Here is a 46828-nt window from a genome sequence, read left to right as displayed (position 1 = left end):
CACGTCACCATGGACACCCTTGTCTTAAGCTATGCACTTGGCACTATTAACCCGTGCTAGGGACTTTCACCCATTAGATTGCGCCCATGCTGGGCGCACCAAAAAAAATAAATCCACCTAGTTCATAGGTGGATTTATAACTTTAAAAATTTTATTTTAATTTGTGTTCCTATATTTATTTGACTTTCTATTTCAAGCTGGCAATTTAAGATCTTAATTAGATGTTTAGCAATAGAAATACCTAATCCTGTACCTTTCGCTGAGTATTCTCTTGCCTTATCTGCTTTATAAAATCTTTCCCCAATAAAAGGAATATCATCTTTGCTAATTCCTATCCCATGGTCAATTATTGTAATTGAAACAGTTTCCAAAAAATTTATAACTAGATGTATTTTACTACTTTGCGGAGAAAACTTAATGGCATTGTCTATAAAAATTATTAATAACTGCTTAAGTTTATCATAATCACTCCAAACCGCCGGCAAGTCCTTCTCATCAATTAACTCTAGTTCTATGTTTTTTGCTTTAGTTATTGGTTTTAATACCCGAGTTATATCCAAAAGTATTGTTTTGATGTCAATGTTTTGAAAATTCAATACTACCTTCCCAGATTCTAGTTGACTTAAACTAAGCAAATCCGCTACCAGGGCCTCAAGTCTTTTTGTCTCTTTAATTAATATAAAATAATTTTCATGAACCTCCTGCGTTGGTATTACTTCGTCATACAGTCCTTCAAGATTTCCTCTTATTATAGTTAGAGGCGTTCTAAATTCATGGGACACATTTGCTACAAAATCCTTGCGCATCTGTTCTAGTTTTTTTTGCTGCCCAATGTTATATTCGAGCCTTGCTGATAATATATCGAAGGAAGTTGATAACTCCCCAATCTCATCTTTTTGGTATATATTTGTTTTAACATTAAAATTTCGTCCTGTCATTTGCATAGCTGCCTCATTAATTATTTTAATAGGTTTTGTTATATTTTTAGAAAAATAGAAACTTAATAAACCCGCAATTGCAATTTCACCTAGAAGTGCAGCAATCAGATAAATAAAAAATTCGTCCATAGAACTTGATAAATCGAAAGTAGAAGAATGAACGATGATTACCCCAATTACTTTATTATTACTATTTGTAATAGGAACTGAAATACTCATCATATTCTCTTCATAATAAGTATTATATCCTTGCAACGATTTTGAGCTACCGCTAATTGCACTTGTAATAATCTCTGAATAGACGCTTTGAACTTCTGAGTTTTTCTCTAAGGCTTTTTCATCATTTTCATAAATCGTTCTAATCTCACCCTCTAAGCTAACTAGCCATACTTTTGTGTTATCAAATGAACTAACTCCCTTTATGATATCTTTATACTCCTTTGTTTCCATATCATTTTCAATATAGGGTTCTATTACAGTTGCTAATTTTTTAGCATGTAGAGTAATATTTTTTTCTTTCATATTAAATATACTATTCTTAAATATATTTATTGCAATTATGCCTATACATAAGGTGGATATTAGTACTATTAATACAAACCCTGCTGTTAGTTTAGTACTTATACTTCTTTTAATCATAATTAACCTCAAATTTATATCCAAGCGACCATACAGTTTTAATGTTCCAGCTATATTGATTTTCTAGTTTAAGCTTTGCCCTTAGTCTCTTAATATGAGTGTCTACAGTTCTTGGATCTCCAAAATACTCAGTTCCCCATATATTATCCAGCAGATCATCCCTTGAAAGAATTTTATTAGGTGAATTTGCAAGCATCCATAACACTTCTATTTCTTTTTTTGTTAAATTTACAGTACTATCGTCTATCTTAACAGAATAATTCCCTATATCAATTTTAAGGCAATTATATTTAATTACAGTTATCTTTTCTTTTTCACTTGTAACTATTCTTCTAAGAACAGCTTTAACTCTCGCGACAACTTCTCCCGGGCTAAAAGGTTTTACTATATAATCATCAGCTCCAGTATCTAAAGCCATTATCTTATCACCATCATCACTTCTTGCAGTAATCATTATTATAGGTACATTTGAAGTTTTTCTTATTTCGGCGCAAACCTCTAACCCATTTCTGCGGGGCATCATAATATCCAAAAGAATAAGCGACGGATTATATTCTGTATTTTTAACTAAAGCTTCATTTCCGTCATATGCAGTTATTACCTCAAAACCTTCTTTAATAAGATAAGGTTTTATAATTTTTATAATCTCTTCATTATCATCTGCAACTAGTATCTTCTTACCCATAACTTCCCCTCCAGTAATCATTTATTAAATTATACCATTTATCAACTAGTGGATTGTGTACTAATTGTGGCAAAATAATAAATTTTATTTAATATAAATGACACAAAAATAACACTTTTCAAAACTATAATTTCGTTATGATATACGTATACCAAACAAAAAAATGATTCAAGGAGGAATAAAAATGAAAAGCAAAAAAATAGCAATCGCATTGACTTTAACACTAATACTCGGAGCTACAGGTACAGTATTTGCCGCAGAAACCTCTGGTGATACTAAACAGGCAACAATTCACCAAGCTTTAGGAATGGCAAGAGCTACGGGACTTAGAGGATATGACTACGTAACCTCTGTTCTTAAAGATAAACTAGGATTAACAAGCGCTCAGATAACAGACGAACTTAATTCTGGAAAAACTGTATATGAACTTGCAAAAGGCAAAGGAATGAGTGAAGAAGCCTTTCAGGCTGCACTACTGGCAGAGAAATCCAAAGCAGTAGACACTGCTATAACAAAAGGCACTATAACTAAAGAAGAAGGTGCTATTTTAAAGGAAAACTTAAAAACTAATGCAGAGTCTTGTACAGGTAATTTTGGTGAAGGGAACAAAAATTCAAATGGAAGAGGAAATGCTCATGGAAGTGGTGGTGGAATGATGGGCGGTGGCAGGGGATTTTCTAAATAAAACTACTAATAGTATTATATAATCTAAACATGGAACATGCTAACTTTATTGATAGCATGTTTTCTTCATGTTTTAAACAATATCATTTGACATTAATGATATTAGGATGTAAAATTTTATTAGCATAAGCCACAAATAAATATCATTTATGAAAAGCAAGGAGAATATCAATGGCTAGACCAGTGAAAAACAGAAAAGTGGAAAATCTACCCCAATATACATATTTCACACCCGCAGGAAGGCGAAAATGTGAAATTGAAGACATTCTTATAAAAGTTGAAGAGTTTGAGGCAATGAGGCTTAAGGATGTTGAAGATCTAAATCAGGAAGAGTGTGCAAAAAAAATGTTAGTTTCAAGACAAACTTTTCAGAATATAATTGATAGTGCACGAAAAAAGATTGCTATAGCCTTAATAGAGGGAAAAGCAATAAATATAAGCGGTGGTAACTATACACGAAATGTATGTGAATTCAAATGTATATCTTGCTCTAATACTTATGAAATAAAATATGAAGAAGATAGAAAAATTTGCCCCTCTTGTGGTTCCAAGCAAGTGACTTGTAATAAACGAAGTAGTTTTTGTCTTAGGTCATGTAATAAAAATACTATTTCCGAAAAATAGTTTATTGGCATTTGACAATAAACTATAATAGTATTATACTTTAAATGGCATATGACAAATAAAAGAGGTGATATATTATGAAAATAGCAATACCTAATAAAGGTAGTTTGGTGAATCAACACTTTGGAATGAGCAAAAGTTTTGTTATTGCAACTATTGAAGATAAAAAAGTTCTAAGCTTTGAAGAAATATCTGCAACTGAGCTTTCACACCAGCATCAAGGATTGGCAGACCTACTCAAAAACCAGGGAGCGACAGTCGTTATTACTGGTGGAATTGGCGGAGGTGCAATTAGTGGTTTAGAACAAAATGGTCTCCAAGTAATAAAAGGAGCATCAGGAGAATATAAAAAGGTACTTGACGAATATATTAATGGAACGCTTGAAAATAAAGATGTAACTTGTAATCATCATGGCGAACATCATCACCAATAAATAAAAAGGAGCTCATGCTCCTTTTTATTTTATTTCAATAATAATTATAAGTTATTTCTTTAGATTTCCATTAAAACTCGAAAGTCCATGATTCATATGATATATTGGACCAAACTTGTTTTTTAATAATACATTAACTGCTTTAGGACTTCTACCTCCCGATGCACAGTGTACTAAAATTGGCTTGCCACGGAATTTTTCTAGTTCTGTAATCCTTGAAGCCATTTCAGAAACGGGCATTAGTTTCGAACCATTTATATGTCCTGTTTGGTATTCGCCTTTACTTCTCACATCTATAACAATAAGATCCTTTTTTTCTCTTATAAGCTTAACAGCTTCCTCTCCAGAAATATTTTCAACATTCTTATTAAACTTAATCATTATTTTAGGATAGATCATGTATGCTATTACAATAATTGCTATTATGGTAATTATATTATTCATTTTTATCTCCTTTTAATTTTATATTTTTAATAGCTATATCTGATATTGTATTTACAGGACATATCGTGCACCAGGTTCTAGGCCTATATATAAAGCCAAGAATGAGCCCTATAGCTGTGGTTGTAAGCATCATAGAATATGCTCTAAATGATAAGTGTACTGCCCAATTTGGTATAGAGCTTATGTTTAAAAGTTGAGGCATGTTCATCGGAATTTGAAATGCAAGCATAAACCTTACATTTTCCATGGCCTCTATTCTTCCTCTAAATACCATTAAGGTTGACATAAATAATATTAATAAGTTAAAACTAAAATAAATTTGCTCTAGGGCAATAATTTTGGCACCATGTCTTCTTACCATATTTTGCTAATAATACAAACGGAATAATCATGCATACAAACCCAATCCATGCAAAAATAATATTTAAAAATCCAAGAGCGAAAAATAGTATTGTTACTATGTACAAATTACTTGTCCATTTTTTCTTCATGGCATTTACACCTTCTTCTTAAACATATTCAGAAAATCTCTGTATTTGTTCCTTTAATTCTAAAAAATTAATATATCTAACTTGTCTTAATATTTCCTTCTCCTCTAAAAATAAAATGATTGTGGGAATTGTAAATACACCAAAAACACTAGCCACGGATGGTAAATTTTGAACCTCTACATGTCCACTCATAACTTTTGAATGTTTTTTAAGTAATCCTTCAATCATAGGTAAAATATCATCGCAAACTTTACACCCATCTGATGAAAAATATAACATAACAAACTTATTTTCTTTTATAAAATACTTTATATCATCTATAGAATTTAAGCTATTCATTATCCTACTCCCTCTTTATACTTTTTATAAAACACCCTTATTCATTATTAATAATATCCTCTACGGGTATTACTTATTTTTCAACATCATATGGCCAATCATTTATTCCTCCTAAATTATATACCTTATTGTATCCTTGTTTTATTAATATATTAGCTGCTTTTAAACTTCTACTCCCACTTCTACAATATACGAATATAGGCATACCCTTATCTTTAAGACTATTTTCCGATTCTTTTTTAAGGTTATCTACAGGAATTAATGTAGAACCTTTTATGTGGCCAGCTTCATACTCTTCAATCGTTCTTACATCTAAAAGTATAATTTTTTCTTCACTATCAAGTCTCTTCTTGGCATCTTGGGGAATTATATTAGTGAAGCTAACTTTTGACCCTTGAGTTGTAGCCTCTTTATTCATTCCATTGCTATCATTGCTACATCCTGAAGTTATCCCTATAAAAAAAATCATAACTATTATTCCAATAATATTTCTAGTTTTTAATATTTCACCCACTGATAATCCTCCTTCTCATAATTAATTATAATTTTTTCATTTAGAACAAAAATGTCAGAGGGATAGTGCTATCCCCCTGGACCAAACCGTTATGATATTGAATTAAACATAATTTATACCTAACTTAAAATTTATTTTGATTTATATTATTATATTATTTAAGTCACTTTATATTTGTATATCTTAATATTACAATTTAATAATATAATAACACATATAGAATAAAAAGCAACATAAATTTTATTTTATTTCGGACATTTATCATAAATTTTCTTCCAAGTATTCTACAATATAATCATTTAGTAATATAGCATTTGTAGTAATTTGTTGTTATTGTAAATTTAAAATTCTTATTGTATTGTTTTTCTATACTTCTTGCATAACTAACGGTTTTTTTAATAATATTCATATTTAAAATAGATTCTTAGCAATGTGCTCATATTTATCCTTAGAAAATTCATCAATTATGTCATATATGATTTTATCTACGACATGAATGACACCAGAACTCACATCCAACATAAAATATTCATCATCTCTTCTAAATTTATGTATATCATTCATTAGTTAATTTCCCTCTCTATATTTGTTTTTAGTTATTAAAAAATATCATATCCAATATTATGATATGATATTAACTAGGTATATTTAAGCCTTATAAAAGCTCCCTCACTAAATAGTCTATATACCTTTTTCGTCTAATAATGATTTACTAGTGTGTACATATTCAATTTTGCCATTGGTTGAAGGCATGATTTGATATTTTCCTAAACTTTATTCATAATAATCTTCATTTTCAAATTAATACTTATATATACTTTGTTTTAATCATTGTTATGTCCATCACACCATTTTGCGCAAAAATCTATTTTTTTGCTGCAAATAATATTTTCAGAACCACAAACAGGACATATATGCTTGTCCTGTTCATAATTTATTTCAAATATACTGTCACAATTAAAGCATCTAGATTTGCAAAATGTTGCTCTATAATTTCCACCATTTATTCTTATAGAATTTCCTTCGGTCAAAGCAATAGCTATTTTTTTTCTTGCACTATCTATAACATTTTGAAATGTTTGCCTTGATACTTGCATTCTTTGCGCACATTCTTCTTGATTTAATTCTTCAATATCCTTTAGCCGCATTGCCTCAAGTTCCTCTACTTTTAGAATCATTTCTTTAATTTCACATTTAGGTTTCCCCCAAGGAACAAAATAGGTGTCCTCTGGGAAAAACTCTACTCTTCTACATTTTATTGGTCTTCCCATTTTAATTCCTCCATGGATTATTCTTCGCAGTGTCCTTCATGTTCATGCTCCGTACAAACACTTCCTGTTGACTTTAATTCACCATCTATATATTTTTTTACAACATCATTACAAAGACCCTGGACACCTACTACAACCTCAATACCATTTTCATTAAATAACTTTTGCGCTGTCTCTCCCATGCCACCTGCAATAATAATATTTACATTTAATCCTTTCAAAAACACCGGTAAATATCCTGGCTTATGACCTGGATTTTTAACAAATTCTTTATTTGATCCCGTGGCTTTTTCTACATCATATATAGTAAATCCTTCACAAAAACCAAAATGTCCGCTTACATTATGCCCTTCACTTGCTACTGCAATTTTCATATTGACAACCTCCTTAAAATTAACAAAATCAATTACTTTTTGAGTCAAACTTTTAAATTTGCCATCTAATTCTTTACTTATGCTATTGTTTTTATTATTGATAACATCTATTATTTCTTTACTCATTGGCAGTTCTCCAATAAGTTCTATATCCATTTTACTTAAAAAGTCTTGTGTATTACTGTTACCAAACATCCTTATTTCTGTTTTACAATCAGGACAAACAATGTAGCTCATATTCTCTACTAGTCCTATTACTTTAATATTCATCTTCCTTGTCATATTAATAGCCTTTGCAACTATCATAGAAACTAAATCTTGAGGTATTGATACCATTACTATGCCATCAATTGGGAATGACTGCATAGCTGTAAGGGCTACATCTCCAGTACCAGGTGGCATATCAATAATCAAATAATCAAGTTCTTCCCATAGTACATTTGTCCAAAACTGCTTAACTGTACCTGCTATAACAGGACCTCTCCATATTACTGGTTGCTCTTCGTCTTCAATTAACAAATTAAGAGACATCACCTTAATACCATCTTCTGTTGTTACTGGCATAATAAATTGTTCCGTTTGCTCCGCTCTTGCATTACCTAAATTCAATAATTTTGGTATGCTTGGGCCTGTAATATCAGCGTCTAGTATACCTACTTTATACCCTTTTTTATTTAGTTCTTTGGCTAATAACACCGAAATTGTTGATTTACCTACTCCACCTTTTCCACTCATAACACCTATTACTTTCTTAATATTATTAAGTGGATTATTTTCCATCTTAAAAGGATCCTCGTAAGTACATTTTTCGTTTGATTGATTTGAGTTATTATTTGTCATTGAAATTCCTCCTTTATTTTTAATAGATAAGCATTTGTATATTCGTCCACATATCTTCAATAGCTTTTTCTGCTATACTTTCTTTATAATAAGTTATAGGTTTTAACTCATTTATAGATTTCATAACAATGTAATCATATGGAATTTTACCTACTAATCTCATACCTTTATCATTAACAAAATTCTCTATTTCTCTAGCTACTTCTTCATTTATATCATACTTATTTATACAAACCATTGTAAAAACGCCAAAATGTTCGCATAATGTTACTACTCTCATTAGATCACCTAACCCTGATTTTGTAGGTTCTGTAACAACTAATACCGCATCGCTACCTGTAATTGAAGAAATAACAGGGCATCCAATACCGGGGGATCCATCTATTATAGTTAACTTCTCATTATCATTAAACCTTTTACCATTTTTTCTTAACTTAGATATTAGTTTTCCCGACCCATCCGCCCCTATTTTCATTTCAGCCCTGGAAATTATGTCCTTATCTAATTTAGTAATAAATGTATCTGCGGTTTTTTCATTCAAAAGTTTTATAGCGTTTTGTGGACATACTAATGTGCAAGCACCACACCCTTCACAATCAAATGAATTTATTGAGAAATTTCCTATAGCATCAAATTTACATATGGCCTCACATTTACCACACTTAACGCAAAGAGATTCAACTATAACAGCTTTTTTGCCACCAATAAAATCTCTTTTTTCAACATCTAACCCTTCATAAAACATATAAAGATTTGGTGCATCTACATCACAATCTATTTTTATTACATCTTTAGCAAGTTCAGATAGTGCTGCTACAATAGTAGTTTTGCCAGTTCCACCTTTTCCACTTAAAACCACTAATTCCAAAGTAACACCTCCTTTGAAATCTTATCAAATTCAACTTTATGAAGTTTTTCATCGTACAATATTTCTCCCTTAGAATAAAGGATTGCGACATCTTTACTATAGGGTATATTACCTATTATTTTTATTTTTTCTTGTTTGCAATACTTTTTTACCATGTTATCTTTTCCATCATCTTTATTTATAACTATACCAAAAGGTATCTTATACATTTTTACAAGTTCTATAGCCATTTTTAAATCATGAAGTCCAAACTCCGAAGGTTCTGTAACAAGTATTGCTGCATTAGCGTATTTTAAAGCATTTACTACATTACAAGAAGTTCCAGGTGGGCAATCAATTAAATTATTGTTGCTTGATAAATTTTTGAGAATCTCCCTTATAACAGGTACTGCCATTGGCTCCCCTATATTTAAAATTCCTCTGCTACAATTTATCTCTCTTATTTTACCACTTTCAATTTTCCCAGTTTCTCTTTTCTTATAAGTTATAGCATCATATTTACATACAACTTCACAAGCTCCGCATCCATGACATAATTTTTCAAATAATATAATTTCCTTATTTACTTTTGCAAGAGCATTAAATTGACATGCATTTACACAAGCCCCACATGAGGTACATTTATTATCATTTATGAATGGATACTCTACCATAACCTTTTCACGTTTATCTATTATAGGTTTTAAAAATAAAAACCCATTTGGTTCTTCCACATCACAGTCTATATAATTTGACTTTAGTGCAAGGGCAAGATTAGTAGAAACTGTAGTTTTACCTGTTCCGCCTTTACCACTAAGTACCGCTATATTCACTCTCTGCTCATCTCCAATCTAATCATCTTAACTCTTTACTTGTTTGCTCCATGATATGCAGGACCAGACATTTTTATTTCTTCAAGTTCACCCTTATTATATTTTTCAAGTACTAAACTTATAGCTATGTTCCCACACTTATAAGCCTTGATTCCTGATTTTTCAACAAGTTCAAAAGCATTAGGACCTAGATCTCCTGTGATAATAACATCTACTTTTTCTGCGATTAATTGATTAGATGCAACAATACCTGCTCCACCACTAGAGTCTTGCCCTTTATTTTCTAAAATTTTAACCTCTCCCTTTTCAGTATCATGAATCTGGAAATATTCACACCTCCCAAACCTCATATCAATTAAACTATCACTAGTTTCTCCATTTGATGATATAGCTATTTTCATTACTACTCCTCCTTTACATAGTTATTGGCATTTGCTAATTTCATAATACTCCTGTTTTTTGTTATTGTCAAACGCCAATAACAAAAAATATAATTAAATAAATATTGGAGGAATAAATGCATTGAAAATAACTAGTAAATATATTTGATAACCTTATATAAAGGTAGGGGAATGTTCCCCTACCTTTATATAAATGAGTAAATTACTTTTTAATATTCCACTCACATTTCCGTAAAAATACTCTTTAAAAAATCCTCCATCAAATTCAGACATACCACTTTCCTGTACTCAGCGGTAGATCTCTGATCATCTATAGGCACAATAATTTTAGAATAATCTTCTTTGATATCCTCTAAAATATTTTTTAATCCTTCTTTGTTAAGTCCCTTAAGTTTATCTTCCAATTTTTTTGACCTTACAACCATTGGCCCTACTGCTCCAAAAGTCATCCTTATGTCTTTAATTTTTTCATCTTCCAAATCATACATTCCTATAAAAGAGGCTTTAGAAATAGCTGTAGATTTTCTTGTGCCAACTTTCTTATAGTAAAATGATTTAAATTTATTTACCGGAACTCTAATTTCAACCAAAAGTTCCTCTATTCTTAAATCCTTTTCCCCTGGTCCTAGGACAAAGTCTTTTACTTTTACTTCCCGCAAACTACCTAATCTTTCTATTACTAATATAGAGTCTAATGCATATAACAGTGGAAATATATCTCCTGCAGGTGACGCATTGCATATATTCCCTCCTATAGTTGCAATATTTCTTATAGCAGGATTTGCCATAGATATTATAACTTCTTTAAAGTAGAAAGGCATTAATACATTTTCTTGTATCTGTGAAAGTGAACATGCAGCTCCGATCACTAAGTAATTTTCATTGATTTTTATATTTCTAAGCTCTTGCAAATGCCCTATAAATACTACATCATTATCAAAATAAGGTAAACATCCTGGCCAACTTTTTCTTTTAACCATTAAATCTGTGCCACCCGCCAAAATTATACATTTCCTATTATTTAAAAGTCTCAGTACTTCTTCCTTACTTTTAGCTGCAAAAGTTTCTACCATAAGCCATCCCCTTTATTGGAAGCTAGAGAAATTGCTTCTACAATCATATTATATCCTGTACATCTACATAGATTACCTGATATTCCTTCCCTTATATCAGCTTCACTAGGTCTTGGTTTTTTACTTAACAAAACTTCAGTTGCCATTATCATGCCTGGAATACAAAATCCACATTGTACGGCGCCTACTTTCTCGAATGAATTTTTTATTATTTCATATCTATGAGTTTTTCTATATCCATCAATAGTAATTATTTTTGATCCTTCTAGCGTACCTATAGGTACAAGGCAAGAATTTATGAGTTTCCCATCTATAATTACTGAGCACGCACCACATTCACCCTCACCGCAGCCTTCTTTGACCCCAGTAAATTTAAAGTCTTCTCTTAAAACATCTATTAGCCTTTTTATAGAGTCCGTTTCAATATAGACATCTTTATTATTCAAATTAAAATTCACTTTAGTTATCATCTCTCATCACCTCCATTAAATATTCGGGAGTTACAGGAATTTTATTTATATTATGTCCAATAGCATTTTGAACTGCAAGAGCATATGCTGCTGCTGCACCTATAAGTGTTGTTTCCCCTACACCTTTAGCTCCATATGGGCCATCTATATAAGGGTTATTTACAAGTTTACTTTGTATTTTAGGAAAGTCCATAGAAGTAGGAATAATGTAATCCGTGTTAGTCTTTTGAAGTAATTTCCCACCTTTATGCTCCATAACTTCCATACCTGCATATCCAAGTCCTTGCACCATCCCCCCTTCTATTTGACCACGAACAATGAGGTCATCGATTGCTTCTCCTATATCAAACACAACATAAATATCTGTAACAGACACCTCATACGTTATAGGGTTAACTTCAACTTCTACAACGTTTGCTCCCCATGCGTAAGTATTATAAGCATCTCCCTTGAAATTCACATCATCCCATTCAAATCCTTTTGGATGTTTGTATTGTTTTAGTATCTCTAGTTCATCATCATTTCCCATGAGTTCTTTCATTTCTAAAGCCGCATCTTGAAGAAGTTTACCAACAATTGTGGTAGTCCTTGATGCTACTGTTGGCCCTGAATCCGGAACTCTATCCGTATCTGGATTTTCAAACACAACCCTCTCTATTGGTATTTCTAGAGTATAAGCAACTATTTTCTTTAATGTGGTCAAAGCTCCTTGGCCCATTTCTACATTAGATATAAGAATCTCTACAGTTCTATCCACATGTTTTAACAGCTTCACTTTTGCTTTTATAATATCCCGTTCTCCAGATCCCGTGAATCCACATCCATGAAAAATAAGAGAACATCCTATTCCTTTTAGAATCCCTTTCTCTTTAGGCGTTTCTATCTTGTTTTTATACTTAGACATATTTTCTATAGTTTGTATTATTTCTGGGAGCATTATATGTTCTCTAATTACACCACCAGTAGAAGAAAAATCCCCTTGTTTTAAAATATTTAATTTTCTTAGCTCCAAAGCATTTATTCCTTGCTCCTTTGCTACATAATCCATATGCATCTCTAAAGCAAAAAATGCTTGCGGAGCTCCAAAACCCCTAAATCCTCCTCCAATCACCTTATTAGTTGCAAGTGCAACTCCACTTACTTTTATATTTTCAACATTATAAACTCCAATTGCCGCAAACATTGTTCTTTGAAGAACAATGTTTGAAAGCCCAGAATATGCTCCTCCATCAATTTTTATATCTACTTTCATTCCTAGTATTTTATTATCCAAACTTACATAACTTTTAATTTTTATTTTTGTAGGGTGTCTTTTAGTAGTTACTTCAATATCCTCATCTCTATCGAAAATCAGCCTTATAGGTCTTTTTATTTTATAAGCTGCCACTGCTACCTGACCTGCAATTAATGAAGGATACTCCTCTTTTCCACCAAAACCACCACCTGTTGTAGCTTGAATTACTTGAACTCTACTTTCATCAAATCCTAGTGCCTCAACTACAGCATCTTTAATAAAATATGGGCATTGCATCGAACCCCATATTTTAATTTTTTCATCAACATAAGTCGCTACTACTCCTTGAGTTTCCAAATATATATGTTCTTGATAACCTGTACTATACTCTCCCTCATATACTCTAACATCATTCTTTGCTATATCATCAAGATTTCCTTTACTATATGCATACTGTGCATATATATTATTTTCTCCAAATATAGGCACATTAGTATTATCTATTGCCTGCTCCATACTTAATATAGGATCAATTTTCTCATACACAACCTTAATTTTTGATAATATATTTAATATCTCTTCTCTATCAGGTCCTACTACCAGTAAAATAGGCTCACCTATATAATTAACTTCATCCTCCGCAAAAAAGGGCATATCATAAAAGATTATTTTAACCCTATTCCTCCCGGTCACATCACTTTTATCTACAATATAATAGCCCCTCGGAAGTTCTGGAATATCTATAGATACAATCTTACCCCTTGCCACTGTAGACCTAAGAGTTCTAGCATAAAGCATATCCTCAAACTCAATATCTGCTATATACTTAGCTTCGCCCCCAATCTTCTCCCCAGCATCCACTCGCTTAATTGGTTTCCCTATTCTTTCTGGACCACCCATCCTTTTAATAGGTTTCTTTATTTCTGCATTCATATCACCCCGGATCCCCCTTCGCCTTATTTATTTTTTTGATTTTTGTTATTTTGTCTTTTGCTTTTTTATTGTCTTGTTTTAAATCTTTAATTTAATATCCATTCCTTATCCCTCATTCTTTAACTTTTTTCTTCATTCTTTGTTCTTTATTTTTTATTCTTTATTCTTATATCTATTAATTATCATTGAATATTTAAAAATTACATAAATATAATATCTATGATAAGTATGATATTTATCCGTAGCGACTTGCAACAAGAAGCGACAAAACAATTGAAATTCTATTTAGTAATTCTTCTTTTGAAAAAAGAAAATCATCGTGAATGTGCACAGGACGCATAACAATTAATAATTGTTATGTGCCCCTAAGGAATACCCAGAGGAGACATTAGGCAACCTGAGGCAGGACGCCGAATGTTGCCGTCAGATAATTTTTTTTCTTCAAAAGTTAGAATTTCTTAATCGAATTCACTGTTTTTAGTTCTGTTGCAAGTCCGAAGGATAAATTTCATACTTCTACGATGTCACTCTTTAAGATTTCTTCATAATCTTCAATAGTATCTATGTCCATTAAAATACTATTAGAATTAACCTCTACCTTAGTAACCTCTTTTGAAACTATAAATTCTCGCAAATTTGAATATATATTCTCTTCTAATATCCCACTTATATAATTACTATTGATAAGTATTGGGTGACCATTTCTATCTCCATAGGTTGGAATTATAATCTCACCACTTGCCCTTAGCAAAGTTTCATAAACTTCTATAGAAACAAGGGGATAGTCCCCCGGTGTAAAGAAGAATTTTTCTTCTTTAACATGACGAATACCCTCTTTTACAGAACTAAACATTCCCAGTTCATAATCCTTATTAAAAACCACATGTACTTTTTCATATTTTGCTAGTATAGTTGTTATATTTTCTAGCTTGTATCCCCCTACAACTATTATATTCTCGCAAATGTCATACATGCCTTCTATACATCTCTCTATAACTGATTTCCCATGAATATCTAATGCCATTTTATAAGTACCAACTCTACTTGATAACCCGGCTGCAAGCACTACTGCATCAACTGCCATAAGCTATTTCATCTCTTTTAGCGCAATTAGTATTTTCTCTGGAGTTATAGGAAGAGTTTTAATTCTTACACCTGTTGCATTATAAATTGCATTAGCAATCGCTGCAGGTGGTGTATCTATTCCTATTTCACCTACTGACTTTGCTCCATATGGGCCTGTAGGTTCATAACTATCTGCAAATTCCACTGTTATATTATTAATATCTTCCCTTGTAGGTATTGTATACGTCATTAAACTATTTGTTAAAAGTCTACCCGTTTCACTATATTTAACGTTCTCAAACATAGCCATTCCAATACCTTGAACCAATCCACCTTCCACTTGTATTTTAGCAAGATTTGGGTTTATGGTAGTTCCACAATCTACTACTCCTACATAATCTAAAAGCTTAACCCTTCCTGTTCCCAGATCCACCTCTACCTCAGCAAATCCTGCCATATATGGAGGAGGAGACTTTGTGCCTACATATGACTGAGATGCAACTAATTGTTTTTGATTATTATTGTAATACAATTGCTCACATAGTTCTCTAAGTGATATTTTATCTTTAGTTTCTAATGACTTTATATATTTCCCATCAAAAATAACTTCATTTTGTAACAGATTCAATCTTTTTGCACCTTCTTCTTCTATCATTTCTTTCATCTGATTAGCAGTTTTTTTAACTGCTTGCCCTGAAATATATGTAGTACTAGAAGCATATGCACCAGAATCAAAAGGGGTAAGATCTGTATCTGAAGAGTATACGATTATCTTCTTAGTCTCTACCCCTAACGTCTCTGCCGCTATTTGTGCAAGTATAGTATCACTTCCTGTGCCTATATCTGTAGCTCCAACAAGTAGATTAAAGAAACCCTCATCATTAAGCTTTAAAATAGCAGAGCCCATATCCATATAAGGGATTCCAGAACCTTGCATCGCTATTGCCATGCCTACTCCACGAACAATCTCTTTATCTATATCTATTTTTGGGTATTTGTACTTCCAGTTTATAAGTTCCCTTCCACGCTTAATGCAATAATCTAATTTACAACTTTCAATAGACATCTCTATGCCCTCTCCGCCTTCTCCCATAATTTTAAATATTGGGGAGGTTTCACCTTGCATTATCATATTCTTTTCTCTTAGACGTATAGGATCCATCCCTAATTTTTCTGCTAGTTCGTCCATAACAGATTCTAGTGCAAAATTCCCCTGAACAGCTCCATACCCTCTAAAAGCACCTGCTGGAGTGTGATTTGTATACATAACCTTTCCTGCAAAATGTACTGATTCAACTTTATTATATAAGGGTAATGTTTTGGATGCTGCAACCATAAATACAGTAAGCGCATGCTCACCATAAGCCCCTGTATCTGATAGAATTTCCATATCGATGGCTTTTAGGTTTCCACTTTTATCACTACCTACAGTAATGTCAATTCTCATAGCATGCCTACAATAGGTAGATTCGAATACCTCTTTTCTTGTATATATAAGTTTTGATGGTTTTCTTGTTTTAAGCGTTACTGCAGCTACTAAAAATTCCCCGTGGATGGCTTGCTTTCCACCATAAGCTCCTCCAACTCTTGGTTTTATAACTCTAATTGTACTAACAGATATTCCAAAAGCTTCTGCAATTATTCTTCTCATATGAAATGGTGTTTGGGTAGATGATATGATATTAAGTCTTCCTTGGAAATCCAAATACGCTGTTGACGCGTGTGGTTCCATAGCAACATGGGCCTGAGCTTGAGTATAATATCTTTCTTTAACTACTACGTCACATTTACTTAATGTCTCGCCAGAGTTTCCAACATTCATTTCATATGTGCAAGCAATGTTTTTGGATGGATTATAACCCATTGGAAACATTGAATGGCATTCTGGTTCTAGATGCACTGCCCTAGCACTATTTTCTGCAGTTTCAAAGTCTAATACAGCCTCAAAAACTTTATATTTTACTTCAATAAGCTGTAACGCACGTATAGCAATTTTCTCTGTAAGTGCTGCAACAACTGCCACTTCATCCCCTATATAACGTACATACTCATCTAATATAAATTTATCGTGGGGTGATGGTTCTGGATATCCTTGTCCCGCCCTTGTCACTATGTTTCTAGGCACATCTTTATATGTTAAAATACACTCGACCCCAGATAACGTTAAGGCTCTCAAAGTATTTATTTCTATAATTTTTGCAAAGTGATGAGGACTTCGTAATACTTTAATTATTAAAGCATTATTCATTGCAAGGTCATCAGTATAGGCAGGTGCTCCCGTAATAAGTCCAATACCATCTATTTTAGGAACTGATTTATTAACTTCGATCATCTTTTCACCCCCAAGTATTTCTTAATAGCCCTAAGGTGTCCTACATACCCTGAGCATCTACATAAATTCCCTACAAGGTAGTGTTTTATATCTTCTTCTGTCGGATCCACAAGTTCATGCGTCATGCCTATAATCGCTAAAGCAAAACCAGGGCTACAGTATCCACATTGTTCTACCCCTTCACCAACTAGAAATTCTGCTATTTTTAAAGCCTCCTTTTGCACTCCCTCTATAGTTGTTATGTTATGACCACCTGCTTTAGCTGCATAACACGAACATGATGAAATAGGGTACCCATCAAAAAGTACTGTGCATATACCGCAAGAACCCGTGTCACATCCTCTTTTTACGCTTACAAGCCCAATTTTTCTTAAAGTGTCTAGTAACATTTCGCCAGGTTCAATATCTATATTTCTTTGTCCATCATTAATAATCAAGTCAATTTTCACTTCATAACCTCCAATAATCCCCTTTTTACAAGAACACTACAAAGCTCTTTTCTATATTCTTTTGACGCCCTTAAATCTGATTTAAATATAAGTTCATTTAATGCTATTTCCCCAGTTTTTATTAAGTCGTATTCATTTCCTTTTGACGATTCCATATAAGTCATAGCTTTCTTAGCTAAAGCACTAACACCAGGCCTTGCACCAACTGCAATATTATACCCACCATTTTTGGAGCAAACTGCTACATTAATCATAGAAAAATCATTACTAGTATTCCTCATTGATATAAAGGATGCTAGCCTTTCATCCTTTTTAATTATTATTTTTTCTATTATATCCTTATGATCAATTCTTTCCTTTAAAAATTTCTCAAGATAAATTTCTCCTCTTTTATGTAATACTACGCTGCAGTCCAATGCTAATAAAGTAGTGATTAAATCCGAAAATCCATATCTACCTTGAATTGTTCCCCCAACCGTAACTATATTCCTCATTTGTACTCCCATAATATCTTTTACAGTTTTATATATTGCTCCACTATAATAACTCTTTAAAATATCACTTTTCTCTAGTGTCCTAAATGTAGTAGTAGACCCTATCTCAATTGTTTCCTTCTTCTCATCTATAAAGTCAAGACCAGCATTACACATGTCTATAGCTAAATCAATATGTCTTATCCCAAGCCTTACATATGCTCCTCCCCCAATCACCACCGATTTTGGAGTTGAAATAAGCAATTCATAAGCTTCTTTTATGCTACTCGGCTTTTCATATCTATCTATTATCAAAACCTACACCCCCCCCTCTAAAACATTCCACTAATAGCATTTACAGGACACCTGACTTCACAAAGTCCACAACCAAAGCATTTAGCTCTATCTACCTTAGCTTTCTTGTTAACCTTCATAGCAAAATAAGGACATACAGACTCACAAATTTTGCAAGCAATACACCTTTTCAATTGTATTTTAGGGAATTTTGGTTCATAGTTCACCTTACCAATTATAAGTTTCGTATTGATTACATCTTGTATACTATTAAACCCATAATACTCAAGTGTTTTTGGTAGATCACTTATAATCTTTTCATATAAATCCTTTCCTTTAATTATTGCTGAGGATAACATTTGTACTGCATCTGCTCCTGCAAGCAAAAACTCTATAACATCCTGGGCACTTGATACTCCTCCGACTCCAATTATAGTAAAATCTGGTACAGCTTGTTTTATTTTATTTATAATAGCAAGCGCTATAGGCTTAATACTTGGACCTGAAGTCCAAACCTCACCATCAACGTTTCCAACTAATACACTTCTTTTTTCTATATCAATTATCATTGATGGCCCTATTGAATTAATTGCCACTATGCCACTTGCACCGTTTTCTTTTGCCATTCTAGCAAATCCAATAACATCTGGTATATGTGGACTTATTTTCATGAAGAATGGTTTATCTGTATTACTACGAATCGTTTTAACTATTTGTGTTATGACATCTAAGTCTTTGCCTACATAATGAGTAGAAATTTCAAATGCATCTACATATTCATCTATCCTCGGTATCAATATTTCCATATCCTCTTTTGAATAACCTAGACTAGCTATAATAGGTACTTTAGATTCCGCTTTTAATTTAGGAAGTATATCATCTATCCACTTCTCTGGAGTGAACTCAGACCAAAGCTCACTGTTCATTATTTTATTATTATCACCATATATACATGGTCTTGGAACTTGTGCTGCTTTAGTTGATATTGTTTTAGTAACTATGGCCCCAACCCCGAAACTAGATATAGCCATAATTTTCTCAAAATCCCCTACTAGTGGCCCAGATGCTGGCATTAATGGATTTTCTAATATTAAACCGCAAATATTCGTACTTAAATCCATTGTTACCCTCCAATTAATTATTATTTTATGACTTACCTTTAAGGCAATCACTATCATTCTTTGCAACTCTCTCCCATAACCTATCCGCTTCTACTCGTGCTTTTGAATATATATCTGTAATTTCTTCACTTGTGCTATAATTCTTCATTAAGCAGTTACCATCACAATAAACCTCTCGAGGATGGAAGTTATCAAAAACCCCATAAAAAACATGTGCAAATGCATTATCATTATTTACATTTGTTGGAGGATTATAAGGTACAATAATCATATCAGCTTTATAACCCTTCGTAATTCGTCCAAGATTTATCTTCAATATCTTTGAAACATATTTATAACCATTGTCTATAACAACTTTCAAGTCCTCTAATGTAAATCCTGTAGGGCTTTTAAAATTATTTCTCATACCAAAAAACAAGTTTAAATATTCCCTAGTTATATTTGTCCCAAGTCCATCATTACCAACAAAGCAAGGTATATTCATATCTTTTAACAACTTATAATTAGTCATTCCTACAGCGTTGTTCATATTAGAAGTAGGGTTCATAGCAACATAAGCTTTTGCATCTCTTATCATTTTTGCTTCTACCACGTTTATGTGAACGCAGTGAGCTAAAATAGAGTTTTCTTTTAAAAGTCCAAATTTAAATAACCTTTCAATAACAGTGGTTCCATGTTTTTTAAAACAATCATCTTCATCCTCCTGGCTTTCAGCAACATGAATATGAATAGGCAAATCTCCTATTCTTTTAGATATTTCCCCTAAGGTCTTATCACTAAGACTCATAGAGGCATGCATACCAAATAACCCAGCAAATTTCTCCGATCTTTTTAATGCAAAATTAATGTTTTCATCTATACATAAAGTAGTGTTAAATCTATCACTAGTTTCAAAACAAAATATCCCACGTATTTTTGAATCTCCACATACACCCTTTTTTAACTCATCTAAAGTTCCTGTAATATCCGTACCACTGGCATGATGGTCTATTATTGTAGTTACTCCATTATTTATACACTCATATGAGTTAATAACGCCACTATAGTAAGTTGATTTTTTATTTATAGCCTTATCAAGTTTCCACCAATACTTATCTAATATATCTTTAAAATTTTTAGGCTTATATGATAGATTGATCCCTCTTGCAAATGTAGAATAAACATGAGTATGGCAATTTATAAGACCAGGCATTACGATGCATCCACTACAATCTATAACCTGGCAAGATTCATTAAATTCACTCATAGGCCCTACCTCTAATATTTCACTATTAAATAGAATATATTGATTTTCTTTGTAGGAACCTAAATCAAATATATTAGCATTTATTAATGCCTTCATTGATATTTAATCTCACGTGGTACATACTCACCCTCACCACCAACAAAAACACCATCCTTAACAACAAATTTCCCTTTAGCGATAGTAGAGCATACCTTACCAGTTATCTCAATATCTTTATAAATGTTATAATCTACATCTGAATGATTTTCGTTTATAATATACTGCTTATTTTCGTCAAAGATTACTATATCTGCATCTGCTCCTGGAAGCAGAGTTCCTTTCCTTGGATACAGTCCATGCACTATTGCAGGGTTTTTAGTAAACTTATCAATTATTTTTTCACCGAATCTCTCGTACATAAGTGGGAATGAATACTCAACCCCGCCTATTCCCATAGGTATATCATCAATAAATTCTTTATTTTTCTCAATCGAATTGAATGGACAATGATCCGTGCCTATTGTAAATATGTTATCTATTTGATGATTTAATTTCTTCACTTCTCTATCACTTCGAAGTGGCGGGGTCATAGTATACAAATACCCTTCTCTTTGTAAATATTTAGAGCTTGATAAAATAAAGTAATGTGGGCAACTCTCAATTATAAAATCTTTATTGAGAATTGAATTATAGTTTTCTTTAAGCCTCTCGACTGTTGTACCACAATTGGTATGCACAATATACATACGTCCATCTCGATATTTTGTCATCTCAGCTAGCTTTATTACCTCACTTATCTCCGCTATTGCTGGCCTTGCGCTTGCATGTTGCACTACATGTGTTTTTTGCTCATCAAGTATTATTCCATTATTTTCAGCGTGCGCTAGTATCAGGGTTCCTGTCTCCTTAGTAATTGTTAGTAGGTTATCTATAGTTCTATCACTTGTACGTCTATCAAAATTTGAATAGGTAGTAAATAGCTTTATCGTTGGAATTCCTAGTGTTTTTGTATTTTCAACAAATCTAATAGGCTCCTCCTGTAAATCTGCAATTGTTGCGTGAAATGCATAATCAATTACACTATTTTTAGCTAGTGCCATTCTATCATCAAAGGCTTTTTTTAATCCCATATTATTTTTAACCGGGTCAAGAAAATCTATATATGTTGTAATACCACCAAAAGCTGCCGCTCTTGATCCACTATAAAAATCATCAACTGATGTATAATTCCCAAATTGGAGCTTAAAGTGAACATGTGGATCAATAAATCCTGGTAATACCGCCCTGCCCTTTGCATCATATTCCTCTTTAGCTTCTAACAAACCATGAGAAATAGTTGATATCTTATTATCTTTTATATACAAATTCCCCGTGTGCCATTGGCCACCAATATATATTCTTCCATTTATAATTCCTAAATCAAACACATGCATCACCATCCTTTCTATTTATAAATAATACTATTTTAATTTATCTTCCTCCCATAGTGAGTGTCATAACTGCCTTCGCTGTATGAAGTCTATTTTCCGCTTCATCATATACTATAGAATGAGGCCCATCTATAACAGAGTTTTCTACTTCATTACCTCTATCTGCTGGAAGCGCATGCATATACAAAACATCCTTCTTAGCTAAACTCATAATATTCTCAGTGCATTTCCATCCCTTATAAGACTCCAGTAAGTCATCAACAATTGCTGTATCTTTGTTATTTACCCAGCTTCCCCAATTCTTTGGAATAACTACATCCGCTCCTCTATAGGCTTCTTCCATATTGTGAGTTATCTTAAAACTACCACCATGTTTAATTGCATTTTCCTTAGCCTTCCTTATAGCCCAATCAGGCAAATCATAGCCCTCTGGATAAGCCAGCGTAACATCCATACCATATCTAGGAAACAATAAACTTTGGGTTAGAGGCACAGATATTGGTTTTTTATGGCTAGTTGCATAAGCCCAAATAATAGATACTTTAGTTTTTCTTAAATCACCAATTTTTTCTTTCATTGTCATTAAATCTGCAATACCTTGCATTGGATGATATAAATCACACTGAAGATTTATTATTGGAGTGGTAGACCACTTTGCAAGTTCATTCAAATATTTATTGCCCTGCTCCCAAAAACAATTTCTGCAAGCAATTGCATGTCCATATCTAGAAAGAATTATTGCAGTGTCTTTTGCAGATTCTCCATGGGATATTTGCATAGTGCTTGAATCTAAATAGTTCCCATGCCCTCCAAGCTGTGATATACCAGCTTCCATAGAATTTCTCGTCCTTGTTGATTGCTCAAAAAACATAAGAAATATAGTTTGATAAGGTAAATATGGTGTTATTGTTCCCATTGCGAATTTCTTCTTGAGATCAAATGATACTTCAAGAAGTGTATCTATTTCTTCATTAGTCCATTCCTGAAGTGTAATGAAATCTTTTCCTCTAAACAAACTTTGCATAAGACCCGTCCTTTCATATTTTATCTACATATAAGGTAGGAATAACAGCATACATAGCTGCTGCCTTTACTAACTCACTCTTCCAAGTTCGCTCATTTGGGGAATGAGCCTCTTCTTCATGCCCTGGACCAAATCCAATACACGGTATTTCGTATCTACCCATAATTGAAACTCCATTTGTAGAAAACGTCCACTTATCAATTAGAGGTTCCTCGTTAAATAAAGCTTTATAAGAATCAACTAATGTTTCGCAGACTGGATGATCAACATCTAATACCCAAGTTGGAAAATAAGCAGCCGTCGGATATGCAACCCCCTTATATGAAGGTTTTTCATAATCATACATAGAAACTTCAGCACTCATATTTTTAACTGATGGAAGATTTCTTATTTGTTCTAAAGCATCAAAATAAGTTTCTCCATTAGTTAATCTCCTATCAATTGAAATAGTGCAACTATCGGGTACAGCACATCTTGAAGGAGAAGTAAAAAATACTTCTGATACAGTTAATGTTCCTTTTCCTAGAAAATCATCTTTATGCAAAACCTCATTAAGATTTTGTAATTCATTTATTATAGGCGACATTTTATAAATAGCATTTTCTCCACGTTCTGGTGCAGATCCATGACAACTTAGGCCATGTGTAACTACTTTTATCTCCATTCTCCCCCTATGTCCCCTATATATATTGCATGAAGTTGGCTCAGTAATCACAACAAATTCAGGCTCTATTTTATCCTCATTTATCATATACTGCCAACAAAGCCCATCACAATCTTCTTCTTGCACTGTACCTGTTATAAGTAGCGTGTAATCGCCTACCAAATCCAAATCTTTTATGATTTTTGCGCCATATACCATGGAAGCCATACCACCCTCTTGATCACTTCCACCACGTCCTATGATTACATCCATATCCTCATAACCTTTATATGGATCATACTGCCATAAATCTATATCTCCAATCCCTACTGTGTCTATATGAGCATCCATAGCAATAACATGTTTGCCATGCCCTATAGTCCCTATTATATTACCCATTTTATCTATGTTTATCTTGTCAAATCCAACCTTTAGCATTTCATCTCTTATTCTTTCTATTACCTTTGACTCATTTTGACTTTCACTAGGAATAGCAATCATATCGCGTAGAAATCTTGATATCTCCCCTTTATATTCTTCTGCTTTCTGTAAGACCTTTTGAAAATCTACATTCATAGAAAACCCTCCTTCTATTCATCTATTTTTTGAAATTTGCCTTAATTAAAGCTTGGTAGTTCATACAATCCATCCCAAAGTATATTTCGATAATTTTCTTTATCCGTATCTCCTTCAGTACTAAAGAGTAGTACTATAGAGTTTTTATCTAATTTAAGTTTTTCCCTTATATCAGATGCATATTTTTTCTGCATTATAATAGACAATAAACCTATACCAACAGCTCCAGATTCTCCCGAAACAATTTTTGTGTCCTCTCCTATCGGACCCCCAAGAATTCTCATACCTCTTGCAGTTACATAATCAGGACAAGTACAATAACAACTAGCAAAATCTCTTATTATTTCCCACCCCATAGGAATAGGCTCTCCACAAGAGAGTCCTGCCATTATAGATCTAAGTGACCCAGATACCTTATGTGGGCTACCATCATTAATCAATGCGGATTTAAACATACAAGCAGCATTGGTCGGTTCCATAATTGTTATAATAGGAAGGTTTTCCTTAAATAAGTTTGCATATGCACCCAGCACCCCCCCAGCCATTGCTCCTACACCTGCCTGCAAAAACACATGAGTAGGAGTTGGTGCTTCTAAATCCTTAAGCTGCAAGAACGCCTCATATCCCATAGCAGAATAACCCTGCATAATCCACTTAGGTATTTGAGTGTAACCCTCCCAAGATGTATCTTGAACCATTTGCCAACCATTATCCTTGGCCATTTGAATTGCATATCTAACTGTATTATCATAATTTAGGTCTGTTACTATAGCCATCGAGCCTAATTCTCTAATAGCTTGGACCCTTATTAACGATGACCCCAACGGTAAATATACCACTGCTTTAAACCCAAGCTCTTTAGCAGTCCAGGCCAGACCTCTACCGTGATTACCATCTGAACAAGTAACAAATGTAATTTCTCCAATTTTAGCGCGATTTTCAATAGATTTAAGATCTTCAAAACTAGTATCTTCAATATGTATGCCCAACTTTTGACATAGAAATTTGCCAATTGCATAAGATGCTCCTAGCATTTTAAATGAATTTAACTTCAACCTTTTAGATTCATCCTTAATATAAATACTCTTAACACCAAGATGCCTTGCCAAGTACTTTAAATCCACAAGAGGAGTAATATTGTAGTCTTTAATTGTTTCATGATAAGCTTTTACTTTTTCAAGTTCCACTTGATTTAAAAATTCTGGGTAATTTGCCTTTTTACCAATACATGTACCCTTTGAAAAAATGGATTGTATTTTGTCATTATGTGCTAAATCCATAAATATCGCCGCCCCAAGATTTTATTTATTGATATACAAAAGCACTTATAACGAAAAACAATATATATCACTACAAATGTATGAAATATATACTTAAAAAAGTACTAAACAATGTATATTAAAATCTTGCCTTCAAACATATATTATAGAGTCGAACTTAAAGTTTTATACTTAATTTCATGATGAAAACAAGGAGGATAAATTTATGATAAAAAAATTAGTTTGGGGACCTACTTTTGAAGAAATGCTAAATCCTGAAAAAATCCCTAGTGAAATAAGGAAAAAGGCATTAAAAGCAAGAATTGAAACTCCACTAGATCCAATAAATTTGTTTAATATAAATTGGACAAACCATAACGGTGAGATGTGTTATATTGTTATACCTAAAGAACTAACCGGAGTTCGCGCAAATATAATAGTTATGTATAGTAAAAACTTCCCAACAGGTAGTCACAAGGTTGGTGCAACTTATAGCGTAACTATGGAAAAACAATTAGCGGGAGAAATAATTCCTGGCCTTCACACTATAGTTTTCCCCTCCACTGGAAACTATGGTATAGGTGGCTCGTTTACAGGTCCTCGTATGGGTTATGATACAAAAATAGTTCTTCCAGAACTTATGAGCAAAGAGCGTTTTGAAAAGATAGATTATTATGGCGCCTCATATATAAAAACATCAGGCTGTGAAAGCAGTGTTAAAGAAATATATGATAAATGTTGGGAACTTAAAAAAGAAAGCGCAAATAACAAAATTCTAAATCAATTCGAGAGTTTTGGTAATTACTTGTTCCACTATCACGTAACAGGCAATTCAATAAACAAAGTAGTAGGGGAGCTTAAAGGAAAAGGAATTGGCAACGGTAGAATTTCAGCACTAGTATCGTCAATGGGTTCTTCTGGCACTATAGCATCAGGAGATAGGCTTAAACAGCTATATCCTGAAACAAAAATAATTGGTCTAGAACCTGTACAATGTCCAACACTATTCAATAACGGTTTCGGAGATCATGACATACAAGGAATTGGAGACAAACATGTTACTTGGATACATAATGTTATGAATATGGATGCCATGATGTGTGTTGACGATATGGAAAGTAAAAAAGGTTTGCAACTATTAACAAGTGATGTAGGTATAGATTATCTTATAGACGAAGTAGGCATACCGCAAGAAAGCGTGTCTATGCTCTCACAAATTTTAGGTATCTCTGGAGTTTGTAATTTAATTGGGGCTATAAAAACTGCAAAGTATTATGAAATGACTGAAAAAGAAAATATTTTCACTATCTGCACTGATACAATCGATAGATATCATTCAGTTATGGGTAATCTAGATTCCCAATTTGGAACTATGGATAAAACTGAAGCTGCTGTTAGATACAATTGTATTTTTAAAAATATTAAGTTAGATTACATTCAAGAAGGCACTTATGTAACTAGGAAGAGATGGCATAACTTAAAATACTATACTTGGGTTGAGCAGCAGGGTAAAACAGTAGCGGAACTCAATGCTCAAAAATCACAAGATTATTGGATAGAAAAGCAAAGTCAAATTCAGAGTATTGATTTGAGATTAAAAAATGCAAGAGGGTTCTAATCAATTTTAATTGATTAGCAGCGACTCCAGTCGATGAATAGCAACTTTAGTTGATAACAGCAACTTTAGTTGATAACTAGTGAGGTGGTGTAAAAATGAATAAGTTTATGAAACTTGCAATAGATGAGGCAATATCTGGAATGACACTCAATGATGGTGGTCCTTTTGGCGCCGTTATTGTAAAAAATGGTGAAATAATAAGTTTTGCTCATAATGAAGTTGTTAAAACCAATGACCCTACTGCCCATGCTGAGGTTACAGCCCTTAGAAAAGCTTCAAGCAAACTTGGCAGATTTGATTTATCTGATTGTGAAATATACTCCTCTTGTGAACCTTGCCCTATGTGTTTTGCTGCAATTCACTGGGCAAAGATAAAAAAGCTTTATTATGGTTCAACTAGAGAAGATGCCGCAAATATAAACTTCGACGATAAATATATTTATGATGTAATCAAAGGAACCGCAAGCGAGTTGCAGGTTGATGTGATACAAATTCATAGGTTGGAGAGCCTTGAACCATTCCGCCTTTGGAAAATTAAAATTGATAAAACAGAATATTAAATAAGAAACTTAATATGTATAAGAAATAACAAGCACTTCCATCCGTTATGCTGGTTGGAAGTGCTTGTTATTTTTTATGGTGGAGATTACTTATATTATTTTAATACCTCCATATTAACGCAGCTATCTGGCTTTTCGCCACTTAGCACTTTAATAATATTACCAGCTGCAATTAATCCCATATTCGTTCTTGTTTCCATTGTAGCTGATGCAATATGCGGTACAATTACAACGTTGTACATATTTAGAAGTTCTGGCTCTATGTGGGGCTCATTTTCAAATACATCAAGTCCAGCTCCCCATATCTCTCCTTGCTTTAAGGCTTTAACTAATGCTTTTTCATCAATTATAGGACCACTACAAGTATTTACAATCACTGAAGTGTTTTTCATTATTGAAAATTCTTTATCACTTATATAATGAGTAGTAGAGGTTGAAAGCGGTATGTGTAGTGAAACAAAATCCGCTTGCTCAAGCAATGTTTCTTTATCAACATAAATTGCTCCTATTTCTTTTTCCATTTTATAATTTCTAATTAAGTCAGTGTATAACACCCTCATATCAAAAGCTTTAGCTTTTTTTGCAAAGTTAAATCCAATTCTCCCTGCACCTACGAGCCCCAGTGTTGTTCCAGTAATTTTCTTACCAAGAAACATCATAGGATCACAAGACTCAAATGCACCATTTCTTGTAAATTTATCCGCTGCCACGATTCTTCTAGCTACTACCATTAGTAGAGTCCATGCAAGGTCTGCAGTAGCATCATCTAGTACCTCTGGAGTGTTTGTAATTATTATACCCATTTGCGTAGCAAAAGGAATATCAATATTGTTGCAGTCTACGCCGTAATTAGCAAATATCCTACAGCTAGCGCCAGCTGTTTCAATCACATCTTTATCAATGTTATCGGTTAAGAGGCATAAAACTGCATCCTTGCCTTTTACCTTTTCTAGCAATTCTTCTCTTAATAAAACTCTATCACGTGGATTTATTTCTACATCAAAATACTTTTCTAAAAGTTTAATAGCGTCATTTGGAATTCTTCTTGTTACGTATACCTTTTTCTTATCCATATACATCACCTCCTATAATTCTAAGTACATATATTACTAATTTACTTCTTTTAGACTCTTTTTCCCATTATAAATAAAAGCAAAAATTGCTGCTCCTATAATAAGGAATGATCCCATAATACTTAATAAATCTGGGACCTCTGACCAAATCACAAATCCTATAATTCCAGAAAATATTATACTAGTATAATCGTAAATTGAAACCTCTGATGCGGGTGCATATCTATATGCATTTGTTAAAGCAAATTGTGCAATTCCAGCAAAAATCCCTATGCCTATTAAGTACAATAACTGAATCATAGTAGGCTTTTGATAATTAAGCATCATTAGTGGAAACATTACTACTACCGAAACAAACGAAAAATAGAATACAATAGTCGAAGGCTTTTCTCTATCCCTTAAGAATCTAATTATGGTATAGGTTGCACCTGCACACATAGCCGATAGAAATCCTGCTAGTGATGGAACTACTGAAAAATCAAATTGAGGCTTAATAATTAGTAGCGCCCCAATAAACACAATAATTAATACTGGAATCTGTATTTTAGTAAGTTTCTCCTTTAGAAAAAAAATAGCGAATAGAGTCACAAAAAAAGGAGATATTTTATTAAGCATACTTGCATCTGATAGTACTAAATAATTTATAGCATAGAAACTTAAAATCACTCCTAATAACCCAAGTATTGATCTAGAAAATAAATATAACTGATTTTCTTTTTTACCAAAAAAACTAACATTTTTATTTTTTATCATGATAAATGCCATGCCTAAACTTATTAAATTTCTATAAAACACTTTTTCAAATAAGGGAATATCACCAGCTAATTTTACCATGGCTCCCATAATAGCAAATGATAAAGCGGATATTAAAATAAGTATAATTGCTTTTGGTTTGTTATCCATTCTTCACGACCTCTCAAATACAAGTTCATTTTTAATTTTTCCTACTTGACGAATAAGATTCATTTTTTTTAAACAATAGGTAATTTTTCTTGCTTTATATATAGTAACTTTTAATGCCTTAGCTAATAGTTTATTCGTAAAATTTTTATCTAATTCATCTGGTAAAAATATTAGGAAATCTTTTTCTTGTTTAAATGTAACCTTCTGGGTCACCTCTAAAAGTTTTCTATCCTTTATACTTATTCCTTTCCTTCTCCAACTTCCTTTTCCATCTTTGCATCTTATCTCTTCCTCTTTTGTCATTAAAATCTCTAGCATAAAATTATCTTCTGCCATTAAATCTGGAATTCTAATAAGTTCATCGAATAAATCCATTAGTTTCCCCTTTTTAGGTGATTTCCTTCTACTAATTACAACATCTGACTCATCTGTTGTCACTATATACTTCTCAATAGCTATAGGATGTACTAGCATAACTTTATTATACTTAACAAGGTTTCTTAACTTATTACCAATTGCACTAAAATTTTTGGTTTGTATTTCAATTAATGAATCTTCTCTTACTAAATCAATTACATATTTATCAACTTTCACTTCAAACCTGTCTCCTGGGATAACATACCATTGCTTGATTGATGAGTGCAATGACTTCTCATTTTTGATGTTTATACCATTCTGCTCATAAATTAAGACCTTATCTTCTGCTTCTTTCATTTTCTCTCCTAACGCTTTTAAATAAGTTTAAATGTAATTTAGTTATAAAAATACTTACTTATATTTATAGAATAATTATAACAGAAATGCTATGCAATTAAAATCTCTAGTTGTAAATTTTAGGTAATTGAATAATTATTTTGTATCAAAGCATAATATAGAATAATATAATACTAGAAGGTGATGAATTATGAAAATTGCAATATTATCTGATACTCATGCGAAAAAACATAACGATAAACTTTTCCGATTAATAGATACTTTATTTGTTGACGCCGACATGATAGTCCATGCCGGTGATTATATTTCAAGTGATGTAGTATCAAAATTAAGAGAGCATAAAAATTTTGTTGGTGTATGGGGAAATAATGATAAAGGATATATCAGAGATTTATTAAAAGAAAAAGTTATTTTATCTGTGGAAGGTTACAAAATTGGATTGTATCATGGCCATGGCAATAGCAAAAATACTCTACAAACAGCATATGATAAATTTATAGATGATAAGGTAGATGTAATAATCTTTGGACACAGTCATCAGCCACTTGTTTTAACTAAAAACAAAATCCTCATGATAAATCCAGGTTCCCCCTCATATAAAAGACGCGAACCGTGGTATTCATATATTATTTTAGAAATAGTAGATAAAAAAATAAATGTTTCTTTACAATTATTTAAATAATCTTATAAAAAAAAGCCTACCAATATTGGTAGGCTTTTTTGTATTAATCTTCTTCTACTTCTGTAACTTCATATCCTACTTCTTCTATAGCTTCTGTAATATCATTATCTGTTGTTTCATCATCAAACTCCGCTACAGCACATTTTTCCTCTAGATCAACTTTTACTTTAGTAGCACCAAGGTCTAGTAATGCTTCCTTTACATGACTTACACAATGTGAGCAACTCATTCCATCAATATATATCTTTTTCTTCATTTAAAATTCCCCTTTCAATTGTTAATTTATAGTATTATATATTTATATTTTAAATTATATAATCATTAATTTAATTTTATATTAATCCCTTAAATTATTTTTGTCTACAATTTTTTAAAAATATTTAATTTATTTAAGATATTATATCCAAAACAACAAATTAAATTCTTTATTAATTGTACTACAGTTCTATTTTTTTCCTTTTTTGTAACAACAAGCAAATTGTAGCACATTTGTAAGTACTCTACAAGTCTTATAAAAATTTTTTTATTTTAGTTCAAATTTAACTTAATTTGTTAGTAGATTTTTGGCTTATATTCTATTATAATAAATTTAGCAAACTAATTTAAATGTTTATTTACCTTTACAACATAAATATTTAAATCTTTTACAAATGCATGTCATGTAAACGTTGTCTTAAAACTCCATGGTATATATTAAATCGTTAATACGTAATCATTAATAATAAAGGAGGCATATATCAGTGTGTTCTAATTGTTTAAATGAGGAAAACTTTAAAATTTTAGAAAAGTATGTTAATGACCTTCCAAATAAAAAAGGTGCTCTTATTGAAGTTCTTCACAAAGCACAAGGTTTATTTGGTTACTTACCTCAAGAAGTACAAGCTTTTGTTGCAGAAAATTTAAATATTCCCGTTTCTAAAGTATATGGTGTTGTTACTTTTTATTCTTATTTCACTATAAAACCAAGAGGTGAATATGTAATAAATGTTTGTATGGGAACTGCTTGTTTTGTCCGGGGTTCTGGTGATATCCTTGAAGAGTTTCAAAAACAATTAAAAATGAAGAATGGCGAAACTACTGCTGATGGTAAATTCACTTTAGGCTCATTAAGATGTGTAGGCGCCTGTGGTCTTGCCCCAGTAGTAACTATAAATGATAAAGTTTATGGCCATGTTACTGTAGACCAAGTAGATAAAATACTTGCTGAATATAATACACTCCAGTATACAGAGTAGGGGGGGGAAATATATTGAATAAAATTAATTCTTTTGATGAACTTAAAAGTATTCAAAATAAATCGAATACACTACTAGAACTTAGGAAAATTAGCGAAGAAAAAGAACTAGCTTCTGAAGGTACTAGATGTACAAGATATTTATCAGTTTGTGGCGGTACAGGATGTATGTCGGCTCAAAGTGATGAAATATTATTAAACCTTCAAAAAGAAATTGTAGCTGCTGGACTATCTGATGAAGTGACTGCTGCTATAACTGGTTGTTTCGGTTTCTGTGAAAAGGGTCCAATAGTTAAGGTTTCTCCTGATAACGTATTTTATGTTAATGTTAAACCAACTGATGCCGCCGAAATAGTTAAAGAACATTTATTAAAAGGAACAGTTGTTGATAGACTTTTATTTGAAGAACCAAGTGTAAATGTAAAAATAAAAAAACAGGAAGATATGCCCTTCTATAAGAAGCAAGTAAGAATTGCGCTTAGAAACTGCGGACTTATTAACCCTGAAAACATAAAAGAATATATAGCTGAAAATGGTTATTTAGCATTAGGCAACGTAATATCTGGAATGTCTCAAGATGATATTATAAAGATAATAACTGATTCAGGTTTAAGAGGAAGAGGTGGCGGTGGCTTCCCAACAGGTAAGAAATGGTCTTTTGCTAAAATGTACGACGCTGATCAGAAATATATAATTTGTAACGCTGATGAAGGTGACCCTGGTGCTTTTATGGATCGTTCTATCCTTGAAGGTGACCCACATAGTATTCTAGAGGCTATGGCTATAGCAGGTTATAGCATCGGTGCTTCAATTGGTTGTATTTATATACGAGCAGAGTACCCTCTTGCAGTTAGTAGATTAAGAATAGCAATAGGTCAAGCTCGCGAATGTGGCCTTCTTGGGGAAAATATTCTAGGAACTAATTTTAGCTTTGATATAGAAATTAAATATGGCGCTGGTGCCTTCGTATGTGGAGAAGAAACTGCGTTAATTCAGTCTGTTGAAGGTTCACGTGGAGAACCAACTAATAAACCACCATTCCCTGCTCAAAGTGGATTATGGGATAAACCTACTTGCGTTAACAATGTTGAAACACTTGCAAATATTCCAGCTATCGTGATCAAAGGAGCAAAATGGTATAGTTCTATAGGAACGACAACATCTAAAGGAACAAAAGTTTTCGCGCTTGCAGGTAAGATCAATAACGTTGGACTTGTAGAAGTCCCTATGGGTACTACTTTGAGGGAGATCATATATGATATCGGTGGCGGAATTAAAAATGGTCGTAAATTTAAATCTGTTCAAACAGGTGGTCCATCTGGCGGATGTATTACAGCAGAATTTTTAGATACACCTATCGATTATGAATCGCTTGGTGCTATAGGATCCATGATGGGTTCTGGTGGTATGATTGTTATGGATGAGGATAATTGTATGGTTGATATAGCTAAATTCTACTTAGAATTCATCGTAGAAGAATCTTGTGGTAAATGTTCTCCTTGTAGAATAGGCAATAAGCGTCTTCTTGAAATGCTTGAAAAGATTTCTAATGGAAAAGGAACAAAAGAAGACTTAGATAAACTTAACTTATTGGCGGAAACAATTAAAGATACTGCTCTTTGTGGTCTCGGACAAACTTCTTCAAATCCAGTATTAAGCACTATGAAATACTTTAAGAATGAATATGAAGCTCATGTCTATGACAAAACTTGCCCTGCTGGGGTATGTAAGCACTTATTAAGATACAGTATCACGGATAATTGTATCGGTTGTACGAAATGTGCAAAACTCTGTCCTGTTAAATGCATAAGTGGTAAAGTTAAAAACTTGCATGTTATTGACCAAGATAAATGTATTAAGTGTGGTGCTTGCCAAACTGGCTGTCCTGTTAATGCCATTATCAAAAAATAATAAACAATTGTTTTTCATATTAATTAAAAATATAAATAAGAGGTGAACGCTGTGAGTTTAATTACTCTTACAATAAATGACAAGGAAATTAAAGTAGAAAATGGTGTTACTATTCTGCAAGCTGCTAGAATGTTAAATATAACTATTCCTACGTTATGTCATTTAAATATGCATGATGGAAAAACCACTAACCATCCAGGATCTTGTCGCGTGTGCATGGTTGAAGTTACCGGAAGGAGAAACTTAGCTCCTGCTTGCTCCACTCCTGCTACAAATGGAATGATTATTAAAACAAATTCTATTAGAGCTATTAAAGCGCGAAGAACTGTGCTAGAATTAATTCTTTCTGATCATCCACAAGACTGCTTACTATGTGAAAAGAACACTGCTTGTGAATTGCAGAAATTAGCTGCTGAACTAGGTATTCGTGAGATTCACTACAAAGGCGAAATGTCCACTTACCCAATTGACCGTTCGAGTAGTTCTATTGTTAGAAATTTAGATAAATGTATATTATGTAGACGTTGTGAAACTATGTGCAATGAAATTCAAACTGTTGGTGTTTTATCTGGTGTTGGCCGTGGTTTCGAAACTGTTGTATCCCCCGCTTTTGATCTACCACTTATAGAAACAACTTGTACATTCTGTGGACAATGTGTTGCTGTATGCCCAACAGGTGCATTAACAGAGGTTAATAACACTTCTAAAGTTTGGAATGCACTAGGACAATCAGCAAAAATAGTTGTTGTTCAAACAGCACCAGCAGTTAGGGCTGCTTTGGGTGAGGAATTTGGTCTTCCGCTTGGAACATCAGTTACTGGAAAAATGGTTGCTGCGTTAAGAGCTTTAGGATTTACTAAAGTATTTGATACCAATTTTGCGGCAGACTTAACAATAATGGAAGAAGCTAGCGAATTCGCTCATAGGTTACAACATGGTGGAAGACTTCCAATGCTTACAAGCTGTTGCCCCGCTTGGGTTAATTTCTTCGAGCATCAATTTAATGATTTATTAGATATTCCATCTACTTGTAAATCACCACAACAAATGTGGGGTGCTGTTGCTAAAACTTACCTTGCACAAAAAATGAATATCACTGCAAAAGACATGATAGTTGTCTCTGTAATGCCTTGTCTTGCAAAGAAATATGAGGCTGCTAGGGCTGAAATGTCTACAAATGAAGTTCCCGATGTCGATATAGTTATAAGTACAAGGGAACTTGCTAAAATGATAAAAGAAGCTGGCATTGATTTCAATTCATTACCCGATGAAGACTTTGATAATCCATTAGGTGAATCTACTGGTGCTGGAGTCATATTTGGAACATCAGGTGGAGTTATGGAAGCTGCCTTACGTACAGCTTATGAGTGGTTAACAAATGAGACTCTTGAAAATGTGAATTTTGAAGCAGTACGCGGTATGGAAGGCATAAAAGAAGCAAGCGTAAAAATAAACGACATTGATGTTAAAGTTGCTATAGCTAGCGGGCTTGGCAATGCTCGTAAATTATTAGAAGCTATACGAGAAGGCGAATCTACCTATCACTTAATTGAAATCATGGCTTGCCCAGGTGGATGTATTAATGGCGGTGGACAACCATATTCAAATGATTATGAGGATATATTAGCAAAGAGAATGTCTGTTTTGTATAATGAAGATAAAAACAAGGCTATAAGAAAGTCTCATGATAATCCATCTATCAAAAAAATATATGAGGAATTCCTGGGAGAGCCTTATGGAGTTAAAGCTCATGAGCTTCTTCATACACAGTACGTAAAACGTAAATAAATCCCATTAAAGTATAAGAAAGCAGCAGTTATATCTGCTGCTTTCTTATATATAATTAACAATAACACATTTACCTAATTTTTTCATGTATTCTACTAGTTGATCCACAATCTTAAGCTTTGCACTTAAATCTATTGGGAAATCGGGATTTTGATGTGCTGGATTTATAGCCCTCCCTACCCATAAGTTAAAATGAGTACAATCTTCTATTAGCATTTTAACAAGTCTACTAGCTCCATCTTTACCTTCTAGATCAATTGAATTATCCTCATGCGCAAAACTATCTTCATAATTTCTTAACTTTTCCACAGCCTTACTTAAAGTTAGAACGCCTTCAGTTATTAGATCTATTCCATCCATAGTTGCTGTAGGTGGTACATCTTTATCAAAAAAATCTAAATTAACATTTAGAGTGCGTCCTAATTCTCTGCTTGCAATGTTAGAAGTGGTGCCCCCACATATTATCTTTTTTCCGGTTCCAATCATGAATTCTTTAATAACATTACTATCATTACGTTCATCGTTAGGTGGTCCCGTAAATAGATCAATAATCTCCGACCTTCGAGCCTTTACACAGACAACAGTAGTATCATCCCCTGGTCTTCCTCCATATAAATCCCAACAAACCTGAATTAGGTCTCTAGTAATGTTTTTTGAACTTCGCCTGAGTTTTGTATTGCGATTTAAATAATTTTCTACATTGTTCCAGCTCCACCCTAAATTCAATATATTCCCAATACCTGCATGGATACATCCATCACTCACTACCGTAAGAACATCGCCCTCATGTAGTTTAAATTCACTTTCAAGTACCTTTTTCCCATTAATAATACTTTCTTTTTTCTCAATCTTTCTATCATTTCTTATTAAAAAGAAAGGTGGATTATCATATTCTGCAATATATGCCCTTCCATCATTATATATTTTCATGAGTGTAAAAGTACAATAAGCAATATTCCTAACCTTACAAACTGGCAACGTATTCACAATAGTATCTACAGTTTCATAAATGTCTGCACCTTCTTTAAGCATAGTGCTGGCAATTTTAGCTGTTAACGAAGCTAGTATATTTGCTTTGACTCCACTGCCTAGTCCATCTGCCATGACAATTATAGTGCTATCTGCAAGTCTTATTATTTCTACTCTATCGCCACAGAGTTCCTCATCTTTTTTTATTAAACTATTATAAGCTACATCAATAAATAAATCCATTTTACTCACCATCTTCTCCTGCCACTATTTTTTTTAACTTAGTCAAAATAATCTTCGTTTCTGCAGTGGTTTCACCAAGTAAACTTGCTATTTCTTGTGCAACTCTCATTTGCTTTTCAATAACCTCTTGAGCGGCATTTAAAGTATTTTCTTTAACTTTCATTAATTCCTTTTTATTCTTTTCTTCAGCCATAATGTTAATCATGCTAACAAGTACCATGTCTACCCTGGGAAGATATACTATATTAGCTACAAACACTACCCCATACTTTGGATAATAATATTTTTTGCCTATTATATTAACTCTAGTTTCTCTTACATTTTTAAAATCTTCATCATCAATAAGTAGAGATATAGGTTTGCCTATAATATTTTGAGATTGTATTTGGAATATAGACTTAGCAGCTGGATTTATCTCTCGCACGTTCATTTCTCCATCTAACAAAATCAGATTACTAACAGTATTTTCAACTATTTCATTTGCAAGACTCTCTGCCTTACTCCTCATATAATGAAGACACATATTGGTTTCAGCCATACCTTCGAATACAGCTTGAGCCTTTTCTCTACAAGAGTTGTAACCACACACACCACAATTAAGTTCATCCACAAGTTCATATTTCCCCATCTTCTCCATGATAGATATAATTTCTTTTTCTGACGCTATATTCTTTTTAATTATCTTTTTCATAAAAACTCTTTGGAAATTCATATTTTCAGGAATCTTTGTAAATGTTGATTGATTATAGTTTTTACGGCTTTTTATATAGTTTTTAACTTTTTTTAATTTTGCAAAGTAATTTTCACCATTTTTAACCATAACCGGTCCGCCGACACAACTTCCTTTACATGCACTAGCCTCAATAATAACTTCTTTTAAATCACCATCCTTAACACTATTAAAAACCTCCATACAATCTTCCATGCCACTTACTGTAATAACTGTAAGCTTACTTTCTTGTAATTGCTCTCCCATTGCATCGATAATACCCCCACCCATAGGAAATCCTTGGCCTTTACTATATGGATTAATATTGAAATTTTCTTCTTCTATTTCATTTACTTCTATGCCAGAATCGTTAATCCAGCAATTTAATTCATCGAAAGTTAATACTGCATCGATTACATTATGATTTATATAAGTATCAAATTCAGATTTTTTCGCTAGGCATGGTCCTATAAATACAACAAAACTATTATTCCCAAATTTTTTCTTTAGCAATTTTCCATGGGCTATCATTGGAGATACCACCGGAATCAAGTAAGGAATTAGTTCATTAAAATATTTTTCTATCAAATAATTGGCAGATGGACATGCTGTAGTTATATAAACTTCTTGCTTATTATCCTTTATATAATCATTATATAATTCAGCTACTACTTCCGCCCCAACTGCAGTTTCCTCTATTATACTAAATCCTAACCTATTTAGTGCTGACACTACTTTACCCGGCTGTTCATCAAAGAACCCAGCAAAGGATGGTGCAAGGCTGGCTATAACTTTTAGCCCAGAATTCATAGCTTTTTTTATTTTGCCCAAATCGCTTTTAATTTCTCTAGCATTTTGAGGACATACGGTAAGACAATGTCCACATTCTATACATCTTTCTTCATCTATTGCAGCTTGTTGATTCTCAAATTTTATTGCCTTTACAGGACAAGAACGAAGACATTTATAACAGTTTTTACAATTTGCTTTTGAAAAATTTATATTACTCATTTGACACACCTCTCATGATAGTTTCATAGAAAAATGCTCCTACATTATTTTCATTTAATGAGAATAAATCTTTATCATCCACAATTACAGAAACTCCCTCTGTACATCTACCAATACAAAATGCCCCTTTGAGTTCTACAATAACTGGTATTGATGCCTTATTTTTAGCAATCAACTTTTGTAATTCCTCTATTACTTTAGAAGATCCCTTTAAATGACAGGCACTACCAACGCAAACACTAATTGTTATCATATTATCATCCCTTCAATTAAAATTTGTATCAATTAATATTTGTTTCAATTAAATTTCAATTCAATTCAATAAATCTTCATTTATATTCTTTTTATATTTTGCTACACAATCTTTATTTATATTTAAATTTTACACCAACTACTATAAAATTAATATAGGATCTTTAATTTTCATAGACAATTAAATTGTCACAAAACTAAAAAATATCCCCACCCAAGTCTTTTCATTAGTTTTGGTTGTGAATACTTTATCAATAATTTTTCAGCAATAAATTACTGCTTCAATCTATTTTTTTTGGGTACACTAACAAGGACAAAACTAAAGGTGAGTGATAATATGAATTATAAAAATCAAAGTATTTTACTTATTTTTATTTCGGCTATTGTTTCTATATTATTAATTTGTTTGTTGTTAATTAGTAATTACATTATAAATGATCTTAAAATTAATGATGTATTTATACCAATAACTACATCATTAAAGGATGTTGGTGAAATTCCGACTTCTAAATTTGCTTATTTAACTTTTGATGATGGTCCAACGCATGTTGTTACACCAGCCATACTAGATATATTAAAAAAAGAAAATGTAAAAGCTACTTTTTTTGTTGTAGGAAAAGAAATAGAGGGCAGAGAGAATATCTTAAAGAGAATATACACTGAAGGTCACAGCATAGGTCTTCACACCTATAGTCACAACTTCAAGAAAATATATAGAAGTTGTGATGAATTTATTGGTGAAATGAAAAAAACATCCGATAAAGTTAAGGAAGTCACTGGCTTTTCCCCCAAAATTATTCGTTTTCCAGGTGGAAGTTCTAAACGCCTAAATGATTTTACTTTAATTGATATTCATAAAAATAATTACAAGGTGTATGATTGGAATGTTAATATATGTGATGGTATAAATCCTAATTTAAGCGTCTCTGAGCTTATTAAAAACTCACACACCATAAAAGGAAATAAAAATGAGGCAATAATACTAATGCATTGTAATTCTAATAATAAAACCACGGTAAAAGCACTTAGTGGCATCATAAAATATTATCATGATTTAGGTTATACATTTAAGGCTATTACCACATCTACACCCGAATATTATTATAGATTCAAAAATTAGAGACCTCACTATAAAGTAAGGTCTCTCTTATAATTGCATATTAAATTATTTTATTATAATTACATTCCACTTTTAATTATATTTTATTGTTTTTTAAACCTTAATTTACTTATCATTAAATAAGATAATACAACCATTAAAAACATTGTAGGTCCTAAATTGGAAGCTTTATTAAACATAAACAAAGCATATACCGCTAAAAAAGTACCAGTAATTGTTATAGGAATTCCTGAAAAAACTCCATCAAAATCTGAAATATTATATTTTGCAAGTCTATATGCTCCTGCTACTGGGAAAACTAAAACCATCATATACCCAAAATAACCAAGTCCCGCAAAGTTATAAATAGTAAATATCAATATTGAAGGTGCAACACCAAAAGATACTAAATCACATAAAGAATCTAATTCTTTACCTAAATCACCATCTACGTTTAGAAATCTAGCTATTTTCCCATCGTATCTATCAAATATTCCTGCTAAAAGAATAAACATTGCTGCTAATTTATAATTTCCATCAAAACTCATAAGTATAGACAAAATTCCACAAGACATATTGCTTAATGTAAAAATGTTTGGTACAGCATTTTTTATTTTAACCATCTATATCACTCCTATCCCTATAATTATACCATAACACAACTAGTTATTCTTTAGTATTACGGAACATTAATATTAAATCCACCTTAAATTTTTTTCATTATTAGTTTATGCCACGCTCTAAATATTATTCTTTCCTAATTAATATTAAAATATATTATAAATAATTACAGATTTTTTTGTAATTAAAAAAAAACCAGCATATTTTGCTGGTTTTTTTTTTATGATCTTTCTACTATAATCGCAGTTCCTTGTCCGCCACCTATACATAATGTAGCAAGTCCTGTTTTAGAATCTCTTTTTATCATTTCATATATTAATGAAATAAGTATTCTTCCACCTGAAGCTCCTACTGGATGACCTAATGCTAAAGCTCCACCATTAACATTTACTATTTCTGGATTTAAGCCTAAATCTTTAGCTACAGCTAATGATTGAGAAGCAAATGCTTCATTAGCTTCTACTAAGTCTAAATCTGCTACAGTAAGTCCTGCTTTTTCTAATGCTTTTTTACTTGCTGGAACTGGACCATATCCCATTATCTTTGGATCTACTCCTGCTGATGCATAAGATTTAATTGTAACTAGTGGTTTAAGACCTAGTTGATCTGCTTTAGCTCTTGACATTACTACGAACATAACTGCACCATCATTTATTCCTGATGCATTCGCTGCTGTTACAGTACCATCTTTTTTAAATGCAGGTCTTAACTTTCTTAATTTTTCTATAGTTGAACCAAATTTCGGAAATTCATCTTGATCAAATGTTATTGGGTCACCTTTTCTTTGAGGAATTACAACTGGAACGATCTCATCTTTAAATTTGCCACCTTTTATAGCTGCTTCAGCTTTATGTTGACTTTTTAAAGCAAATTGATCTTGATCTTCTCTTGTTATATTCCACTGCTCTGCAATATTTTCTGCTGTTACTCCCATATGATAATCATTAAATGCATCCCATAAAGAATCTTTAATCATAGTATCAACAACTTTGCCGTCTCCCATTCTTGCTCCCCATCTATTGTTTGGAAGTGCATATGGAGCGTTACTCATGCTTTCAGTTCCACCTGCTAAAACAACTTCTGCATCTCCACACATTATAATCTGTGCTGCCAAACTTACAGCTCTAAGTCCTGAACCACAAACCTTATTTATTGTAAGTGCTGAAGATGTAATATCTAATCCAGCATTTATAGCTATTTGCCTAGAAACATTTTGTCCAAGTCCTGCTTGTATTACGTTACCTATAATAGCTTCTTCTACTAATTCTGGTTTAACACCTGATCTTCTTATAGCTTCCTTAGCTGCAACAGTTCCCATTTCCACAGCTGATAATTTTGATAATCCTCCACCAAAAGATCCTATTGCTGTTCTTGCTGCTCCTACTATTACTACTTCTCTCATATTATAACCCTCCATTAATTTATTTCTCTAATATATATAACCATATAATAGGAATTCATCATTTGATTCAATTTTTTCCTATATATACAATACTAGCAATTTATATGCCAACTTCAAAATAGCCCCTAAAGTGCACTATACCAACCGCTCCCAATATTACAAAATAATTTATATCAATAAGTGTAAACTTAGTTTACACTTATCTTTCTATCTAGTTATACATTTAAGGCTTGTTAATATTATAACCTATTTGTTAAATAAATCACTAAAAGTGTTTTCAACGCTTTGATATGAATACCCGTTTAGTTTTTCTTACAATTTGTGTTTAAAATACATGTCCCATTTTTTATATAAAAGCAGTATGTGTATACTTAGTTTACATGTATACTATTATAGATTAGGTGATTTTATTAGATTATAGCGATTTAATTTCTTATATAACCCAGCTCTACTAAGCCCTAATATTTTAGCTGTTTCTTTTTTATTACCACAAGTCTTTTTAATACATTCCATAATGAGATCTTTTTCAACGGTTTCCACTACATCCTTTAAATAATTATTTTCTAAGGAATATTTCTTTATTTTACCATTAATCATCTTTTCTGGCAAATGCTTTGGCATTATATACACAACATCATCAAGCAAATTTATCGCCCTTTCTACTACATTTTCAAGTTCACGTATATTACCCGGCCAACTATAAGATTTCAAGCAATCAATTGCTTCACTAGATATACCCTCAGAGTAAACATTATATTTTTTACATATCTTTTTTCTAAGCTCATTCGCTAGTTCTTCAATATCTTCTAACCTTTCTCTTAATGAAGGTAATTTCAAATGCATAACGTCTAACCTATAATAAAGGTCCTCTCTAAACTTCCCATCTTTAATTAACTGTTTCAAAGACCTATTAGTTGAAGAAATAATTCTTATATCAACTTTTATAACACTATTTCCACCAACCCGAACAAGTTCTTTTTCTTGAATAACCCTGAGTAGCTTGACTTGCATATTCATCGGCATATCACCAATTTCATCTAAAAGAATAGTGCCTCCATCTGCATATTCAAACTTCCCTTTCTTACCAGTTCTTTTAGCACCTGTAAATGCTCCTTCCTCATACCCAAACATTTCCGACTCAAAAAGCTCTGCTGGAATAGCTCCACAATTAATTTTTACAAATGGTTTTAAACATCTTCCACTAGCATTGTGAATAGAATGAGCAAATAGTTCTTTACCAGTTCCACTCTCACCAGTAATTAATACATTTGAATCTATCTTAGCAACTCTCTTTGCAAGATTCATAACCTTTAGGCTTTTATCGCTCGTTCCAATAATATTCTCAAAAGTATATATAGCCTTCCCTTCCGTGCTTAATTCATTTTTACGATTTTCAGCATCTTTCTCGTAATTCATTAATTTATTACTTAATATTTTAAAATTGCTTAAATCCTTAAACATAACTTTCCCAATGGCTCCAACAACTTTACCATCACTTTCTATAGGAATCCTCATAGAAATAATTTTATGACCATTAACCTCCTGGATTTCTCCAAACTCTTTCTCCCCAGTTCTTGATACTATATGTAATTTTGTGTTTTCAATTATCTCTGTTACATGTTTCCCCTCTGGATGTTCGCAATTAAGTAATTCTTTATATTCATTGCTCATCATAGTTATTACACCATTTCCATCTACTACGACAATGCATTCATTTAATGAATCGAAAACAGTACTTAAAATATTCTGATAAGCTATATCCTTATCTTTTGGGTCTATTACTCGATTATTTTGAGTTATTCTATTAAAGATTTCAAATGCACCTATAACTTCACCATTTTGAGTTATCGCTTTCCGGGTAACAATAAATTCACCCTCTTTTTTATCTAACTGTATTTCTCCATTATTCATAACACTTAATAATTCCCCATAAGGAAATACATTTAGAATATATTTTCCAATTATATTTTCCGAATTAACCCTTAACATTTCTTGTGCTGCATTATTAATTATTTTTATGATACCATTTTTATCTATAACAATAACACCTTCATTTATATTGCAAATAATTTGGTTATTGTAGTAATTAATTGTACCCATTGGTCACCTTCTCTCAAGCGTATAACTCAATTATAAAGTTCATAGTTTTTTTTTTCAAGATATAATTAAAGATAGCGAACTTTTATTTCTCGCTATCTTTATTTTTTACACTTTTATTGACATTTAATATTGTTGTATTGATATTCAAGTATGTTTTTTTATTTATTAATCTATGTATATGTTTCCTTAATTATATAGTAATATACTTAACTAAAAAAGTAAGTAACATTTGTTTCGTTTGGGCAAGATAAATATTAAAGGAGTTGATAATATGAATAGTAGAAATATTGAAAATTTAAATTCTATACTTGAAAGTGAATATATGTCTATAAAAAGTTTTAATGCTTTAATTGAACATGCTGATAATACAACTTCTAAAAACGAGTTACTAAAAATACAACAAATTCATAAGCAACACGCATCTCAAATTTCTATTGAAATAGAAAACCTTGGAGGCACTCCGTCAGATACTATAGGAATAGAAGGTGTAGTATCTGAGACTATATCAAACATAAAACATATTGGAACTACTGATAATAATAGTTTTCTTAAAGAAGCCCTGGAAAGTGAAAGTATGAGTATAGAATCTGTTGTTAGATTACTTTCATGCAATATTTCTGCTACTAGCTCACTACTTTTAAATTCTATATTGTCCGAAAATAAGAATAATATTAATTCTTTAAATATTCTTATTAATGATTCATATACCATTCAGTAATATTATCGATTTAATATTTTTGATTTAATATTTTCTAAATATTTTTATTTTTTTATGAAAAATGCATTTTAGCATAAAGATGGCATTATAATTGCTTGTTATATCTATGAGAACAAAAATAGTTGGATAATTTTTTATATCTACCTAGATAATAGTGAGGAGGAAAGTTAATGAATTTTACATTGACAAAAGAACAAGAATTTGTAAAACAGATGGTTAGTGAATTTGCATTAAATGAAGTTAAACCAATCGCAGCGGAAATAGATGTAACTGAAAGATTTCCTAGTGAAACAGTAGAAAAAATGGCTAGATACCATATGATGGGTATTCCAATAGCAACTAAATACGGTGGAGCTGGTGGAAATAATTTATCATATATTATTGCTGTTGAAGAGTTATCAAAAGCATGTGCAACTACAGGAGTTATACTATCAGCTCACACATCTTTATGTGCTGGTCCAATAGATGCTTTTGGAACTGAAGCTCAAAAAATGAAATACTTAGTTCCACTTGCAAATGGATCTAAATTAGGAGCTTTTGGATTAACTGAACCTAATGCAGGAACAGATGCTTCAGGTCAACAAACTACAGCCACTTTAGATGGTGATAATTATATATTAAATGGTTCGAAAATATTTATCACAAATGGTGGAGTAGCAGATACATTTGTAGTTTTTGCTATGACTGATAAAACTCAAGGAACAAGAGGAATTACTGCTTTTATAGTTGAAAAAGAATTCCCTGGTTTCTCAATAGGCAAACATGAAGATAAATTAGGAATAAGAGCATCATCAACTACAGAACTTGTATTTGAAAACTGCATAGTTCCGAAAGAAAACATGCTTGGTAAAGAAGGAAGAGGTTTTGGTATTGCAATGAAAACTCTTGATGGAGGAAGAATTGGAGTAGCAGCTCAAGCTTTAGGAATTGCTGAAGGCGCACTTGAAGAAGCTACTAAATATATGAAAGAAAGAAAACAATTCGGAAAACCATTATCAGCATTCCAAGGTTTACAATGGATGGTTGCAGAACTTGATGTTAAAATTGAAGCTTCTAAACTTTTAATATATAAAGCAGCATTTAATAAAGATAATGGTTTGCCTTATACAGTAGAAGCTGCTAGAGCCAAATTATTTGCATCAGAAACAGCTATGGAAGTTACAACTAAAGCCGTTCAAATTTTCGGTGGATATGGTTACACTAAAGAATATCCATTAGAAAGAATGATGAGAGATGCTAAAATAACTGAGATATATGAAGGA

48 protein-coding genes are annotated in these 46828 nt (G+C 32.3%); 12 read left to right on the top strand and 36 right to left on the bottom strand.

Annotated features, from left to right (window positions below; all coding sequences use genetic code 11):
• Nucleotides 1-134: 134 nt before the first annotated feature.
• Nucleotides 135-1577 carry a sensor histidine kinase gene (locus tag KPL55_RS18240; RefSeq protein WP_216308174.1) on the bottom strand — a complete coding sequence of 481 codons (1443 nt, stop codon included), beginning with the start codon at nucleotides 1575-1577 and terminating at the stop codon, nucleotides 135-137.
• Nucleotides 1570-2262, bottom strand: coding sequence for a response regulator transcription factor (locus tag KPL55_RS18235; protein WP_216308173.1), 693 nt, complete (start codon nucleotides 2260-2262; stop codon nucleotides 1570-1572). Before KPL55_RS18235 ends, KPL55_RS18240 begins: the two co-directional genes overlap by 8 nt.
• 184 nt (nucleotides 2263-2446) lie before the next feature.
• Between KPL55_RS18235 and KPL55_RS18230 the strand changes: the two genes are divergently transcribed.
• The 3 genes from KPL55_RS18230 (at nucleotide 2447) to KPL55_RS18220 (ending at nucleotide 4004) form a co-directional block, all read left to right on the top strand.
• Nucleotides 2447-2947, top strand: coding sequence for a hypothetical protein (locus KPL55_RS18230; protein WP_216308172.1), 501 nt, complete (start codon nucleotides 2447-2449; stop codon nucleotides 2945-2947).
• Nucleotides 2948-3117: 170 nt separating this feature from the next.
• The gene (locus KPL55_RS18225; RefSeq protein WP_216308171.1) at nucleotides 3118-3570 is read left to right on the top strand and encodes a DUF134 domain-containing protein; all 453 of its coding nucleotides are present in this window, start codon (nucleotides 3118-3120) and stop codon (nucleotides 3568-3570) included.
• Between the two features lie 77 nt (nucleotides 3571-3647).
• Nucleotides 3648-4004 carry a NifB/NifX family molybdenum-iron cluster-binding protein gene (locus tag KPL55_RS18220; protein WP_216308170.1) on the top strand — a complete coding sequence of 119 codons (357 nt, stop codon included), beginning with the start codon at nucleotides 3648-3650 and terminating at the stop codon, nucleotides 4002-4004.
• A 51-nt stretch (nucleotides 4005-4055) separates the two neighbouring features.
• Here the strand turns inward: KPL55_RS18220 and KPL55_RS18215 are convergent, their stop codons facing one another.
• From KPL55_RS18215 to dpaL, 24 genes are all read right to left on the bottom strand, one after another.
• Nucleotides 4056-4448, bottom strand: coding sequence for a rhodanese-like domain-containing protein (locus tag KPL55_RS18215; RefSeq protein WP_216308169.1), 393 nt, complete (start codon nucleotides 4446-4448; stop codon nucleotides 4056-4058).
• Complete coding sequence (locus tag KPL55_RS18210) at nucleotides 4441-4695, bottom strand: 4Fe-4S binding protein (RefSeq protein ID WP_216308168.1); 255 nt, start codon at nucleotides 4693-4695, stop codon at nucleotides 4441-4443. The genes KPL55_RS18215 and KPL55_RS18210 overlap by 8 nt, the downstream gene beginning before the upstream one ends.
• 61 nt (nucleotides 4696-4756) lie before the next feature.
• Nucleotides 4757-4939, bottom strand: coding sequence for a hypothetical protein (locus KPL55_RS18205; RefSeq protein ID WP_216308167.1), 183 nt, complete (start codon nucleotides 4937-4939; stop codon nucleotides 4757-4759).
• Between the two features lie 18 nt (nucleotides 4940-4957).
• On the bottom strand, nucleotides 4958-5278 hold the full coding sequence (locus tag KPL55_RS18200) for a thioredoxin family protein (protein ID WP_216308166.1): 321 nt from the start codon (nucleotides 5276-5278) through the stop codon (nucleotides 4958-4960).
• Nucleotides 5279-5351: 73 nt separating this feature from the next.
• Nucleotides 5352-5792, bottom strand: coding sequence for a rhodanese-like domain-containing protein (locus tag KPL55_RS18195; protein WP_312887335.1), 441 nt, complete (start codon nucleotides 5790-5792; stop codon nucleotides 5352-5354).
• 411 nt (nucleotides 5793-6203) lie between these two features.
• Nucleotides 6204-6356, bottom strand: coding sequence for a hypothetical protein (locus tag KPL55_RS18190; RefSeq protein WP_216308165.1), 153 nt, complete (start codon nucleotides 6354-6356; stop codon nucleotides 6204-6206).
• A gap of 260 nt (nucleotides 6357-6616) precedes the next feature.
• Complete coding sequence (locus KPL55_RS18185; protein WP_216308164.1) at nucleotides 6617-7063, bottom strand: DUF134 domain-containing protein; 447 nt, start codon at nucleotides 7061-7063, stop codon at nucleotides 6617-6619.
• A 17-nt stretch (nucleotides 7064-7080) separates the two neighbouring features.
• Complete coding sequence (locus KPL55_RS26075) at nucleotides 7081-8277, bottom strand: P-loop NTPase (protein ID WP_216308163.1); 1197 nt, start codon at nucleotides 8275-8277, stop codon at nucleotides 7081-7083.
• 19 nt (nucleotides 8278-8296) lie between these two features.
• Nucleotides 8297-9145 carry an ATP-binding protein gene (locus tag KPL55_RS18175; RefSeq protein ID WP_216308162.1) on the bottom strand — a complete coding sequence of 283 codons (849 nt, stop codon included), beginning with the start codon at nucleotides 9143-9145 and terminating at the stop codon, nucleotides 8297-8299.
• Nucleotides 9136-9957, bottom strand: a complete 822-nt coding sequence (locus KPL55_RS18170; RefSeq protein WP_216308161.1) for a P-loop NTPase — start codon at nucleotides 9955-9957, stop codon at nucleotides 9136-9138. The genes KPL55_RS18175 and KPL55_RS18170 overlap by 10 nt, the downstream gene beginning before the upstream one ends.
• Nucleotides 9958-9992: 35 nt before the next feature.
• Nucleotides 9993-10358 (bottom strand): NifB/NifX family molybdenum-iron cluster-binding protein, encoded by a 366-nt coding sequence (locus KPL55_RS18165; RefSeq protein WP_216308160.1) that lies wholly within the window; start codon nucleotides 10356-10358, stop codon nucleotides 9993-9995.
• Between the two features lie 221 nt (nucleotides 10359-10579).
• Nucleotides 10580-11431, bottom strand: a complete 852-nt coding sequence (locus tag KPL55_RS18160; protein ID WP_216308159.1) for an FAD binding domain-containing protein — start codon at nucleotides 11429-11431, stop codon at nucleotides 10580-10582.
• Nucleotides 11425-11901, bottom strand: coding sequence for a (2Fe-2S)-binding protein (locus tag KPL55_RS18155; RefSeq protein ID WP_216308158.1), 477 nt, complete (start codon nucleotides 11899-11901; stop codon nucleotides 11425-11427). The genes KPL55_RS18160 and KPL55_RS18155 overlap by 7 nt, the downstream gene beginning before the upstream one ends.
• Entirely contained in the window at nucleotides 11891-14068 is a 2178-nt protein-coding gene (locus KPL55_RS18150) for a xanthine dehydrogenase family protein molybdopterin-binding subunit (protein ID WP_376770470.1), read from the bottom strand. The genes KPL55_RS18155 and KPL55_RS18150 overlap by 11 nt, the downstream gene beginning before the upstream one ends.
• A gap of 508 nt (nucleotides 14069-14576) precedes the next feature.
• Nucleotides 14577-15152: a nucleotidyltransferase family protein gene (locus KPL55_RS18145; protein ID WP_216308157.1), complete on the bottom strand. Its 576-nt coding sequence runs from the start codon at nucleotides 15150-15152 to the stop codon at nucleotides 14577-14579.
• A gap of 3 nt (nucleotides 15153-15155) precedes the next feature.
• Nucleotides 15156-17465, bottom strand: a complete 2310-nt coding sequence (locus KPL55_RS18140) for a xanthine dehydrogenase family protein molybdopterin-binding subunit (protein ID WP_216308156.1) — start codon at nucleotides 17463-17465, stop codon at nucleotides 15156-15158.
• Nucleotides 17462-17914: a (2Fe-2S)-binding protein gene (locus tag KPL55_RS18135; protein WP_216308155.1), complete on the bottom strand. Its 453-nt coding sequence runs from the start codon at nucleotides 17912-17914 to the stop codon at nucleotides 17462-17464. Before KPL55_RS18135 ends, KPL55_RS18140 begins: the two co-directional genes overlap by 4 nt.
• Nucleotides 17911-18702, bottom strand: coding sequence for an FAD binding domain-containing protein (locus KPL55_RS18130; protein WP_216308154.1), 792 nt, complete (start codon nucleotides 18700-18702; stop codon nucleotides 17911-17913). The genes KPL55_RS18135 and KPL55_RS18130 overlap by 4 nt, the downstream gene beginning before the upstream one ends.
• Before the next feature lie 17 nt (nucleotides 18703-18719).
• On the bottom strand, nucleotides 18720-19802 hold the full coding sequence (locus tag KPL55_RS18125; RefSeq protein WP_216308153.1) for a dihydroorotate dehydrogenase: 1083 nt from the start codon (nucleotides 19800-19802) through the stop codon (nucleotides 18720-18722).
• Nucleotides 19803-19827: 25 nt separating this feature from the next.
• Nucleotides 19828-21144: an amidohydrolase family protein gene (locus KPL55_RS18120; RefSeq protein ID WP_216308152.1), complete on the bottom strand. Its 1317-nt coding sequence runs from the start codon at nucleotides 21142-21144 to the stop codon at nucleotides 19828-19830.
• Nucleotides 21141-22454 (bottom strand): dihydroorotase, encoded by a 1314-nt coding sequence (locus KPL55_RS18115; RefSeq protein WP_216308151.1) that lies wholly within the window; start codon nucleotides 22452-22454, stop codon nucleotides 21141-21143. The genes KPL55_RS18120 and KPL55_RS18115 overlap by 4 nt, the downstream gene beginning before the upstream one ends.
• 43 nt (nucleotides 22455-22497) lie before the next feature.
• Complete coding sequence (locus KPL55_RS18110) at nucleotides 22498-23481, bottom strand: ornithine carbamoyltransferase (protein WP_216308150.1); 984 nt, start codon at nucleotides 23479-23481, stop codon at nucleotides 22498-22500.
• Nucleotides 23482-23494: 13 nt separating this feature from the next.
• A complete protein-coding gene (locus KPL55_RS18105; protein ID WP_216308149.1) occupies nucleotides 23495-24700 on the bottom strand; it encodes a YgeY family selenium metabolism-linked hydrolase in 1206 nt (401 codons plus the stop codon).
• Between the two features lie 41 nt (nucleotides 24701-24741).
• A complete protein-coding gene (dpaL, locus tag KPL55_RS18100; RefSeq protein WP_216308148.1) occupies nucleotides 24742-25980 on the bottom strand; it encodes a diaminopropionate ammonia-lyase in 1239 nt (412 codons plus the stop codon).
• Nucleotides 25981-26185: 205 nt separating this feature from the next.
• Here dpaL and KPL55_RS18095 point away from each other — a divergent pair, with 205 nt between their 5' ends.
• Nucleotides 26186-27577, top strand: coding sequence for a PLP-dependent cysteine synthase family protein (locus KPL55_RS18095; RefSeq protein WP_246599613.1), 1392 nt, complete (start codon nucleotides 26186-26188; stop codon nucleotides 27575-27577).
• A 95-nt stretch (nucleotides 27578-27672) separates the two neighbouring features.
• On the top strand, nucleotides 27673-28137 hold the full coding sequence (locus tag KPL55_RS18090) for a nucleoside deaminase (protein ID WP_216308147.1): 465 nt from the start codon (nucleotides 27673-27675) through the stop codon (nucleotides 28135-28137).
• Nucleotides 28138-28232: 95 nt separating this feature from the next.
• Here KPL55_RS18090 and KPL55_RS18085 read toward each other — a convergent pair whose 3' ends face one another.
• Genes KPL55_RS18085 through KPL55_RS18075 form a run of 3 tightly spaced genes read right to left on the bottom strand, consistent with a single transcriptional unit; the run spans nucleotide 28233 to nucleotide 30827 of the window.
• Nucleotides 28233-29210, bottom strand: a complete 978-nt coding sequence (locus KPL55_RS18085; RefSeq protein WP_216308146.1) for a 2-hydroxyacid dehydrogenase — start codon at nucleotides 29208-29210, stop codon at nucleotides 28233-28235.
• 36 nt (nucleotides 29211-29246) lie between these two features.
• Nucleotides 29247-30113, bottom strand: coding sequence for a DMT family transporter (locus tag KPL55_RS18080; RefSeq protein WP_216308145.1), 867 nt, complete (start codon nucleotides 30111-30113; stop codon nucleotides 29247-29249).
• Between the two features lie 3 nt (nucleotides 30114-30116).
• Complete coding sequence (locus KPL55_RS18075; protein WP_216308144.1) at nucleotides 30117-30827, bottom strand: DUF8091 domain-containing protein; 711 nt, start codon at nucleotides 30825-30827, stop codon at nucleotides 30117-30119.
• Between the two features lie 190 nt (nucleotides 30828-31017).
• On the opposite strand from KPL55_RS18075, the gene KPL55_RS18070 reads away from it, so the two are divergent.
• On the top strand, nucleotides 31018-31509 hold the full coding sequence (locus tag KPL55_RS18070; RefSeq protein ID WP_216308143.1) for a metallophosphoesterase family protein: 492 nt from the start codon (nucleotides 31018-31020) through the stop codon (nucleotides 31507-31509).
• 43 nt (nucleotides 31510-31552) lie between these two features.
• On the opposite strand, the gene KPL55_RS18065 is transcribed toward KPL55_RS18070, so the two are convergent.
• A complete protein-coding gene (locus KPL55_RS18065) occupies nucleotides 31553-31765 on the bottom strand; it encodes a heavy-metal-associated domain-containing protein (RefSeq protein ID WP_216308142.1) in 213 nt (70 codons plus the stop codon).
• A gap of 484 nt (nucleotides 31766-32249) precedes the next feature.
• Between KPL55_RS18065 and nuoE the strand changes: the two genes are divergently transcribed.
• From nuoE to KPL55_RS18050, 3 genes are read left to right on the top strand one after another with little or no spacing between them, the layout of a single operon-like run.
• On the top strand, nucleotides 32250-32744 hold the full coding sequence (gene nuoE, locus KPL55_RS18060; RefSeq protein ID WP_216308141.1) for an NADH-quinone oxidoreductase subunit NuoE: 495 nt from the start codon (nucleotides 32250-32252) through the stop codon (nucleotides 32742-32744).
• A gap of 14 nt (nucleotides 32745-32758) precedes the next feature.
• Complete coding sequence (locus KPL55_RS18055; protein WP_216308140.1) at nucleotides 32759-34654, top strand: NADH-quinone oxidoreductase subunit NuoF; 1896 nt, start codon at nucleotides 32759-32761, stop codon at nucleotides 34652-34654.
• Between the two features lie 51 nt (nucleotides 34655-34705).
• Complete coding sequence (locus KPL55_RS18050; protein WP_216308139.1) at nucleotides 34706-36442, top strand: NADH-dependent [FeFe] hydrogenase, group A6; 1737 nt, start codon at nucleotides 34706-34708, stop codon at nucleotides 36440-36442.
• A 45-nt stretch (nucleotides 36443-36487) separates the two neighbouring features.
• Here KPL55_RS18050 and KPL55_RS18045 read toward each other — a convergent pair whose 3' ends face one another.
• Genes KPL55_RS18045 through KPL55_RS18035 form a run of 3 tightly spaced genes read right to left on the bottom strand, consistent with a single transcriptional unit; the run spans nucleotide 36488 to nucleotide 39627 of the window.
• On the bottom strand, nucleotides 36488-37654 hold the full coding sequence (locus tag KPL55_RS18045) for a SpoIIE family protein phosphatase (protein WP_216308138.1): 1167 nt from the start codon (nucleotides 37652-37654) through the stop codon (nucleotides 36488-36490).
• 1 nt (nucleotide 37655) lies between these two features.
• Nucleotides 37656-39374, bottom strand: a complete 1719-nt coding sequence (locus KPL55_RS18040; RefSeq protein WP_216308137.1) for a [Fe-Fe] hydrogenase large subunit C-terminal domain-containing protein — start codon at nucleotides 39372-39374, stop codon at nucleotides 37656-37658.
• Entirely contained in the window at nucleotides 39367-39627 is a 261-nt protein-coding gene (locus KPL55_RS18035) for a (2Fe-2S) ferredoxin domain-containing protein (RefSeq protein ID WP_216308136.1), read from the bottom strand. Before KPL55_RS18035 ends, KPL55_RS18040 begins: the two co-directional genes overlap by 8 nt.
• Before the next feature lie 336 nt (nucleotides 39628-39963).
• On the opposite strand from KPL55_RS18035, the gene KPL55_RS18030 reads away from it, so the two are divergent.
• Nucleotides 39964-40746 (top strand): polysaccharide deacetylase family protein, encoded by a 783-nt coding sequence (locus tag KPL55_RS18030; protein ID WP_216308135.1) that lies wholly within the window; start codon nucleotides 39964-39966, stop codon nucleotides 40744-40746.
• 83 nt (nucleotides 40747-40829) lie between these two features.
• Here KPL55_RS18030 and pssA read toward each other — a convergent pair whose 3' ends face one another.
• The 3 genes from pssA to KPL55_RS18015 all read right to left on the bottom strand — a co-directional run bounded on the left by pssA (nucleotide 40830) and on the right by KPL55_RS18015 (nucleotide 44848).
• Nucleotides 40830-41348: a CDP-diacylglycerol--serine O-phosphatidyltransferase gene (pssA, locus tag KPL55_RS18025; RefSeq protein ID WP_216308134.1), complete on the bottom strand. Its 519-nt coding sequence runs from the start codon at nucleotides 41346-41348 to the stop codon at nucleotides 40830-40832.
• 218 nt (nucleotides 41349-41566) lie between these two features.
• Nucleotides 41567-42748: an acetyl-CoA C-acetyltransferase gene (locus KPL55_RS18020; protein ID WP_216308133.1), complete on the bottom strand. Its 1182-nt coding sequence runs from the start codon at nucleotides 42746-42748 to the stop codon at nucleotides 41567-41569.
• A gap of 390 nt (nucleotides 42749-43138) precedes the next feature.
• Entirely contained in the window at nucleotides 43139-44848 is a 1710-nt protein-coding gene (locus KPL55_RS18015) for a sigma-54 interaction domain-containing protein (protein WP_216308132.1), read from the bottom strand.
• Nucleotides 44849-45119: 271 nt separating this feature from the next.
• Here KPL55_RS18015 and KPL55_RS18010 point away from each other — a divergent pair, with 271 nt between their 5' ends.
• Nucleotides 45120-45566: a DUF2383 domain-containing protein gene (locus KPL55_RS18010; RefSeq protein WP_216308131.1), complete on the top strand. Its 447-nt coding sequence runs from the start codon at nucleotides 45120-45122 to the stop codon at nucleotides 45564-45566.
• A 170-nt stretch (nucleotides 45567-45736) separates the two neighbouring features.
• Nucleotides 45737-46828 (top strand): acyl-CoA dehydrogenase (locus KPL55_RS18005; RefSeq protein WP_216308130.1); only part of this gene is annotated, 1092 nt, incomplete at its 3' end.

Origin of the sequence: Clostridium lacusfryxellense, assembly GCF_018861735.1 — a bacterium.
In the GTDB taxonomy this organism is placed as follows: Bacteria; Bacillota; Clostridia; order Clostridiales; family Clostridiaceae; genus Clostridium_AD; species Clostridium_AD lacusfryxellense.
The sequence above is the reverse complement of the archived record's forward strand: the minus strand, read 5'-3'. Positions and strand labels throughout refer to the sequence as shown.

Bases quoted from the DNA above. Each gene is read 5' to 3' on its own strand.
- KPL55_RS18165 (WP_216308160.1), bottom strand. From the start codon at position 10,358: ATGAAAATAGCTATATCATCAAATGGAGAAACTAGTGATAGTTTAATT.
- KPL55_RS18220 (WP_216308170.1), top strand. From the start codon at position 3,648: ATGAAAATAGCAATACCTAATAAAGGTAGTTTGGTGAATCAACACTTT.
- KPL55_RS18065 (WP_216308142.1), bottom strand. From the start codon at position 31,765: ATGAAGAAAAAGATATATATTGATGGAATGAGTTGCTCACATTGTGTA.
- KPL55_RS18205 (WP_216308167.1), bottom strand. From the start codon at position 4,939: ATGAAGAAAAAATGGACAAGTAATTTGTACATAGTAACAATACTATTT.
- KPL55_RS18035 (WP_216308136.1), bottom strand. From the start codon at position 39,627: ATGATAACAATTAGTGTTTGCGTTGGTAGTGCCTGTCATTTAAAGGGA.
- KPL55_RS18145 (WP_216308157.1), bottom strand. From the start codon at position 15,152: ATGGCAGTTGATGCAGTAGTGCTTGCAGCCGGGTTATCAAGTAGAGTT.
- KPL55_RS18110 (WP_216308150.1), bottom strand. From the start codon at position 23,481: ATGCAAAGTTTGTTTAGAGGAAAAGATTTCATTACACTTCAGGAATGG.
- dpaL (WP_216308148.1), bottom strand. From the start codon at position 25,980: ATGGATTTAGCACATAATGACAAAATACAATCCATTTTTTCAAAGGGT.
- KPL55_RS18230 (WP_216308172.1), top strand. From the start codon at position 2,447: ATGAAAAGCAAAAAAATAGCAATCGCATTGACTTTAACACTAATACTC.
- KPL55_RS18190 (WP_216308165.1), bottom strand. From the start codon at position 6,356: ATGAATGATATACATAAATTTAGAAGAGATGATGAATATTTTATGTTG.
- KPL55_RS18085 (WP_216308146.1), bottom strand. From the start codon at position 29,210: ATGGATAAGAAAAAGGTATACGTAACAAGAAGAATTCCAAATGACGCT.
- KPL55_RS18235 (WP_216308173.1), bottom strand. From the start codon at position 2,262: ATGGGTAAGAAGATACTAGTTGCAGATGATAATGAAGAGATTATAAAA.
- KPL55_RS18120 (WP_216308152.1), bottom strand. From the start codon at position 21,144: ATGAAGGCATTAATAAATGCTAATATATTTGATTTAGGTTCCTACAAA.
- KPL55_RS18040 (WP_216308137.1), bottom strand. From the start codon at position 39,374: ATGAGTAATATAAATTTTTCAAAAGCAAATTGTAAAAACTGTTATAAA.
- KPL55_RS18125 (WP_216308153.1), bottom strand. From the start codon at position 19,802: ATGGATTTAAGTACGAATATTTGCGGTTTAATATTAGAAAATCCATTA.
- KPL55_RS18045 (WP_216308138.1), bottom strand. From the start codon at position 37,654: ATGGATTTATTTATTGATGTAGCTTATAATAGTTTAATAAAAAAAGAT.
- KPL55_RS18155 (WP_216308158.1), bottom strand. From the start codon at position 11,901: ATGATAACTAAAGTGAATTTTAATTTGAATAATAAAGATGTCTATATT.
- KPL55_RS18210 (WP_216308168.1), bottom strand. From the start codon at position 4,695: ATGGAAAATGTAAGGTTTATGCTTGCATTTCAAATTCCGATGAACATG.
- KPL55_RS18185 (WP_216308164.1), bottom strand. From the start codon at position 7,063: ATGGGAAGACCAATAAAATGTAGAAGAGTAGAGTTTTTCCCAGAGGAC.
- KPL55_RS18030 (WP_216308135.1), top strand. From the start codon at position 39,964: ATGAATTATAAAAATCAAAGTATTTTACTTATTTTTATTTCGGCTATT.
- KPL55_RS18075 (WP_216308144.1), bottom strand. From the start codon at position 30,827: ATGAAAGAAGCAGAAGATAAGGTCTTAATTTATGAGCAGAATGGTATA.
- KPL55_RS18215 (WP_216308169.1), bottom strand. From the start codon at position 4,448: ATGAATAATATAATTACCATAATAGCAATTATTGTAATAGCATACATG.
- KPL55_RS18015 (WP_216308132.1), bottom strand. From the start codon at position 44,848: ATGGGTACAATTAATTACTACAATAACCAAATTATTTGCAATATAAAT.
- KPL55_RS18020 (WP_216308133.1), bottom strand. From the start codon at position 42,748: ATGAGAGAAGTAGTAATAGTAGGAGCAGCAAGAACAGCAATAGGATCT.
- KPL55_RS18105 (WP_216308149.1), bottom strand. From the start codon at position 24,700: ATGAATGTAGATTTTCAAAAGGTCTTACAGAAAGCAGAAGAATATAAA.
- KPL55_RS18150 (WP_376770470.1), bottom strand. From the start codon at position 14,068: ATGAATGCAGAAATAAAGAAACCTATTAAAAGGATGGGTGGTCCAGAA.
- pssA (WP_216308134.1), bottom strand. From the start codon at position 41,348: ATGGTTAAAATAAAAAATGCTGTACCAAACATTTTTACATTAAGCAAT.
- KPL55_RS18070 (WP_216308143.1), top strand. From the start codon at position 31,018: ATGAAAATTGCAATATTATCTGATACTCATGCGAAAAAACATAACGAT.
- KPL55_RS18240 (WP_216308174.1), bottom strand. From the start codon at position 1,577: ATGATTAAAAGAAGTATAAGTACTAAACTAACAGCAGGGTTTGTATTA.
- KPL55_RS18160 (WP_216308159.1), bottom strand. From the start codon at position 11,431: ATGGTAGAAACTTTTGCAGCTAAAAGTAAGGAAGAAGTACTGAGACTT.
- KPL55_RS18225 (WP_216308171.1), top strand. From the start codon at position 3,118: ATGGCTAGACCAGTGAAAAACAGAAAAGTGGAAAATCTACCCCAATAT.
- KPL55_RS18140 (WP_216308156.1), bottom strand. From the start codon at position 17,465: ATGATCGAAGTTAATAAATCAGTTCCTAAAATAGATGGTATTGGACTT.
- KPL55_RS18090 (WP_216308147.1), top strand. From the start codon at position 27,673: ATGAATAAGTTTATGAAACTTGCAATAGATGAGGCAATATCTGGAATG.
- KPL55_RS26075 (WP_216308163.1), bottom strand. From the start codon at position 8,277: ATGACAAATAATAACTCAAATCAATCAAACGAAAAATGTACTTACGAG.
- KPL55_RS18200 (WP_216308166.1), bottom strand. From the start codon at position 5,278: ATGAATAGCTTAAATTCTATAGATGATATAAAGTATTTTATAAAAGAA.
- KPL55_RS18080 (WP_216308145.1), bottom strand. From the start codon at position 30,113: ATGGATAACAAACCAAAAGCAATTATACTTATTTTAATATCCGCTTTA.
- KPL55_RS18010 (WP_216308131.1), top strand. From the start codon at position 45,120: ATGAATAGTAGAAATATTGAAAATTTAAATTCTATACTTGAAAGTGAA.
- KPL55_RS18095 (WP_246599613.1), top strand. From the start codon at position 26,186: ATGATAAAAAAATTAGTTTGGGGACCTACTTTTGAAGAAATGCTAAAT.